Genomic DNA, 56,778 nt, shown 5'->3' with positions numbered 1-56,778 from the left:
TTGAGTACATCGTTTGGACGTAACCGCTCACGAACAGGACGGGAATGAACACGAGCGGTTCGATGAAACCTAAGAAAAACACCAGAGATGAGACGAACAGGACGAGATAAGGACGGCGAGCCAACTCGAAAACGCGACTAATCAATACCCAACCGATAACCCCTGCCAAAAATGGGACAAATACATAGAAGAGGAGTACTTGAAACGAATATAGGGCGAGACTGACGAATACGGCACCGATCAATGTCCATCCCCCGAACAAGCCGACGACGAACGCAAGCAATTGGACTTGTCGCGTCCTAGTCGCGCTGACGTATGTTCTCGTCCGTTCTTGGAACAGAACCCAGCCCACATATCCTAGTAAAATGACCATCAACAAAAATATTTCAATGTAGCCTCTCGTTCCTTCTAACAAACTAAGAAGACGGCTCACTAACGTAAATAATGTGACGGCGATGAAGGCGCCCACAAACTTTACCGTCGTCAATGTCCAAGTTGCCGTTTTTTGGAGTGGCAATTTTCTCACGAATAACCATGGCAGGACGAGGCTGACGAGGAATAAGATGACGGCCCCATTGTAAGATTGGGTGAGCGTGTATGAGAATGCGGCGATCCACGCAACGAGTGCCAATACGAGCGGCAATGAACTCCCTTTGTCCTCCGTCGGTTCTTTTGGTACAGACAGTTCACTCAGTTGGGACAAAATCGTCGTCATGATCGACCCGACGCCAATTGAGCCGACGCCGACTAAAAATGCACTCAACTCAACGGCCCATTCAAACGGCAACAAAAAGCAGATCAGTCCGCCGACCAGTACCCATAAAGCAATCAAAAACGTCTGTTTCGACCCGAGACGACCGATGACATAAACCCACAACAATAGACCCGACATACTCGCGACATAAAAAATCATGAATGGGATTAAACCCCCGGCGCCTTCTTCTAATGCCATGACTGACAAATACAAAATTTGCGGGAGGATTTGGCTGCTGAGCGCACTCACGATTGTCAATAAAACAATAGCGTTTTTCACATGCGTCCCCTTCTTTCTTGACGGACCCCTAAATAAAAGCTTCTTTGAATCTTTTTCCCGGTTTTCCGATGGAATAACGCTGGCTCCGAATGATTTCATCCGCTTAGTCACTGAGGATAAAGCGATTACACATTCACACCTTACTTTTCCCACTACTTAGCCGATATAAAGATGACAGCTATATTCTACATACGATGAAAAAGGAGATTTTTGAATGACACTCTTCCGTAAACCGAAAAAACCTGATTATACCGCATCAATCGCTTTCCCTGACGCAACGACCATCGCACAACCATCAGACAAACGCCTGAGCGGACGCGCGCATTATATGGGCTATACGTCGACTCAAGTCGAACGACTTCAAGCGATGGCCCCACTCGTCGAATCTGTGCTCGATGACGTGTTAGAAAGCGTACTCGACCACTTGATGTTGCAACCTGACATGGTCAAGATCGCCAACGCCTCATCGACACGCGAGCGTTTGAAAAAAGTGTTCGCCGACTACTTCCGTAGCCTATTGACGGGTCAAATCGATGAGAAGTTTCTCGCCATGCGTAAACGCATGGGACAGACACACCATAATTTCTCGGTACCGGTCGTCTGGTTCCTCGCGACGTATTCTGCGTTCAACACGTTGCTCGTCCCGAAAATCGTCGAGCACTATCAACACGACCCGGCGGCGATGACCGAATCGTTGCTCGCGTTGTCTCACGCGATGAATTTAGACGCTCAAATCGTGACAGAGCAGTACGTCGACGCCAGACTCGGTGAAATCGAATCGGCAAACGCGGCCCGGACCGATTTGTTGACCGATATCGGTCGTGTCAGCACGGAAGTCGCGACGACGATGGAACGGACCGGCGCCGCCATGTCCGAGACGAGCGACCGGGCCCACCAAGTGTTGTCTGAAACCGAACAGACGGAGAAGATGAGCCGTCACTTGATGGAACTGACGCAAACGAACGGCAAACAGATCGAGCAGATGGAGACGGAGTTCACGCAATCGGCGACATACGTCGACGCCTCGCTCGAGCGCATCACAGCACTCAAAGACGGCTCGCAAGAGATCGTCAGCATGACCCGCAGCATCGAACAGATCGCCAACCAAACGAACTTGCTCGCGTTGAACGCCTCAATCGAGGCGGCCCGGGCCGGTGAGCACGGCAAAGGCTTCGCCGTCGTCGCGACCGAAGTCCGGACACTCGCCGAGAACGCCAAACAACTGAGCAGCCAGATTAACGTACTCATCCACGAGAACGAGACGAACATCGCCGCCCTGCTCGACCAGATGGGACAAATGCATCGGACGAACGACGAGGCGATGCGCCAGTTGAGCGCGGTCAAAGTCGGCTTCTCGACCGTGAAAGACGAGATGGGCAACTACGTTCTCTCATTCGAACGCAACAAGCAAGACCTCGGACAGATGGTCGAGACGATCTCAGCCATCAACGAGACGACGCAAGGACTGTCTCACCTCACGTCTTCACTGCTCACAAAATCCGAAATGTAAGTAAACGAAATCCGGGCCTGGTCGCTGACCAAGCCCGGATTTGTTTCATTGTAAGATTGGTTCTGGTACTTCGATCGGCTTCAGTGAGCGATCGAGCAGCTCGACGACGTCGAACGTTCCGACCGTCTCATCGACTTCTTTCGCTTTCGTACCGTCCGAGAGCATCGTCAAGCAGTATGGACATGCCGAACCGATGACCGTCGGCTTCGTCTCGAGCAACTGCTCGGTCCGAGCGACGTTGACACGCGTCCCGACTTTCTCTTCTTGCCACATGAGTCCGCCACCGGCTCCACAACACATGCCGTTCTCGCGGTTACGTGCCGCCTCGACGAGCTCGACACCTGGAATTCGTTCGAGGACGAAACGCGGTGCGTCATAGACGTTGTTATAGCGGCCGAGATAGCACGAGTCATGGTAGACGACGCGTTCGTTCACGGCGAAGTCCGGCTTGACCCGTCCCGTATCGAGCAGTTCGGCGAGCAGCTCGGTATGATGGTACACTTTCACACCAGTCAGCCCGAAGTCCGGATACTCGTTTTTGAACGTGTTGTACGCGTGCGGGTCGACTGTGACGATTTTCGTGACGCCGTATTTCTCGAACAGTTTGATGTTCGCTTCGGCGAGTTCTTGGAACAATAGTTCGTTCCCGATTCGGCGCGGCGTGTCCCCTGAGTTCTTCTCCTCGTTTCCGAGGATGGCGAACGAGACACCGGCCTTGTTTAAGACACTCGCGAAGCTTTGGGCGACTTTTTGGCTACGGCTGTCGTAAGAGCCCATCGCCCCGACCCAGAAGAGAAATTCGAACTCTTCTCCCGCTTTCTTCTTCTCTTTGGCAGTCGGGATGACGAGCTCTTCCCGGTCTTTGCGCCAGTTTTCGCGCTCTTTCCGGTTCATGCCCCACGGGTTGCCTTGGCGCTCGATGTTCGCGACCGTACGTTGCGCCTCAGGGTCCATCTTCCCTTCCATCATGACGAGGTAACGGCGAAGGTCGATGATTTTATCGACGTGCTCGTTCATGACCGGACATTGGTCTTCACAGTTTCGGCACGTCGTGCACGCCCAAATCTCTTCTTCCGTGATGACGTTGCCGATCAACTCATCGGCGACGAGCATGTGCCCGTTTTGGGCCGCGGCCGCGATCTCCGCACCTTGCGTGTTTTGGAACATGAGGGCCGGTGCCCACGGTGATTTCCGCGTGATGGCCGCCCCTTTCATGTTCATATGGTCACGCAGCTTGACGATGAGATCCATCGGCGACAGCATCTTGCCGGTACCGGTCGCCGGACAGACGTTCGTACAGCGCCCACACTCGACACAAGCGTACAAGTCGACGAGTTGCTTCTGGTTGAAGTCCTCGATTTTGTTGACACCGAAGACGACTTCTTCGTCTGACTCTTCCGCGTCTTCCATCGCCGAGAAATCGACCGGCGCGAGACGGCCGACTTTGTGCGTCCGGCCGAGCCAGACGTTTAACGTGCCGGCGATCAAGTGGGCGTGCTTGCCTTGCGGGATGTAAATCATGAAGCTGAGCAAGAACATGAGGTGTAGCCACCAGAAGACGACGAACAAGGCGAAAGCGACGCCCCCAGGTACCCAAGCGAACGCTGAACCGATCAGTGTCGCGACCGGTTCGCCCCACATCGGCAGCTCTTCTTTATAGACGAGATAGAACCCGTTGCCGAACAAGACCGATACCATGAGCCCGCCGATGAAGATGAGGGCGAGGCCGGCCATAAAGTTCCGCTTCAAGCGCACAAGTTTCTCGACGTAACGGCGGTAGAATCCCCAAACGACCGCGACGAGAATCATGAGCATGACGATTTCTTGCATGAACGTGAAGATCGGATAGACCGGTCCGAGCGGCACATGCGGGAAGCGTGTCCCGACGGCGAGCCCTTTCCAGATGAAGTCGATGGCCCCGAACTGGACGAGGATGAACCCATAGAACATCATGACGTGGATGATTCCGCTCTTCTTATCCTTCAGTAGTTTCTTTTGACCGAACACGTTGATCATGACTTGTTCGAGCCGTTCCTTATTCGTTTGGCTCCATTCTGCCTTCTTCCCAAGCTTGATGAACGTATACCGCTGATAGACGAGCGTCGCGAACAAATACAGTCCATAGCCAAGAACAAGCAAGAATAGAATCCAGTTGACGATTAAAAATGTCGACATCCCCAAAACTCCCCCTTATGAAAACGGATTCAATCTTGAGTTCAGTATAACAAAAAGTGAATGAACAGTCATTCATTTTCTTGTTGGAATCAAAAGTCGAGCACATGCTTCAAGAACAACAAGATGCCGCCGTAGCCAAAAACAGCGAGCACGAACGTCCGGAAGTGGAGGTTGCGGTCGGCCGGCAGCTCGAACTTGACGATATTGAGGATCATCGCCCCGGCGACGAACGCGAACAGGAGCGCCTCGACGTGCGTCGCGAGATCGATGAAACGGGCGAACAAGCCGCCAACGAGAATCCCGCCGCTCAAAAAATAACGGCCTTGCGTCAAATAACGTTCCCCGTAGTGACGGTACAAGTCGTGTCCGACAGCGAGAAAATGGACACCGAGCGCGGTCGCATAAAAACTACGTGCCACAAACGTGACCGATGTCGCCGTGACGACGTAAGCCGAGAACGACATGTATGCCGTCAGAAGCGTCACTTGAAGCCAATACGATACGGTGCGGTCGATCGTCTCGTCTTGAAAGTACGGTGTCCGCACGAACCGCATCGTCCCGTAGAAGACGGTGAAGCCGAGCAGACTGACGACGTAAATCTCTGACGGCAAGGCAAGGTCGAGCCAGTCGACTTGAAGCGTATCTTGGCGCTTGTTGAGAGATGGTAACAGATACATGAAAAAATACGTGATGGCGATCCCGCTCGAAAATGAGAACCATTTTTTAGACGGTACCCGGTCGCGTGGAAACAAATAGATCCCAAAGAAATTGATGAGCACTAAATACACGACAATCCAGTTCGCCATCCCATGTCACCCTTTCAGTTCAATCCAAAATCGCTCGACGACGGTTCCATCTTCTTCGGTATACGGTGTGTCGGCGACACCCCCGTTGTTCAAAATGACTTGGCGAGAGGCGACGTTCTCTCGGTCACACGTGATGAGCGCCCGCTCAATCCCGAGTTCCTTCGCTTTCTCGAGCGCGAGACGTAGCTGTTCTGTCGCCAAACCGCGTCCGCGCGCACTCGGCTTGATGCCGTAGCCGATATGTCCCCCGAAGTTCAACAGGTGGGCGTTTAACTCATGGCGAATATTCGCCGCCCCGAGCAACTCGTCCCCGTCCGTCAACCAATACGTCGTGCTCGGCACCCAACCGTCCTCAATCTTTTCACGGTCTTCTGCGTCAAGTAGTCGTTTGACGTAGGCGTCAAAATCGCTTGTATCTTTATTAATCGTCGTCGGGACGATGTTGCTTCCGTCCTCTTTCCATTCGCTTAACAGGGCAAGAACTTGGTCTTGCTGTTCAACTGACGTCTTCACGAGCCGTAACATAGCATTTCCCCCTAATTATATGTATAGAAAAGACCGCAATGCGGCCTTAGTCTTCGAGTCCTAATCGTTTTGGCATCACGGGTGCGAGTTGTCTCGCTTCGTCTAAGCGACCGGCTTCGACGAGCGTGTGGAACCGCAAGAATTCCTCATGCTCAGCGTCACCGATTGCCGCCAAGTAGTCGATATAGCGGTCGTACACCGATTTATCTTCCGATCGCGCCTCGATCAACGCGATATAGAGCCGGACCGTGTCTTCTCCGTACAGGAGCGGGAACTCGTCGTTCAATTGGAGCAACTTGTCGACTGCGTCCATATCGACACCCGTCTCATTGTCATAATGACCGATGACTTGTTCGGCATGGTCTTCGAGGCGGCCTCGCCATTCCTCATACTCTTCCTCGTTCGTCTCGAGCATCTCGAACCAATCCTCGTTCAACATCTCTTCAATCTTTTTCACACGTTCTGTAAAATTCATGTCGTTTCTCCTCCTTCAAACGTCCAAGCGACGTCGACTTCATAGTCGCCCGCCAAGTCGTCGTTCATTGCCAACTCGTAATGGAAACGGCAGCGGCCGTCCCGGACATCGAGCCGCACCGTCGTCGTCGCCATCGTCATCGACATATATGGATTTTTGTATAGGCTTTGTGTCAGCCGTCCTTCAATGAAGGAATGGTTCATCTCGATCGGTCCTTTACAGATGAGGGCGAGCCGCCCAGTCGTATATTTCAACGTCGTCGGTACGATGCCGTCCTCACGCTCTTGGTCGAACATCAAGACGAAGCCGGTTTTTAATTCATAGTAGAGCCCGTCGGCATGGAGCTCGATCGGTTCATCGACCTCACTGACTTTCGTCGTCTGCCGGACACGGACCCGTCGTGGTTCAATTGCCATGGTGATTCCCCTTTCCGCTGTCTCATCGTACCATATCTCCTAAACGGTCCGGAATCGCTAACTTTTTCTTTCCCGGTTCGCGCGCGCCTCACACTACAAAAAAGACAGGGTTTCCCCTGTCTTTGAGTCAGCTCAACTTGTAGACGCGTCCTTCGAACGGCTTCAAGTGGAGGAGCATCGTCTCATCATGCGCGTCGAGCGGCATGTTCTTCAAGACGACGTCGTCTGAACGAAGCATGATATCCGTCGCGAAGATCGCTTCTTTGCCCGTCAAGTTCGACATGACGAGGTATTGCGTGTCACCGAGCGTCCGTGTGTAGGCGTAAATCTCCGGATGTTCCGGCAAGACGATATCGTACTTGCCGTAGACGAACGTCTCGTCGTCTTTCCGGAGACGGATCATCTCTTTATAGAAGTTGAGGATCGAATCCTCGTCCTCGAGCTGCGCGTCGACGTTGATGTCCGGATAGTTCGGGTTGATGCCGAACCACGGTTTCTCGGCGAACGTGAAGCCGGCATTCGCGGCGTCGCTCCATTGCATCGGCGTCCGTGTGTTGTCACGCGACGAGTTCCACGTGATCTCCATCATCTCTTCATGGCTCTTGCCGTGCTCACGTCCGATATAGTAACGGTTGCGTGTCGCGATGTCGTCGTACTGGTCGATCGAATCGAACTTCACGTTCGTCATCCCGATTTCTTGGCCTTGATAGATGAACGGTGTCCCCTGCATGAGGAAATACATCATCGCGATCGACTTGGCGCTCTCTTTCCAGTAACGCTCATCGTCGCCCCATGACGACACGGTCCGTGTCTGGTCGTGGTTCTCGACATACAAGGCGTTCCAGCCGTCTGCCTCGAGGCCTTTTTGCCATTTCGTCAAGACGTTTTTCAAATGGACGACGTCTAGTTTCGACTCGGCGTCTTCACGCCAAAGGCCCATATGCTCGAATTGGAACACCATGTTCATCTTGCCGTCCTTCTCACCGACCCAAAGGTGGGCGTCGTCAGGCGAGACGCCGTTCGCTTCACCGACCGTCATGATGTCGTGTTTGTTGAACGTCTCGTCACGGAGTTCTTCCAGGTAGCCGTGAATACCGTCGACGTTCATGTGCATCTCGAACGACGGCACGAAGTCGAGGCCTTCCGGGTTCGGAAGATCGCCGAACGACGGGTGTTTACGGATATGGCTGATGGCGTCGACGCGGAAACCGTCGATGCCTTTGTCGAGCCACCAATTGATCATGTTGTAGATCGTCTGGCGCATCTCAGCGTTCTCCCAGTTGAGGTCCGGCTGTTTCTTCGAGAAGACGTGCAAGAAATACTGTTCGGTCGTCTCGTCGAACTCCCAAGCCGAGCCGCCAAAGATCGACTCCCAGTTGTTCGGCTTCGAACCGTCGGGCTTCCCGTCGCGCCAAATGTACCAGTCACGCTTCGGATTGTCTTTCGAGCTCTTCGATTCGATGAACCACGGATGCTCGTCTGACGTGTGGTTGACGACGAGGTCCAAGAGCAGCTTCATGCCGCGCGCATGGACTTCTTCCAAGAGACGGTCAAAGTCTGCCATCGTCCCGAACTCGTCCATGATGTCCTCATAGTCACTAATGTCATAACCGTTGTCGTCGTTCGGCGACTTGTACATCGGGCAAATCCAGATGACGTCGACGCCGAGGTCTTTCAAATAATCGAGTTTGTCGATGATGCCTTGAATGTCACCGATCCCGTCACCGTTCGCGTCGTAAAAACTGCGCGGATAGATTTGATAGGCGACGGCTTCTTTCCACCAATTTCGTTTTAAAGTTTTTGTCTGTTGGTCACGTTGTAAAAGTTGCATATCTCAATAAGACTCCCTTGTCTCTAAACTTACTGCGCATCCTATATACTTATCCTAATATCAGTGCTATTTTTTCTTCTTACGGCTAGCGCAATCGTTTGCACGATTACAGTAAGTTTATCTTACCAAAAATCATTCGCCGACACAAAGAAGTTTTAAATAGCTTGCTCACCGTGTACCCTACACGATTTGAAAACCAATTGAAAGCGAGGCGACTCATATGATTCGTTTGGCCACCGTGGCCGATGTATCTCCCATCGATACGCTTATTCTAACGAAAGCGATGGAGTTTAAAGCAGCCGGAAAAACGCAATGGCAAAAATATTTAAAGCCGAGTCGGACCGATACTGTGACGTATGACGTCACGAACGGGACGGTGTACGTATATGAAGAGAACGACACCATCATCGGGGCGGTCAGTCTGATCCCGCCGACGTCGTGGGACGAGAACTTATGGAACGACGCCGACACAGCCGTCTACGTGCATCGCCTCGTCGTCGACTCGCGCCATAAAGGAAAACAAATCGGTACTCAATTGATGCGTCAGGCAATGGCCGGGGCAAAACGGATCCGGCTCGACTGTGTCGCGACGAACGGATTTTTGAACGACTATTATCTTCGCTTCGGCTTCAGCTACGTCGGCGAACGCGACGGTTTTTCCTTATTTGAAAAACAAGCTTGACCTTGACGTGACGTCACGCTTTACGCTGAATTCAAGGAGGTGAGGCTTATGTATTCGATTCAGCAGCTCGCGAAGCTCGCCGGGACGACGCAACGGACACTAAGGCATTATGACGCGATCGGTCTGCTTGTACCGCTGCGCGACGACAATGGATATCGCCGCTATGCAAAACATGACGTCGACCGTTTGCAGACGGTTCTGTTCTATCGGTCGCTCGACTTCTCACTCGACGCGATCAAACACTTACTTGAAGCCGATTCGTTCGACCGGGCTCAGACGCTCGAGCGCCAAGTCACAGCGTTGCGCGAGAAAGCGGCTTATTTTGATATGCTCGCCGACACGGCCGAGGCGACACTCACCTCACTCAAAGGAGGACTTCCCATGGAAGACAACGCATTGTTCAACGGACTGTCGTTTGACGAACTCAAGGCACACGAAGCAAAACATGAGACTGAAGTACAAGACCGTTGGGGCGACAGCGAGGCGTACCACACATCTTTCGAGCGTGCCAACCAACGCTCGAAAGATGATTGGGAAACACTCAGCCAAGAACAGATGAATCTCGTCAAACCGCTCGTCGACCTGTTCCGAGCGGACGTACCGATTGAAGACGAACGTGTCCAAGCCGTCGTCAAAGCGAACCATCAGTTCATCCATACCAACTTCTACGACTGCTCGCTCGACATGTTCAGCGGACTCGGGCACATGTATGTCATGGATGAGCGGTTCACGATGTTTTACGACAAGTACGCGACCGGGCTTGCCGTCTACTATAACGACGCAATCCAACATTACTGCATCAAAAATAGCTGAAAGGCCAAAGCGAACTCGCTTTGGCCTTTACTCTGCCGTCCGTCGATCATATACGTCCTCTTCGAGCATCGATTCAATTTGACGACGCAAAAGCGGCAGTGCCGTCACAAGTTGAAGGTAAGGATACGTCGCAAAGTTATCGGTGCCACCGACATACAGGACGGACCGATCGAGTACAGTCCAGCCTCTGTCGCCCCATTGTTCGATTCTCACTTCACAGACGTCAGGCTTAGCGCGAAACGCCCAGTACGCTTCAAGTTGTCCTTTGGCCATCGAAGGGCTGACCGTTAAAATCGGACAGTCAAGACGGTGCAGTCGGCTCATGTCGACGGGTCCGGTCTCGTGCAAGATCACGAGTTGTGGTTGTAAGCGATCAAGCCACATCATCGTTCGGGCGTCATTCAGTGACGTGACACGCAACAGATGATGCGATGGAATCGGATTGTCGTTCAGCGGATAACGTGCTTGTAACTCTCGGACGCGCTGACGACTGAATCGGCACATGAGCGGTGACATAAAGCGAACGTATGATTGACGCATCCACTCGTTGATCGAGTCGGGCCGCACTTCAGCCGGACCGTCTTCTTTGATCACATGGGTCACCCCGAGATTCCGGATCGCCTGGTACACATAAGTCGAAGTCGGATCCTCGCCGATACATAAGACGATCGGACGCGTCATAAGCCCTCCTCCTTCCCTCTCTTTGAAGCGTCATCGTCTGTCTGGTCTGTAAATTCTGGCCCCATCGCCGAAAGCGCTATGTCAAAAGAACCGAACATCTGTTGGATATCTTTAAGCGCCGGTCCTTTCCCGTCTTTTTTTGCCATATTTCATAACCCCATGGCGAGAGGACGGCCAAATCCTCACTCGCTTCTTTCAACGCCGATAGAATATCTTGTTCCGTGAACGCTTTACGCGTCGACAATCCGATTTCTTCAAGTGCTTGCGTCCAAGACCCGAAGCGCCGAACGACTTTTGTGATACTCGGACGTTGGTTCGCTTTCGCCCATTTCGCATACGTCGTTGAATTAAATGGTTCGATTTCATCGCTCGCATCGAGCAACGCTTGAATAATTTCAATCTTTTGGTCTTTTGCCATCATCCCGAGTAGATCGGCCTCGATCAATGCGACCTTCCAAGACCCAAACTGGATGACAACTTCCGTGAGCGTCGGAGCATCATGGTCATGCGCCCATTTTCGGTAATCGGCACTATTGATCGAGCCAAGATCCTTCGCTGCCCGGCGAAGCGTTCGCAACATTTCCGACTTCGTGAAACGCGGCATCTGGTTTTCAAACCCGACGAGCCGCAGCACGTTCGCCCACGAACCATACACTTCTAACAGTTCGAGTACGGTCGGTCCGCCGTTCGCTTGTTGCCATTGCTGGTACATATGGATTGTGAGACGACCGTCATCGGCGGCCGTCCTCAACTGGTGAATCACTTGTTTCTCTTCCATGCCGCCTCCCCCTTTTATATGCGACGACTCATCCCACTTCACGAGCGCTAATTTGCGCAAATAAATTGATTTGCCGTGTCAAAATTTTCGATTCATCGAACCGTTCCTCGACGACTTCGCGACCTCGGCGACCGTATGATTCGATCCGATCTGAATGCTCGATGAACGACTCCATCGCCTCCGCGAGCGCTTGCGGACGGGCCACCGGGACGAGGTATCCCGTCTCTCCGTCAATGACTTCTTCTCGACAACCGCGGATGTTCGTCGCGATGACCGGAAGACCTGACGCCATCGCCTCTAAAATGGAACGGGGGAGCCCTTCCCGATAAGACGGTAACAGAAAGACGTCATGACGGTTGAACAAAGACGGGGTGTCTATGACGTATCCGACGTAATGAACGTTCGGATTGTCTACCAAGTGAGCTTCAACGAGTTTGGCGGTCTCTTGATCCCGCTCATTCGACAGCAACTCTCCGGCAATCGTGAGTGTCGCTCCCGGATGACGCGCAGACACTTCCTGAAACGCCTCGAGTAGATCGAGGATCCCCTTTTCTTTAACGAGGCGACCGACGAACAGAAACTTTAACTGCTTCGGGTCAACTGTTTTTTCAAGCGGTTGGAATCGAGTCAAATCAATCCCGTTCCCGAGATGAAGCAGACGGTCATCGCTTTTAAATTGTCGGGTCTTGGCAAGCGAATAATCTTCCTCACTTTGGAGCAGCAGCCAGTCGGTCGCGAGTGCGGCAAGCGATTTTTCGAGCCAAAACACGAGTTCATAGGCGACCCGGCTCATCCGTTCATGGAAGTAAAAGCCATGGGCCGTGTACAGAATGTGTGGGGTGCGGGCGATTCGGGCCGCAACCCGTCCGAGCGCGGCCGCAACCGGCGTATGGACATGGATCGCGTCATACTTCTCCCGTCTGAGCAAGGCGACGAGCCCTTGAATCGTCTGCACGTTCCGCTTCGGATGGAATTTGCGATCGATCGGCAGCGTATGGATGACCCAACCTTCCGCCCGCAACCGGTCCGTCCGGTCACCGTAGGCACAGGCGACATCGACTTGGTGCCCTTCGGCTTTCAGCGACTCGATGAGCGGACGCAACAGGACGTCAGCGGTCACGTCGACCGCGCAGAATTGAAGGATCTTTAAAGGCGCCATAAGTGGACCTCCTCTGGCTTCGTCGCTCGGTTTAAGATACCTTTTAAATCCATGACGATCCCTCGTCCCATCTTCAACTGACGTTCGGCGATTTTCCACCCGGCACTCACGAATTCATCGTGTGAGACGGCGTAGATGACGACTTCCGCCGGCTTGAGCTCATGGTACGGTTTTACTTGGATCCCGTATTCTTGTTCGACTTCCTCATGGTGGACGAGCGGGTCGTACACTTGCACCTCAAGGCCGAACTCCTCGATTTCCCGCACGAGTGTCGCGACTTTTGAATTACGGATATCACTGACGTTCTCTTTGAACGACATGCCGAGCACGGTGACCCGTGAGCCGAGTACCGGCATGTTTTGACGGATCATCGTTTTAATGAGCGACGTGGCGATGAAACTGCCCATCGTCTCGTTGATGCGCCGTCCGGCTAAAATGACCTCAGGGTGATAGCCGAGCATCTCAGACTTCATCGTCAAATAGAACGGGTCGACCCCGATACAATGGCCACCGACGAGTCCAGGCCGGAAGTTCAGGAAGTTCCATTTCGTACCGGCCGCTTCTAACACTTCAAGCGTATCGATGTTCATCCGCTCGAAGATGATCGCGAGCTCATTCATCAATGCGATGTTCAAGTCCCGCTGCGTATTCTCGATCACTTTCGCGGCTTCGGCGACTTTGATGGACGAAGCGCGATGCACACCGGCATCGACGACCGTCTCATATACGGCTGCGACGATATCAAGCGTCTCCTCATCCTCGGCGGCGACGACTTTCTTGATCGTCCGGAATGTGTTGATCCGGTCCCCTGGATTGATGCGCTCTGGCGAATAGCCGACTTTAAAATCGATCCCGGCCCGTAGACCCGACTCTCGTTCGAGCAACGGGATGCACTCTTCTTCCGTCAGTCCAGGGTAAACGGTCGACTCGTAGACGACAATCGCCCCCGGCCGTAGGTGCTTGCCGACGGTTCGCGTCGCGCTACAGATCGGACCGAGGTCCGGCTGATTTTGTTCGTTGATCGGCGTCGGTACGGCGATGATGATAAAATCCGCCTCTTCAAGCTGTGACGCGTCGGTCGTATATGCGACTGAGGCGATTTCAAGCGATTCCCGCTCGACTTCTCGCGTGCTGTCGAGATGACCGTTCAGTTCGTTGATGCGGGCCTCATTAATATCAAATCCGATGACGTCTCCGACTTCTCCGAGCGCGACCGCGACCGGGAGACCGACGTACCCGAGTCCGACGACGGCGATATGGCGATTGGCAATGGTTCTTCGTGCTGTCCGTGATTCTGAGATGAGTTTGTCCATGTCCATCTGCCTCCAGTTATTGTGAAATTTGATTCATCAACTTTTCGACGACGATGACTTTTCCGTTCGGGCCTCGAGGAATTTGTTTGACCGGCGTCAACGTAATCTCGACGCCGTCTCCGACGAGCTCTTTCAATCCCCGTCGAAGCACTTGTTCATGCGAAGAGGTAAAGCGATTTGGGTCTTTGATGTAGCGCATCTCGATGTGATGCAAATCGAACTGCCGAAACTGGACTTGAATGACCGAGTTCGGGAGCTCGCTGACGATCGTCGTCAAATCCCCTTCATAGACTTTGAGTCCTTTTGGCGTGACGATGAAATTCGATTGCCGTCCCTCGATTGACTCGACATACGTCCCACCTTGACCGCACGGACAAGTCCCTTCCCCAAACTTCATCCGGTCCCCGATCCGGTAGCGGACGAGCGGTGTGCCGTGGGTCGTAAAGCACGTGACGAGAATTTCGCCGTCCTCCCCGTAAGGCTCGATGACCCCTGTCTCGTGATGAAGGTGCATCCGTCCATGACTGCATTCGCTCAAAATCGGTGCCCCTTCGGACGAGGCGTATTGGTCGAATACGGGCGCGTTGAACGCTTCTTCAAGCAACGACCGTCCAAACGCCGTGATCGTCTCTGACGTCGGGAACAAGGCGATCAGTTGGAAGTCGAGTTTGATGTTGTGCGCTTTAATGTATGAGGCCAGGTCGATCATGGCGGACGGGGCGCTATCGAGAACGCTTGGTTTGAACCGATTCAGTTCCGCGATATAGTGCGGGATATTCGCCTCGGTCAGATGGAACAATGACAGCAGTAGTTGATTCATCGGACGATTATACCGCCAAAACACGGGTGCCGCTTGATCCGGTTCACAAATGACGCGTCCCGTGAAACTGGCTCGTTTCATCCCTTTTTTAAAGCCGTGTTGTTCTTTAAAATAATCCAAATGGGCCATCCGGATCTGATAATCTTCTGCTGTGAATTTCACTTGGAGCGACGCACCGGTCGTCCCGCCTGTCTTGCCGATAATGTCTGTCTTCACGTGCGAGTAGATGGCCGGGGTCGAGCGGACCGTTTCCTTCTCGAGTATCGGAATCTGTTTTAGATCTTTAATCGAGTGGAGCGGGAGCGATACGCCGGCCTCGTCGAATAACTGACGGTAATAGTCATTGTTCGCTTCGCAAAATGCTAAAAAGTCATTGAGTCGTCGAAGCTGGTCTGCTCGAACGGCCGCGTCATCCGTCGGACGGTTGCGTAGTGCGGCAAGCTCCTGCTCGTACGCTTTCCCGTAACGCTCTTGTGACAACTTCAAGCCATAAAGTGACGTCATCCAGTTTTGAAGGCGGATCGGCGCCTTAAAATACACGTCCCGCAACGCGAAGATTGCCATGATCGAACTCCCCTTTTGTATGGGTCAGACGTGAAGTCGCTTCACGACCCGAATTTTTCCGTTTGGTTCTTTTTTGATGGCCCGCACATTTTTAAGACGGATTCGCATATTCGGTGTGAACAGTCGTTCCACTTCTTGCTTTAATATCGTCTCATGTTCGTTTTCGAACCGGTCCTCATCTTTGACATACAACATTTCAATCTGGTCGATCTCATGTTGGAGCACTTGGACTTGAAGTACCGAGTTCGGCAGCACGGCGACGGTCGCCGTCAAGTCGCCTTCGAATACTTTATAACCTTCCGGTGTCTCGACGTAATTCATTTGACGACCATCGATCGACGAGATGACCGTACCGGGGTGGCCGCACGGACACGTCTCATCGCTGAGCGTCATTCGATCTCCGATCCGATAACGGACGAGCGGCGTGCCATGGGTCGTGAAGCTCGTGACGAGCACTTCTCCGTTCTCTCCGGCTTCAATGATGCCGGTCTCCGGATGGAGGTGCATCCGTCCATGCTGACATTCGGTGACGAGCGGTGCGCCTTCTGAAGAAGCGTATTGGTCGTATACCGGGGCGTCAAAAACTTCCTCGAGCAACGCGCGTCCCGATGGCGACAACGTTTCCGACGTCGGAAAGATGGCGATTGGCTTGAACGTTACGCGCATATCCGTGTCTTTTAAATACTTGGCGACTTCGATCATCGCGGACGGCGAACCGTCGAGGGCATCAGGTTGAAAGTCGTTCAATGATTCGACATAGGCCGGGATCGTTTTCGGATGAAAGTGAACGACCGAGTAGAGCATCTGTTTCATCGGAGCGTTATAACGCCAATAGACCGGCTCTTCCTGGCCGCGCGGACAAATCATCCGATCTGTGAAACTCGCCCGCTTCATCCCTTTTGTAAAGCCGTGCTGCTCTTTAAAGTAATCCAAATGGGCCATGCGGGCTTGGTAATCTTCGACCGTGAACCGGACTTGGAGTGCCGTCCCGGTCGTTCCACCCGTACACCCGACGATTGGTGCTTTAACATCCGAGAAAATAGTCGGTTCGGTACGGAGTGTCTCTTTCTCAAGCACTGGAATTTGTTTCAAATCGCTCAGTTGCAGAAGCGGCAGCTCCACGTGATGGCGGTCAAACAAGTCCCGATAGTAGCTATTATGCGTCTGACAAAACTTAAGGAACCGATTGAGCCGATTCAGTTGGGCTGTTTGCGGATCGACGAGCCGTCGACTTCGAAGCTTGGTCAACTCTTTTTCGTAATAGGGACCGTAACGCTCATGGTATAACTTCAACCCGTATAACGAGATAAGCCAGTTTTGAACCGGCAACGGAGAGTTGGCATAGATTTTGTCTTGAAGTGACATCATCACTCGATTCCCTCCTTCAATGCATGGTGATACGCGATATACCAATCGATAAACTCATGCACCCCTTGTTCAATCGGGGTCTGTGGTTGAAAATCAATCGCTCCATACAATTCCGATGAATCGGCAAAACTTTCCGGTACGTCACCCGGCTGCAGCGGGAGTTCGTTCACGATTGCTCGCTTCCCTAGTTTTTTCTCGATGATCCGAATAAAATCCATCAGCTGGACGGGGCTATGATTCCCGACGTTGTAAACACGGAACGGGACGTCGCTTCGGTCCGGGAGCGGGTCGTGATAGTCAAACTCTTCGTCAGCGAACGGTTGAATGTCCATCAAGCGGACGATCGACTCAATCACGTCGTCGACGTAAGTGAAGTCACGGGCCATTTGCCCATAGTTATAGACGTCGATCGGTTCACCTTTAATGATGGCTTCTGTAAATTTGTACAGCGCCATATCTGGTCTTCCCCACGGTCCGTAGACGCTAAAAAATCGTAGTCCGGTCGTCTTTAGACCGAACAGATGGCTATACGTGTGGGCCATCAGTTCATTCGCTTTCTTCGAAGCCGCATATAACGAGAGCGGATGATCGACCGGATGCTGTTCAGAGAACGGCATCTTTTGGTTCGAGCCGTACACGGAACTTGATGATGCATAAATCAATTGCTCGACCGGGAAGTTCCGGCACGCCTCAAGGATGTTTAAAAATCCGACGATATTCGATTGGATATAAGCGTCCGGATTTTCAAGACTGTAGCGGACGCCTGCTTGCGCAGCCAAGTTGACAACGATATCAGGACTCCGTTTCTCAAACACCCGTGTGACGGCCATTTTGTTCTCGAGCGAGTCCCGATACAGTTTGAAGTTCGGGTGCGTCAAGACGTAGAGACGCGCCTCTTTCAAATGAGGATCATAGTAATCATTCACTTCATCAATGCCGACGACGTGGTGCCCTTCTCGCAACAGCCGGCGCGCCAAATGAAAGCCGATGAACCCGGCGACACCTGTGACGAGCACAGTCTTTTTCATAACGTCTTCCTCCTTTGAGTGGGGTCGCTCGAACGAATCCGAACGGGCTCGATCTGAGGCGCGAACATATCTGCCATCACTTCTTCCGGGATTTCGCTATTGGCGACGAACAAGAGGAAGGACGTCAATGCGCTTTGTTGGTCAAGCAGATGTTCAATCGTACGTAAAATTGGTTCGACCGATTTGAACGGTCGCGTACAGCCGACAAAAATTTTGTCGTACACTTGATTTTCGCTGCGTTCGCTCGTGGCAAGCAGCTCCTCATACAACTTCTCGCCTGGCCGGATCCCGCTGTATTCAATCGGAATTTGCTCAAGCGTGAAGCCGCTGAGCGTGATCATCCGTCGGGCCAAGTCGACGATTTTGACCGGCTGTCCCATATCAAGGACGAACACCTCACCGCCATTCGCGCGAACACTTGCTTGAACGACGAGCCGACTCGCCTCGGGGATGGTCATAAAGTAACGCGTCATCTCGGGATGTGTCACCGTAATCGGCCCACCTCGTTCAATCTGTTCTTTGAACAACGGGACGACCGAGCCGCGACTGCCGAGGACGTTCCCGAACCGGACGACCGAGAACGTCGTCGCACTATGACGCGCTTGTTGCTGCACGACCATCTCGGCGACCCGTTTCGTCGCGCCCATTACGTTCGTCGGATTGACCGCCTTGTCTGTCGAGATCATGACGAAACGTTCGACGTTAAACAAATCAGCGGTTTCGACCATGTTTTTCGTGCCATAGATGTTGTTCTTCACAGCCTCTTTCGGGTTCCCTTCCATGAGCGGGACGTGTTTATGGGCCGCTGCGTGATAGACGATCTCAGGCTCGAACTGTTCGAACACTTCCATTAACCGCGCCCGGTCTTGGACGTCCCCAATGATCGGACAAATTTCCGTTTCCGTTTGTAAGTCTTTGAGTTCACGGTCAATCGAATAAATGCTGTTCTCGCCATGTCCGAACAAGACGAGGCGCCCAGGTTCAAATTTGATCAACTGCCGGCATAGCTCAGATCCAATCGATCCACCAGCACCTGAAATCAAAATGGTCGTGCCTTTTAGCTTATGTGAGATCTCGGATACGTCGAGTTGGACCGGCTCTCGTCCGAGCAAGTCCTCGATCGCCACTTCCCTGATCTCATTCATCGATACTTTTCCGGACGCAAGCTCCGATAGCATCGGCAACGCGTGTGATTCGACGCCTGTCTTCTCGATTCGCTTGAGCAGTTGCAGTCGCTTGTTGTAAGGCAAGGACGGGATTGCGAGAACAACGACTTCGATCCCGAACTCTTCAATTTTCCGCTCGAGCGCATCAATCGGGCCGATGACCGGTGTCCCGTGGATATAGAGCCGTTGCAGGAACGGATTGTCGTCTAAAATACCGACGACGTTTAACACGTTCGTCCGATGTTCTTTCAACTCTTTCGTGATCTTCTGCCCTGAGTCCCCACCGCCGATGATGAGCGTCGCTTTCCCGCTCGGCGGAGCGTTCCGGAAACGGAAGAAAGACCGCATTCTCGCCACGATCCGGATGAACAGCATCCCGTTGAACGCGAGCAGACTCTGGACGAACAGCGCTTGATACGATACATTCTCTAACACGACGAGGGCAGCACCGAGGACAAGTAAATCACTCGTGAGCAACACGAGGGCGAGCAATTGCAACTCACGCATCGAACCATAACGCCAGTCAATCCGATAAACGCGTGTCATCCACCCGAGGACGAGCAGAGCCGTACTCTTCAGCGCTAAAATCATCATCAACTTCGTCGTGTCGCCGGAGACGGTCGTGTCATGAGCGAACAACAGTTTGAACGTGAGAAAGATGGCCGCAGCCGCGATCGTCACGTCGAGCATCATAAGCATCGTGTTTTTTCGGTCCATCGGATAATGATTGAATCGAATAGTCATCCTGTCACCACCTTAAAAGATTGCCGAATGTAAACGGGTTATTCGCTGATGCTAGATTAGTACCCGTTCGAGATTCACAATCTGAAAGAAAACCATAGCTTTTTCATAGCAACGAAATTTAGCCATCAAACAGTTTTACAAATGTATGATGGCCATTTCTTTTTGTTTGTGAATATTTCCGCACTAAATGGGTAATATTGAAAGTATATGAGTCGTGAATTAGGTGTAAATTGTCAATAAGGAGGGGAATTTAGAAATAAGTAAACCTACATGCTCGTCACATGATTTCTTCACGACTTGCTTACACCGTCAGTCACGAGTCTTTTATGTTCATTGTCAACCGCAGTCGCGCCCTCGACCGTTTAGGCTTTCCTTGAGGACCATCATCGTTCAACCACACCATGACCTTTGAAGCAATCAAGCGCTTCTAAAAAGGAGAGACATCACGATGAAAAGATGGACAGAGCAGCAAATCATCTCATGCCTACAACAAGCAGCGAATGAACTCAAAGAATTCGATACGAAACAATACACACTCTGGGCCCGCAGCAAAGACGTTCCTTCCCTCTCGACCGTGATTTACAAATTCGGTTCTTGGCGCGAAGCCGTTCAGGCCGCTGAAATCAAAATGATGTACCGCTATTATTCGGACGAAGATATTTTAACCGCGTTAAACGAGGCCGCCGAAGAGCTCGACATCTTTACGAGCCAAACGTATCGGGAGTGGGCCAAAGTCGCACAAGCCCCGTCGCTCACGCTGATCAGCAGTCGGTTCGGCTCGTGGTCAAACGCACTTCGCGAAGCGAAATTGCAGACGACGACGGCCCGCAATAACGAGGAGCGCATCATTCAGGCACTCATCGAGGCGTCCGCCGAACTGACACGTCTCACTTCACAGCACTACGCTGTCTGGGCGCAGGAGAAGGGATATCCGACCGTGGCAACGATTGCCCGGAAGTACGGCTCCTGGAGCTACGCCTTGTTCGTCCTCGATATCGCCCCACCGAAACGGAAATGGGACGAGGAGGACGTCATCGAGGCGCTCCGGGTCGCTAAAGATGAATTAAACCATTTCAGCATCCTTCACTACCGCAAATGGGCCGAAGGACGAAACGTGCCGAGCACGTCGACGATCAACGCCTTGTTCGGCAGCTGGACCGCCGCTTTGAAATGTATGGAACAACAGCAAGTCATCACATGACAAAAGCGCCGTCTCTCGATGAGACGGCGCTTTTGTCATGTGACGATCGTGATGAACAGCGGGATACCGACGAGCAAATTGAACGGGAACGTGACAGCGAGGGCGAGCGTCAAATAAAACGACGGCTCGGCTTCCGGGACGGACGCCTGGAGCATCGCCGGCGCCGCGATGTAAGAGCCGCTCGCAGCGAGCGTCATGAGCAAGATCGTACCCCCGTCAGACAAACCGGCCAGTCCGGCGGCAAAGTAGCCGAAAACGGCCCCGATGAGCGGGAACATCGTCCCGACAATCAAAAACTTCATGCCGTACGCCGGGACGTCTTTCAGCTGATGGCCGACCTTGACCCCAAGGCTCAGTAAGAATAAGAGTAAGACGCCCGGGAACAAGTCGACGAAGAATGGTGTCAGCGCCGACGTGTCCGGCGTGACGAATCCGACGACGAGGCCGGCGATGAGCAAGAGGATGCTCTTTGAAAGCATACTGTCCCGGATGACGGTGAACGACTGACTCGGGGCGGCCGTGATACCGAGCACACGCGTCTGGTTGTACAGTAAGAGCGCGACGACGAGACCGGGAATCTCGAGGACGACGACGAGCGTCGTCATAAACGGTTCATAGCTGATACCGATCCGCTCGAGCTGGGCGGTCGCAGCGACATACGTCACGAGCGAGACCGAACCGAACGTCGCCGCCATGGCGATCCGTTCGTGAAAGCTGAACTTGAGCAGACGACCGAGTCCAAAAGCGACGAGCGGTAAAACCATCCCGAGGACGAGCGTCACGGCGAGCGGTGCCGCAAGCTCGTCAAGCGAGACAGCGGCGAGCCCCATGCCGCCTTTTAACCCGATGGCGAGTAGCAGATAAATGTTGAGCGTCACACTGAGCGATTCGGGGATTCTTAAATTCGACTTTCCGAGGGCGGCAATCACGCCCGTCACGAACAGGAGCACCGGGGCGCTCGTCAATAAAAACGTCAATAGTTCCATTGTTTCCTCCTAGACGACAAAAGCGCACACCAAAGAAAGGTGTGCGCTGCATGCCGACGGCTCGAACACGGTCGTTCCGTCTAGCCGACAACTGTCGGGGTAGTTTTTGACAGCTCCGTTTCAGGACGGCGGTGGAAAGTTCCCGTAGGCATTCTCCACCAATCCTGACGCGTCTCTGCTTCTAGTGTAAAAATGTCGTTACGCCTTGTCAATCACATCGTCCCACGGTGCATCCAACCGAAAGACGATGAGGCGTTCGCCTGTCTTCGTGCTGATGTCCGTATGGAGCGACACGAGCCGTCTCCCGAGCACGTCATGAATGATCGTCTCGAGTTGGACCCGGCCGGATTCGACGAGGTTGTTGCGGTATTTCTTTAACTGTTCGCGACCACTCGACTTCGCGGCGAGTTCATACTCGGCCGGGGTCAAGACGCCTTGCAGCGTCACGATGGCCAAATCGCGGAGCAGGTCACTCTTACACGTTAATGAACCGCGCCCGAGATACTCTTTCTCCCATTGGGTGATCCGGGCGCTCAGTTCCATCTCGAGCTGACCTTTTTTCGGCATCGTTACTTCACGAATCCGATCATCATCTCGCGAAGGATCTTCGCGGCGGCGATCGCCGTCATGTCTGACTGATCATACGCCGGTGACACTTCGACGAGGTCGGCACCGATGATATCGAGGTCAGCGTTGGCGATGGCATGGACCGACTCGAGCAATTCTTTCGTCGTGATGCCGCCGATCTCTTGCGTGCCAGTTCCTGGTGCTGCTGACGGGTCAAGGACGTCGATGTCGATCGTGACGTACACTTTTTTGCCGGCGAGCGTCGGCAGGACGCGCTTGAGCGGTTCGAGTACTTCATATTTGTACAAGTTGTAGCCGACTTCTTTTGCCCAGTCAAACTCTTCTTTCATCCCCGAACGAATCCCGAACGAGTAACAGTTCGACGGTCCGATCAAGCTCGTCGCTTTTTTCATTGGCGTCGAGTGCGAGAGCGGCTCACCTTCGTAATCGTCACGAAGGTCGGTGTGCGCGTCGATGTGCAAGATGACGAAGTCGTCCCCATACGCGTCATGCATCGCTTTGATGATCGGCCACGTGACGAGGTGTTCGCCGCCCATACCGAGCGGGAACTTTCCTTCCTTGATGACGTCTTTGACGAACGACTCGATCATGTCGAGCGATTTTTGGGCGTTGCCGAACGGAAGCGGGATGTCCCCTGCGTCATAGACGGCCGCTTCGTTCAAGTCCCCGTCAAGGTACGGGCTGTATTCTTCAAGTCCGATCGACACTTCACGGATGCGGTTCGGGCCGAAACGTGAGCCTGGACGGAAACTGACCGTCCAGTCCATCGGCATGCCGTAAAGGACCGTCTTCGCTTCTGTCACTTCTGGCAGGCTCGCGATAAACACTTTTCCTGAGTAGGCTTCATCGAATCGTTTGATCATTTCGTCAAGTCCTCCACGAATTTAGGAAGTACGAACGCCGCCGAGTGTAGCGCTGGCGTGTAGTATTTCGTCTCGATATCGTGGAACCGCTCAGCCGGTACTTGAAGCGGGTCGTACTTCTTCGAGCCGATCGTGAACGTCCACAAGCCGCTCGGATACGTCGGCACGTTGGCTGTGTACAGCTTCGTGATCGGGAAGATCTCTTTCACGTCACGCTGTACCGTTTGGATGAGTTCTGGTGTGAACCACGGGTTATCCGACTGCGCGACGAAAATTCCATCGTCTTTGAGCGCTTTCGAGATTCCTGCGTAGAACCCTTTCGTGAACAAGTTCGCTGCCGGTCCGACCGGTTCAGTCGAATCGACCATGATGACGTCGTACTCGTTTTCAGACTTCGCGATATGCATGAAGCCGTCTCCGACGATGACTTCGACGCGTGGGTTGTCGAGCTCACCCGCAATATTTGGCAAGTATTTCTTCGAATATTCAATGACTTTCCCGTCGATGTCGACAAGAACCGCTTTCTCGACTGTTGGGTGTTTCATAATCTCACGGATGACACCACCGTCGCCGCCGCCGACCACGAGAACGTGTTTCGGGTTAGGGTGCGTGAACAGTGGCACGTGCGCCACCATCTCGTGATAGACGAATTCGTCTTTATCCGTCGTCATGACCATTCCGTCAAGCAACAACATTGTACCGAACTCGTCCGTTTCGACCATCTCTAGTCGTTGAAACTCCGTTTGTTCGCTCTCATAAACGTGGTTAACCCGGAACGTGATCCCGTAATCTTCTGTCTGGTGCTCCGTAAACCATAACTTTAATTTTTGGTCCATCGATAGAACCCCTTTCTGTTCAAAAAGTTGTTCGTATGCGAGTGGCGTTTTGAGGCGCTTCTTATTCATACGATAGGAAGTATACAAAAACTGTCCGCATTTTGCACGATTTTTTTATTTATTCGTTCAGATGTGTGATTTTTCCATGAGGTTTAGCCGATAAACTGGATATAGATGTAGTTTATAACAGGAAAGGAGGGATCCTATGTGGTCTCCTTGCGTGGCCTGCTCCACGACAATCCCGCTCTTTGAACGGGGCTTGTTGGTCGTCAACGACCAACCTCAGCCATACGAATCATTTGATGAACTCAAGACTAAGCTATCTTCGGTCGAGGACAATGTATATTGTGTCAACCCTGCCACGAAACAGCAAACGCCGATTCTACCAGCAGTCGATTTGCTCGAACAGATCGCCAACCGTGACACGATTGAGCTGATCCAACACGGGGAGTTCGAAAGTCACCTGCAACCGATCATCCATCTCGACACAGGTGAACGGTTCGGTTACGAGGCGCTCCTCCGCAGCCCGAACAATATCTCGCCTGGGGAGCTGTTCCGCGCCGCCAACCGGTTCGGACTTCATTCGAAGCTCGACCAACGCGCCCGGTCCGAGGCGATCAAAGCGACGTATCACGCCGTTGCGCCTCACGAGAAGACGTTCATCAACTTCTTGCCGTCGACGATCTACAATCCTGACTACTGCCTGCAACACACGTTCGAAGTCATCGACCGCTACGGGCTCAGTGCCGACCGCTTCATCTTTGAAGTCGTCGAGACGGAGCAAGTCCAGGACGTCGCTCATTTGCAGCACGTGTTCGCCACGTATAAAAAACGCGGCATGAAAGTCGCGCTCGACGATGTCGGCGCCGGCTTCTCGACGCTTGACATGTTACAGCGGCTCGAGCCCGATTACGTCAAAATCGATCGGTTGTATATTTCGTTCTGTGACCAAGATGCCGAGAAACGCACGTTCTTGAAGAACGTCCGTCAATTGACGCGTTCGATGGGCATCACCATCCTCGCCGAAGGGATCGAACGCGCCGAAGAAGTCGACGTCTGTCGCGAACTCGGTTATGATCTCGCCCAAGGTTATTTCTTCGGAAAACCGTCTCCATACGCACTGTGACTAAAAAGGCCTAGAGCGCGCGCTCTAGGCCTTGTTTTCAATCGTCATCTTCTTCTGTATCTTCATTCATATCGTCTTCTTGCATTTCCGTGTCGTCGTTGTTCATCGGTTCCTCGTCCGCTCCCCCGCAAGCGCTGAGAATGATGCCTGTCGCCAGCAGCGACGCGGCCAATGTGCCTTTTCGTTTCATCAAACACACCCCTTTTTGAAAGTTCTGCCGTACAATAAGGTTTATTCCCTCCACTTGCCCACTCAAACGTCTTTTTTAGAGTGAACTACTCACCACTTATTTGCTTCGCAAGCGATTCATCTCCCACCTACGCTGGGCTTCGCCCCAGACGCTTAGAGGTGGGAGAATTCTCGCTTAATTAGATTAAAACTGTCTGATTGGTGGAATCAATTTAATGATGACAACTGAACAGAAAGAAGGTGTACCTTTTGAAACGACGTGTCTTACAACTAATCGGAATGTTCGTCCTCGGCATCTTCCTTCTGCTATCGCTTTACTCGATCGATGGATTGATTCCGTTTTTGATCGGTGTCGGTATCCTCGCGCCGCTCATCGTCGGTTGGAATATTTTATTTGACCAAGTTCAACCGCAAGCGAAGCTCGCCTGGCTGCTCACCGTCTTGTTCATCCCGTTTCTCGGCGCCCTCGCTTGGGTGCTGTTCGGCCGGACACCGAAACGCCACCGCCGGATCAAACGAACGTCTTCTGAGATTCGGATGTTCCGGCAAGCAATCGAAGCCGACCGCGTCGAGACGACGAATGACGTATCCGACCGGTTCCCTCTCACGAGAGCGCTCGAAAAAATGGGCGCGACCGGTGCCGACGGTCATACGGCGACGAAACTACTCGTCAACGGAGATGAAAAGTACGACGCTGTGCTCAAAGATATCGAGCAAGCGACGCACCATATCCACGTCCAATATTACTTGTTCCGGACCGATGAGATCTCCCTGAAAATTCGCGACGCCTTAATCAAAAGATCCAATGAAAACGTCACCGTCCGTTTTCTTTATGACGGTCTCGGCAGCCAAGAGATCAGCGAAGAATTCCTCGAGCCGCTCCGCAAGTCGCGGGTGCACGTCGAAGCGTTCGATCCAGTCGTGCATCCGCTGCTCGTCTTTAACGCCAACTTCCGGAATCATCAAAAACTCATCGTGCTCGATGGACGGATCGCCTACACTGGTGGGCTTAATGTCGGCGATGAATATCTCGGCAGGCATAAGAAGCTCGGTTTTTGGCGAGATACGCATTTGCGTGTCGAAGGCCCGCTTGTCCGGGAGCTTCAGCGTCTGTTCATCGAGAATTGGCTTTACGCCGGACACGAAGAAGAGAGCGAGACATGGGACTTGTTCGCCGACGCTAAACACCTTCCGGAATACTTCATTAACGAACCGCAAGACGCGAACGGGGCGACACAACTACTCGTGACGTCTCCCGGTAAGGACGTCACGATCCGGGATGGGCTGATGCGTCTGTTGATGGAAGCGAAAGAATCGATTTGGATCACGACCCCTTACTTGATCCCGCCGCCCGAACTGCTCGCCGTGCTAGAAGTCGCGGGGAAAAGCGGCATCGACGTTCGCATCGTCGTCCCAGGACAAGGCGACGAATGGTTCAGTTTCCATGCGACCGAATATTATTTCGAGCAACTGCTGAAACGGAACATCCGCATTTATAAATACAATCGTCATTTCATCCATGCAAAAACCGTCCTCATCGACGGCAAGATTGCGCTCGTTGGGACGGCTAACTTTGATTTCCGCAGCATGTATTTGAATCACGAGATGACGATCGCCCAGTTCGAGACGTCATCAATCGGTCAACTGCATGACGCGTTTTTGAAAGACTTCGACGAGTCGATTCTCGTCGACTGGTCGATGCTCCGAAAAAAATCGAACGGCAAACGGTTCATCGAGGCGTTCTGTCATATCTTCTCGCCGTTGCTTTGAAACACACGCCAAAGGAGATAAATGAGCACGAGTAGCGCAATCAGCACGAACTGCCAACCGGTCGCAACACGCAATACGGCCGTGACCGCGAGCGCCTCGATGAGGAGCGCCGGGATTTTCCCAATCGTGCTCGCCGCGGCGAACGACGGGAGCGTCATCCGACTGAACGCGGCCGATAACGTGACGAGGCCGGACGGAACGAACGGCATGAGTCTCATCCCGAGGACGAGGAACCACGCCTCGGCCCCACTAGCCTCGCGGAGACGCTTGAAGCGCTTTCCGTTCGGTGACGTATACGTTTGTAGCGCACGTCGGTACAGTACGAAACTGATGACCGCTCCGACCGCCTCACCGATGATCGAGACAGTGACGCCGAGACCGAAACCGAGAATGTTTACGTTCAGTGCCGTCAAAAACGCGCTCGGCAAAACGCCAGCGACGGCGATGGCACTGTTTAAGACGATGCTGATGACGACAAACAGCGGGATCGGGAGCAGTTCCCATTCCATCATTCAAACCCCATTTCAAAAGGCTGACCCCGCGAGGTCAGCCTTTGTTTTATTTCGCTTCGACTTCATCCCACGCGTCTTCGTCGACAGGTGGAAGGTGTTTCTCTTCAAGCTTCGCTACAACGACCGCACACGTCGCATCACCCGTGATGTTGACAGACGTACGGAGCATGTCGAGGATCCGGTCGACCCCGATGATGAGGGCGATCCCTTCGACCGGCAAGTTGACCGACTGTAAGACGAGCGCGAGCATGATGAGCCCGACACCCGGCACACCCGCTGTCCCGATTGAGGCGAGCACCGCCGTGATGACGACCGTCACGAGCTCGGTGATCGTCAAGTCAGCCGCGAACACTTGGGCGATGAAGATGGTCGCGACCCCTTGCATGATGGCCGTTCCGTCCATGTTCACCGTCGCACCGAGCGGTTGGACGAATGACGAGATCGAACGCGGGACGCCGAGCTTCGTCTGGGCGAGTTCCATCGATACAGGGAGCGTCGCGTTTGAAGACGACGTCGAGAACGCGAGCGTGATCGCTTCATAGAAGTTTTTAAAGAAGAAGACCGGACTCATCTTGCCAAGCAAGATGAGCGCTCCGCCGTAGACGATGGTCGCATGTAAGAACAACGTCAAGACGACGGCAAACATGTACCATGCCATCGCTGCGACAGCATCAAACCCGATACCACCGATGGCCGAGGCGATCAACGCGAAGGCACCGTATGGGGCGAGCTTCATGACCAAGTGAATGAGATGCATCATGATGCGATCCCCTTGTTTCACGAAGCGGCGCCACGTCTTGGCACGTTCGCCAAGGGCGATCATCGCAAACCCGATCAACGCCGCGAAAACGATAATCTGTAGCATGTTCCCTTCAGCGAGCGCTTGGATCGGGTTCGTCGGAATCATATTGACGAACGTCTGGACGATGTTCGACGATTCTTCGGTCGTTGTCGATTCAAATGCTAGATTGGCTGTTTCGAAGTTGCCGCGTTCACCTGGCTTGATGACCGACGCGACACCCATCGCGAGCACGATGGCGAGCGCTGTCGTCGTCAAGAAGAACAGAAGCGCCTTCGACCCGACGCGCCCGAGCTCTTTCGGGTCACCTAGGCCCATGACACCGAGAATGATCGAGAAGAAGACGATCGGGACGACTAACATTTTAATCAAGTTCAAAAACACTGTCCCGACCGGGGATAGTATGTACGTATTGACAATGTCGTAGACGTTACCGGATAGGCCGGCGAGCCCGAGACCGACGATGACCCCTAAGGCGAGGCCAATCAAAATTTTCTTAGTTTCACTCATCGTGTCACCCTTTCTTTTTTACACAGTGCGTTTAGTATAGCATAATGCTAAATTTTCTTACAATTTCGGTTGATTTGCGTGCCTTAACACGGTCATTTTCCCAAGTTGCTTCAAAAGAAAACAAAAAAGATTGGAGACCGTGACGGTCCAATCTTTTTACTCGGCAGCGAGACGCGCGAGTTCAGTATGAAGTTCGGTCGACTGGTCCCAAATCTCCGGACGGTGCTGTTGCAGAAACTCCGCGAGCACGCTCCGTGACGGCGCATCCATCATATCGATGAGGATCCGTCCTTTGAGCGACTTGTCCATTTGGTTGACGTGATACGGGAGCAATTTGTACCCGCGACGCGCCTCCAAGTCAATCGACATGTCACAAGCCGCAATCCCTCCGTAGTAGAACCCTTCCGGCTTGCGTCCGACCGTTACCCAGACGATCCAATACGGTTTACCGTTCGGCACCGCTTCTGGGTCGGTCAAAAACTTGATCCGTTTCTCGATCGCCGACTTGGCGTGCATCGCACCCATGTCGATCACTGCCGTACCTGCCTCGACGTCGATGATGACGGGCGACATATTGTTCAAACTGAGCGATCCGACCCCAAAACCGCCGTGGCCGTCCGTCGCATCGTCAGCGATAATGTTAAAGTTGATATCTTTCATGGCATTCCCTCCCCCTCTACTGTACACAAAGACGAGGGAACGTGGCAATCGCGAACGTCAGCCCCACTCGATTCGAAACTTCGTGCCGGGTCCAATCGAACGAAGGAGCGGACGATCCGCTTCGATGACACGTCCGAGCACGTTGACCCGCTTGTCGGCTTGAAGGTCTGTCTTCGTCACTTGCATTTCGCCAGCATAGCGCCCGTAATCCATGTTGTCAATCGTGATCGTGCCGAGCGGTCGCTGTTTCTCCGCGACCGGTTCGAGCAAGCGGTCCCCAGGGCGACCATACGCCCGTGATTCGACGGAACGGATGACGTCGCGCGCTGGGTCCATCCGGTTCGTCTGGACGCGGTAGAGCGCCGCCTCGATTGTCGTATACGCCTCGGCCCGGAGGACGAGCATCCCGTCCCCGTATGACGCGAACTGTTCGATCGTCGCATCCGCTAGTCCCGGGTCACCGATCAAAATGCGGTCGACACTCCCCGTCAACTCTAAATAAGCAGCGAACGTCGACAGCTGCCGGTGGTCTTCAAGCGTCGGCAGTCGTTCGTATAGCGGTCCGCGGAGCGTCCCATCTCCCGGGATGAACGCCTGCACGCTCAACCCTTGTCGTTTCAACCAGTCATTTTTTTCGTCAAACCATTGCCGGTCGAGCCCGGTCTCTGGGCGCGGGTAGAAGTTGTGCCATGCTTCGACATTGTCCGTCATGAGCCCTTCCTGTTTCATCTCGTCGAGCTCTTCAGCAGTCAACGTGCTCGCGTTCAAGGCTACGGTCATCCGTTTCGACAGATCGGCGACTTGTTTCGGGGTCACCCCGTAATCGACGCGGAGGCCAGTCACGCCCCAGTCGATGAGCGTATGGGCGTCGTCCCACGTCTTCCCGAGCGCGGCGAGCGAAGTCGGGGCGATATCGGCGAACAGTTCCATGTCATGCTGTCGAGCGAGCGTGCCGAGTCGACGCAACCGCTCCGTGTAGACCGATGGATCGTCTTCCGGGATATGTAGCGATGTGAACAGTGACGTGAAACCGATCTCACGCATGCGTTTCATCCACACCGCGAACGCTTCTGTCAGCGGTTCGCTCAAGTAAACAGATAATCCTCTCATATAAAACAGCCCTCCCTATTCAAAAAGGTGACTCGAAAGAGCCACCTTGGTTGTTAAATCCCATCCGCCATCTCTTCTTTGAAACCGAAGAAATACGTGAAGATGAAGCCAGCCGTATACGAGATGACGAGACCCCCAATATACGTCAAGTACATCCCATTGTCGATGAGCGGTGTGAGCGAGAGACCCGAGACCCCGATCCCGAGCGCTGCCGTCTGCATCGACGCTTGGAACGCACCGCCGACCGCGGCTCCCATACAAGCCGTCAAGAACGGACGACCGAGCGGAAGCGTGACCCCATAAAGAAGCGGTTCGCCGATGCCGAGGAATCCGACGGGGATCGCCCCTTTGATGATGTTGCGGAGACGTTGGTTGCGCGTCTTCACGAAAATCGCAAGCGCGGCCCCGACTTGTCCCGCTCCTGCCATCGCAAGGATCGGCAAGAGCGCCGTGTTGCCAACGGTGTTCAGTAACTCAAGGTGAATCGGCGTCAAACCATGATGCAAGCCGACCATGACGAGCGGCAAGAAGAAGCCAGCGAGGACGGCCCCTGCTACCGGTCCGCCGATTTCAAGCACGGCATTCAGTCCTTGCATGATGCCGTCTGACAACACGCCCGCGACCGGCATGATCGCATAGAGCGCCGTGAAGCCGACGACGAGCACCGTAAGTAGCGGCGTAAAGATAATATCAATCGAGACCGGCATGAAGCGGCGGACGTGTTTTTCGATATATGTCATGAGCCAAGCGGCAAAGATGACACCGAACAGTCCACCCCTTCCGACGACGAGTGCTTCCCCATAGATGACGATGTCGGCGAGTAACGGGTTGAACAAAATCCCCCCGGCAATCGCTCCAAGCACCGGCGTCCCCCCGAACTCTTTCGCCGTATTCCACCCGACGAGGATGGCGAGATAGGCGAAGACCGTGCTCCCGAGCACAAGCAGAATTTGCATCCACGTCTCGGTCCGGTCGACACCAGCGTTGACGGCAAAGTTCGCTGCCCCGTTGATGATCCCTGAAGCGACAAGTCCCGGGATGAGCGGGATGAAGATATTCCCTAAGCGACGCAAGAAACGTTTGAACGGTGACTTCTGTTTATCTTTCACTTTTTGACGCTCGATGGCCGCCCGCTCGTCAGGCGTCAAGTTCGCATCGACTGCCTCTTCCCCGATGGCGAGCCCCGTCTCACGGCTCAAGTGATCCGCGACACGGTTGACCGTTCCAGGTCCGACGACGATTTGCAGCGTCTCGTCATCGATGACCCCCATGACACCGTCGATTTTTTTCAACGCATCGATGTTCACTTTCGTTGGGTCTTTCAACGCCAACCGGACGCGTGTCATACAGTGCGCGAGTTGGCGGATATTATCTTTTCCCCCGACGTGCTCGAGTATGGCTTGCGCCAACACCTCTTCTTTCTTCATCTCGTAATCCCCCTTAAATCGCGTCGCGGACGAATCCGTTCGCGCGCTGTAATCGCTCGACTGCCTCTGCATAGGAAACGTCGGCTAAAATCATGACGATCGCCGTCTTGACGTGGCCGTTCGATGAAGCGAAATAACGCGCGGCCGTCTGTTCGTCGACCCCTGTCGCTTCCGCAATCATCCGTTTGGCCCGAACTTCCAATTTCTCGTTCGTCGGTTGCACGTCGACCATCAAGTTTTGATACACTTTGCCCACTCCAATCATCGACGCCGTCGAGATCATGTTGAGGACAAGTTTTTGGGCCGTCCCCGCTTTCAAACGCGTCGATCCGGTCAATACTTCCGGTCCCGTCTCGACCTCGATTTTGAACTCGGCGTGGTCGCTGATTTTCGAGCCTTTGTTGCAAGATAGCGCCGCCGTCGTCGCACCGACTTCACGCGCGTAATCGAGTCCGCCGATGACGTACGGGGTCCGGCCGCTCGCGGCGATGCCGACGACCGTATCGTCCGGACTCAAGTGAAGCGCTTTCAAATCGTTGATTGCCAAATCTATACTATCCTCTGCTCCCTCGACCGCTTTGACGAGCGCGCGTTCACCCCCGGCAATCAGGCCGACGACCATGTCCGCTGACACGCCGAACGTCGGGACACATTCTGCCGCATCTAAAATACCGAGTCGTCCACTCGTCCCCGCACCGATATAGATCAAGCGTCCGCCTCGTTTAAACGATGTGATCGCTCGTTCTACGACTTGTGCGATGACCGGCAGCTGTTGCTTGATCACGTGAGGCACCGACTGGTCCTCTTCATTCATCACGCCGAGCAGTTCCTCAACCGTCATGTCATCTAGGCGCATCGTCCGTTCGTTCCGTCGTTCCGTAGCCAATTTGTCTAACATCGCCACCATCCTTTCTTCTCTCTAGTTTTATTGTACTAATTTGAAATTAAAAGTCAAACTTATTTAAAAAAATAAAGAATTATAATTTCATAAACGTTCGACTTGAGTGCCAACAAAAAAACTCGGCCGTTTGAGGCCGAGTTCGCTTCATTCGATGTCTTTTTTCAACACGTGGACGTGGACACCATCCCCTGTGACCGAGTCTTGCTCATACACGTAGCCTTGCCGCTCCCAAAAACGACGGGCCCGCACGTTCGTCGGGAGCACACCGAGCCGGAACGTCGTCTGGAACGGACGCATGTGGTCCCGCTCGAGTTGATCGTATACCGTCTGGGCGAGACCGGTGCCGTGAAGTTGTTCATCGACGAGGAGCAGGCCGAGCCAGAGTGAGCCATCAATCGGGTGACGCCTCAACAAATCCGCCATCGCCACGATCGCCCCGTCGTCCTCCACGACGAGGCTGACCGTACCTGTCGCCTCGAAGTCAGCCAAATTCTCATCGCGGAACACTTCGAGCGTCTGAGCGTTCAATCCGGCGAACGCTTGTTGTCTCATGAGGAAAGCTGCCACTCGTTCGCGGTCTGACGCTTCATATCGGCGAATCATCGGCGCAGCTTCACCATCTCGTCGCGCGCCTCGGCGTAACGATCGATCAGCCCTTCGCCTTTTCGGTGCAACAGACCCATGTAGAGCGTGTCGATAATCGTCAATTGTGTCATCCGTGAGGCGATGCTCGCGATCCGGTAATCTCGTTCGACGGTCGGTGTGCACAGACGGACGTCCGCCTCGCGGTAAAGCGGCGACTTGTCGAGGTCAGTGATGGCGACGACGGTGACGCCTTTTTTCTTAGCGAACCGGACGAGCTCGAGCACGTCTTTCGTCCGGCCCGACGTGCTGATCGCGACGAAGACGTCGGTCGGCCCAAGATGCGGGATGAGCGACAGCATGTAGTGAAAGTCTTGCGACGTCAGAGCGGCGTAGCCGAGTTTCGTGAACTTGTACTGCGCGTCATAGGCGGCCGTCGATGAGCCGCCGACTCCATAGAAGATGACCCGGTTCGCGCGAGCGAACGTATCGATCGCGTGTTCGAGTTCGCGTTTGTCCATCGCCTCGGCACATGCCTCGATGGCCATTTTGTTCACGTGGATGACTTTTTGGAACGAGTCGTACGGGGTGTCCTTTTGTTGAAGGACATTAAAGTCGGTCAGCATCGTCTCTGTGATCGCCAAGTCTTTGACGAGGGCGAGCTTGAACGATTTGAAGCTGTCGATCCCGACGACACGCGCGAAGCGGACGATGCTCGCTTCTGACACGTCGGTCTTTTGGGCGAGTTCTTTCGTCGTCATATTCGGGACGAGCGTCGAATGGGTCAAGATGTAGTCCGCGATCTTCTTTTCGACGGACGTCATCTCGCCTTGGGCGAGCTCGATTTTTTTCAGTAAGGATTCCATCAGGTCATCCCCTTCCTGCTACTAGTTGCTGTATTTAATGATAGCGGATTCTTTCCCTACATTCCAACTTGGACACGAAAAAGGCCGAGCTCGCGCTCAACCTGTAGGTGAGACTTACAAGTTTTTTGTATTGAACGTGTCGCCGCCTTGGATCGTTCCATTTTGAAAACCTTTATCAAACCACCGTTTCCGCTGTTCCGACGTCCCGTGCGTGAACGAGTCCGGCGTGACGTAGCCGCGTGCTTGTTTTTGTAGCGTATCGTCACCGATTTGATGCGCCGCGTTCATCGCCTCTTCGACATCACCCGCCTCTAAATAGCCCATGCCTTGGGCGTGATGCGCCCAAACACCGGCATAGTAGTCGGCTTGAAGTTCGAACCGTACCAAGTACGTGTTGAACTCGGTCTCGCTCATCTCGTTTCGCAGCGGCATGATCTCGTCTGTCGTGCCGAGCAACGTCTGCACGTGGTGTCCGACCTCATGGGCGACGACGTACGCCATCGCGAAGTCGCCCGGCGCGTTGAAGCGCTGACTGAGTTCGTCATAAAAACTCAAATCGATATACAGTTTCTGATCGCCCGGGCAATAAAACGGTCCGACCGCAGAGCCAGCGATCCCACACGCCGACTCGACTTGTCCTGAGTAGAGGACGAGCGTCGGTTCCCGATACGTCAAGCCGTTCTCGGCAAAGATGTCAGTCCACACTTCTTCGGTGTCACGCAAGACGACCGAGACAAAGTCCGCCATCTCTTCTTCCCGCGCCGAGCCTTGATACGTCTCAGAAGACTGCGGCTCACCGATTCCAATATTGTTGACGATGTCTCCCGGGTTACCCCCGTTCAAAAGCGTGAAGACGATGACTAAAATCAGGCCAAGACCGCCTCCGATTCCTGCAATCCCTTTCCCCCCAACACTTCGCCCCCGTCGGTCTTCGACATTCCGACTCGCCTGTCTGCCTTTCCATTTCATACGATTGTTCCTCCTACTGCTAGTCTGTCTTGTTACTTACCCGGATTCATCTCGTTTCGCACCTGCTTTTTCACATTTTCCCATCGTGTTCGGTGTTTGAGTCCTAACCAAGTAGGAAACAGGTTAAGAGAACGTTTACTTTAGGGAGGAATTAAGATGGGATTAGCAAGCGACTTGAAACAATTGCGTCAGATTGAATGCAAGGACAAGTGTGTGCTATCGGTCTACCTTAATACAGGACCTAACCAACAAGGCGACTGGTCAATCCACTTGAAGAACGGTTTGAAGCGAATCGGTGAATATTTAGAGGCGTCCGGTGACGAGACGCAACTGAAGAACTTCAAAAAAGTACGTAAGCAAGTCGATCAGGAACTCGGCAAACACCGGAACGACTTGGCGAGAAGCCTAATCATTTTTGCTTCAGAAGAAAACGATTTATTTGAAACATACTACCTTCAACACGATGTCGAGACGTCGTTCCACTGGGAAACGAAGCCAGTACTTGAACCACTCGAGGCGTTACAACAAAAATTCCCGTCCACCGGTATTATTTTGACGAACCTCGACCACGTGACGGTACTCGATACCTCACTCGGGCACATCGATGCGACGTTCGAATTCGCGTTCGACCCTGAGACCGAGGAGTGGGTTCGGTTTGAAGGGACGGCTTCGGATGACCGTATGGCGTCGAGCAGCTCGCAAGTCGATAAATTCGATCGTCGACTTGCCGAAAACCTCGGTCGGTTCTACCGTGACCTCGCCCAAACTGTCGAACAGATGAAAGGTGCACACGACTGGGAATCGCTTGTCGTCATCGGAGAAGCCGAGCTTTCCAACTCGTTCCGTGACGAGTTGCGGACGAAACCAGAGCGCGTCGTGCACAAAAACTTGTCGAAATCGAGTGCGCCTCACATCATCGAAGCTGCATTCCATTGATTTTCCGCTTTCCTCTCGACTAGTGATTCTCTAAAATAGAAGAGAACTAGAAAAGGAGGAAATGATATGCCATACGTTACCGTAAAAATGCTCCCGGGCCGTACTGTTGAACAGAAACGTGCCTTGATCGAGAAAGTGACGGACGCCGTCTCAGAGACGACGAACGCACCGAAAGAGAACATCACCGTCTTCATCGAAGAGATGGACGCGACGAACTACGGTCAAGCCGGTGTCATGCACGCCGACAAAAAATAACGCCAGACACCCGCGCATCCAGTTGGACGCGCGGGTGTTTTTTCAGTCTTCTAAGTTCACTTCGAACCGCTCGCTCGGGACGGTCGGCTTGATCAAGTGCCGGGTCGCCCGCCAGACGTGATAACCAAGCCGGTCGAGCCAAAGGAGCGCTTGAACTTTGCGAATCGTCTGCTCCATTTCAAGCTGGTTCGCCGCCGTCTCCTCTAACATCTCGGCCCGATGCGCTTTCCGGTACTCGGCGAGCTGCTTCGACGCCGTCTTCCATTGTTTCGAATCCTCCGGCGGCGTGTGATGGTTGAGGGCATCGACAAGCTCGAGCTCGTGCAAGACGAGCTGACGTGCGACTAAAAAGTCGGTGTCGCGGAGGGCGTCGACGGGATCGACTTCGCGCAGGACGAACAGCCAGCGCTCCAAATGGTCGATCGTATGGAGCAGTGACAAGTGTTGTCCGTAGTCGTTGCGGCCCTGTCCTTCTTCCAATTGAATCGTGCTCAAAAATACCCGGACGTCACCGAGCGTCTTCTCGACGAGCTGCAACTCGTCCTCCCGCTTGCGCGCTTCCGTCAATAACAGTTTCGTCTCGTTTCCGAGATAGCGCTCGATTTCAATCAACGAACGTCTTGCCGCCTCGAGTGCGACCGTCGGGATCCGCGACATGTTCGGGTCGAGGAAACGGATCAGCTTTTCAGACCGACTCGGCACCCATTTGAGCAACCGCCGGCTGAACGCTTCGTGAAACGGCAGAAACGTCAGCACGCCAAGCAAGTGAAACGACGTATGGAACAATGCGAGCCGCAATAGCTCATTCCAATTCAACCAGTCGGCCACGCGATTGACGACACCAAACAAGAGCGGGAACGTCAGCCAGCCAATCAACAAAATCAAACTATGAACGAGTACGTGTCCGAGCACGATGCGCCGCGCTGATTTCCATCCTCCGAGCGAGCCGAGGGCGACGACAAGACTCGTCCCGGCACTCTGCCCGAGTACGAGGAATGCAGCCTGCGCGAGCGTCACCGTGTCGGTCGCGAGCGCCGTCATCGTCAAGACGAGACCGATGCTCGACGATTGCAAGACGACGGTCATGAACAGGCCCGTGCCGAGCAAGGCTAATTGATGAAGCAGTGTGTCGGTGTCCCAGCCCGAAAACGAGAACGTGACGACTTCCCGCATCGCTTCTTGAAGTGTGCCGATGCCGACAAAAACAAGTCCGAGACTGACGAGCAACATCCCAATCCGCTTGACCCGTCGTCCGATCAAGCGGAGCGCCATCCCGACGCCGATGAGCGGCAGTAAGAGCTCTCGAATGTCGACGTTGTAGCCGAGGAGCGCTACGATCCATCCCGTCGTCGCACTACCGGCGTTCGCCCCGATGACGAGCGTGAGCGCCTGCGTGAACGTCAACAACCCTGCGCTGACGAAACTGATCGTCATGAGCGTCGTCACGGTCGAGGACTGAAACAACGCCGTCATCGTCGCACCGAGAAACGCCCCTGCCACCGGTCCTTCCGCCATGCGGTTCAATCGCTCTCGCAGTCTTTCCCCAGCCAAGCTTTTCAACGTATCGGTCAACAGCATCATCCCTAACAAAAAGATGCCGATTCCGCCGATGAGCGTCCCGATCCCCATGGTGTCACATCCTTTTCAAGCGATTCAATCGCCGCGTAACGTTGACAACATCCATGATTTTTCTGAAGCATGGTCTTTCAAGTTCAACAGCACGTCCTCAGGGTAATAAATTTTCTCGTCCGACTGTCGCGAATTCAAAATCGATTGGACGAGCATCGACACCTCTGAAATCTCGCGACGGTCGCCGTCGTTCATCTGCAGGTAAATCCCTTCGTACGTGCCGTGCCCTTTATATAAATCATATGGCAGCTGGCTGAGCTGGTCCTCGAGCAAATAATAGCGCGTCGGCAACCCGATCGCTTCCATCGTCGACCGTAACCGGTCCATATAGCGGACGCGGTTCGCTTCTGGGAAGTTTTTATACTTTAACAGGCGACGATTGACGAAACGGCTCGCCAGGTCGGCCAAAATCGGGTCTGCCTCGTCCATCCATTCTTGGAAATAGAAGTAGACGATCGTCTCGTCGAGCTTCAAATAGTGTTCGAGCGTCATCTCGTCATGGTTGAAGATCGGCAAGAAATGCTTCGGTGTCATCTCAAACACATAACCCGATTCATGCAGTTCTTGGGCCCGCTCGAGCACGGCTTTTAATAGTAAGTCACTCGAACGCGTCGCCGGATGCAGATAGACTTGCCAATACATTTGATAGCGCCGCATGATATAGTCTTCGATCGTATGCATCCCCGACTGTTTGACGACGATTTGATCTTCGTCCGGCCGCAACACGCGCAGCATCCGCTCGAGGTCGAACTTCCCGTAACTGACGCCGGCGAAATGGGCGTCGCGAAGTAAATAGTCCATCCGGTCGACGTCGAGCTGTGAGCTGAGCATGTTGACGATCAGCCGGTTCGGGTGCGTCTTGTTGATGATGGCCGCGACTTCTTCCGGGAACCCGACGCCCATCTCGGAGAGGACTTTATTCACTTCTGTGTCCCCTAAGATGATCCGTTCCGTCCAGACTTCATGGCGGACCGAGAAGACGTGCTCGAACGCGTGCGAGAACGGGCCGTGCCCGACGTCGTGCAACAGTGCCGCCGCGAGCAACAGCTCCCGGTCGCGGTCGTCCCATTCCGGATAGTCGCGGAACTGGTCGATCAACTGCCGGGCAATCTCATAGACGCCGAGCGAGTGGTGGAATCGGGTGTGTTCAGCCCCGTGGAACGTCAAAAACGACGTCCCGAGCTGCTTGATCCGACGTAACCGTTGAAACTCTTTCGTGTTGATCAACTCCCAAATGAGATGATCGTAGACGTATATATAGCGATGGACCGGGTCTTTAAACACTTTTGACCCAGATAGCTGGCCTCGTGATGTGTACATGTTGGTGCCCCCTGCGTTTTATGTATTGTACTGATTCGACTTCTTCCGAGTCGTTCCCTCCATGCTATAATGAGGAAGACATTATTTTTTGAAAAGGAATTGTGCATATGATCCATCCACTTTTACGGCAACCGACCTACCGCCTGATCGACCAATCATCGCTCGGTGCGGCGTTTCAAGCCGAGCAATCATTCGCGACGGACGATACGCTGTGCGCGTCGACGAAACACCAAGGCGCCGTCTTTCGGGCCTGGGTCCATCTGAACACAGTCGTGCTCGGGATTCAAGACGCGCGGCTGCCTCATCTGCGCGACGGGATTCGACTGTTGCACGAACATGGCTATCGTCCCGTCATCCGTAACTCGGGAGGACTTGCGGTCGTCCTCGACGAAGATGTATTGAACCTATCTCTTATTCTACCCGAGAATGACGGCATTCAAATCGATAGCGGCTATGAGGCGATGACGTCGCTCATTCAACATATGTTCAAAGACGTGACGGACAAAATCGTGCCTGGAGAAATCGTCGGTTCGTACTGCCCGGGTAGCTTCGATCTATCGATTGACGGTAAAAAGTTCGCCGGCATCTCGCAGCGACGCGTCCGTGGCGGTGTCGCCGTCCAAATTTATTTGAGCGTCCGCAAGAGCGGAAGCGCTCGTGCTGAACTCATCCGTGACTTTTACGACCGTGCCATCCAAGGCGAAGCGACAAGATTCACGTACCCGGCCATCGTCCCGGAGACGATGGCGTCGCTCGAAGACTTGCTTCACATCCCGCTCACCGTCGAGGATGTGCTCCGCCGCGCCTATGACGTGCTCGGGGAGACGAGCCGACTCGTCCCGGCAACGCTCGACGCGGACGAACAAGCGACGCTCGTCGTTCAGCTCGACCGCATGTGGCAACGAAACGAACCGATCCGCGACATCGAACACCAACTACTAGAGGAGTGATCCAACCATGTTCAAAATCATAACCGATACCGGTGCTGATTTGACGCAAGACCAGATCGTCGAATACGGCCTCGAGATGTTACCGCTCGGGGTCATCATCGACAACGAAGAGTTTTTAGACGGAGAGACGATTCAGCCGAAAGAAGTATATGACGCGATGCGTGTCGGCAAGACGCCGAAGACGTTCCAAATCGAGGCGGCCCGGATTGAACACTGTTTCCGCCAACATCTCGAGTCTGAGATCCCGTTCCTTTACCTCGCCTTCTCGGGCGAACTGTCCGGTACATATCAAACGGCCGTCATGGTCGGGAACTTGCTTAAAGAAGAATACCCGAACAGCACGTTCCATATTCTCGACACGCGGACCGCGTCGGTCGGTCAAGGGTTGTTCGTCCGAACGGTCGCCGAATACGGCCAAGATCACTCGTACGAGGAGACGTCCGCCTACGCCGAGTCGCTCGTCGGGAAGATCCGCCACTTGTTCACCGTCGAATCGCTCGAGTACTTGATGCGCGGTGGCCGCGTCTCGAGAGCGAGCGCGTTCATCGGGGACTTGTTGACGATTTTACCGCTGCTCACTGTCCGAGATGGTAAGCTCGTCCCGATCGAGAAGATTCGCGGTCATAAAAAAATGATGCGCCGCATCGTCGAGTGGATGACCGAGTCGAAACCGCTCATCGAAGGACATCACATCTTTATCGGTCACGGGGACGACCCGGCCAAAGCCGATCAACTGGAAGCACTACTGCTTGAACAGATGAATCCGGCCAGCGTGACGAAGACGATCGTCGGTTCGGCAATTGGCGCGCACACAGGTCCTGGACTCCTTGTCGTCAGTTACTTCGAGGCGTAAACTAAAACTAAAAATAGCGAGCACCCTCAAGGGCGCTCGCTATTTTCATTTATTCCAGTTTTTGAAGCCGCCACCGAATTCGAAGTGGAGTTCGTCACCGAACATACCGTTCTCAAACGTCGGGACGTCGACCGGGAGCTTGCCTCCTGGTTTGACTTCACCGAAGATGGCGCGGATGCCAGCCGGAAGGTTTGGTCCAGCCGACTTGGCGTTACCTGCTTCAGAGTCCGGTCCGTTCGGGTCACCTTTAAAGCCATAGATGAGCAGCTGGGCCGGCGCATCCGGTTGGACGGCCACATCGTACGGGTTACGAAGGCTGAGCAACACCGATTTCTTGCCCGTCTCGTTGGCATAGCGGAACACTTCTGCCGGTACGTAGTTATCGGCCGAGATCGATTTCAGCTTGGCGCTGTTGTTGACGTTCGAGCCGACGATGATGTAGTCGGCCGCCTCGACTTTTTGTTTTAAATCTGGGTTTTGGTCAAGGTGCGGTGTCGACGCCGTATAGTTCGCCGTGATGACGTTCACTTGCTTCATGTTGCCCGCGTTCTTTTTAAGCGATTTGATTGTCTTGACCATGCTGTCGGTCTGATCTTTTGCTGGCGAGATGACGAGCACCGTCTCCCCTTTTTTCGGTTTGAACGGAAGTGTCTTGTCGTCGTTCTTCACGAGTGTGACGGCCGCTTCGGCAATCTCACGTTCTGTCGCTTTATGCTCGGCACTACCGACGACCGCATTTGCTTCCGCGAGTTTCGCCTCGAGCGTCGTCGTATCCATTGACTCGCTCCAGATGCCGCGTTCCGCTTTCAGCTTCAAGATCCGCTCGACCGCTTCATCGATCTTCGCTTCTGGCAAACGGCCGCTCTCGACAGCCGCCATGACGTCTTCAAAGATCGTCTCAAGTTTCACGACGTCCGCGTTCGACCGTAAAATCGTCGGCATGAGGGCGATATCGACACCCGCCTCAAACGTCTTGATGACCGCCTCGGCTTCTGTGAAGTTGTCCGTGATCGCCTTCATGTTGAGGGCGTCCGTGATGACGATGCCGTCATAGCCCATCTCGTCACGCAAGACGCCGGTGATGACGTCGTCAGAGAGCGTCGCCGGGAGCGGGAACGTGCCGCGCGGCGAGTTGACGACCTCGTCCTCGATTTGTGGCATCCCGATATGGGCCGTCATGATCATATCGATACCTTCCGTGATAGCCCGCTTGAACGGCAACAGCTCGAGCCCGCGCAAGTCTTCGAGTGACTTATCGACGATCGGCAAGCCGTAGTGCGAGTCGACGGCCGTGTCGCCGTGTCCCGGGAAATGTTTCGCCGTCGCGGCAACGCCTTGGTCTTGAATCCCTTGCGTCATCGCCGAGCCGAGTTCACCGACGAGTTCCGGATCACTCGAGAACGAGCGGACCCCGATGACCGGGTTCGCCGGGTTGTTGTTGACGTCTAAGACCGGACCGAAGTTGACGTTCACCCCGAGCGCATTCAACTCTGACCCGATGATGTTCCCCGCATCATACGCGTATTGGCTGCTCCGCGTCGCCCCAAGCGCCATGTTCCCCGGCAAGTTCGTGCCGGTTCCGAGCCGAGTCACGATCCCGCCTTCTTGGTCGATCGTGATGAAGAGCGGAATGTCGTTGCTGTCGTCTTGCTTGACGACTTCTTGCAGGTCGTGGACGAGTTTCGTCGTCTGTTCGGTCTCGGTCACGTTTTCCGCGAACAAGATGACGCCTCCAAGGTCGAACCGGTCGATGACCCGTGCCACATCTGGCGCGAGTGCCGTATGGTTCGCCCCGTTCCAAAGTCGGAAGTCTGGCATGATCATCTGTCCGAGTTTCTGTTCAAGCGTCATCGCCTCGAGTTGCGCGTTCACCCGTGCTTCAATCGATTGTGTCGGCGTCTCCTCTGCCACGACCGCGTTTGCCATCGGGACGGACGAGACGAGTAACGCTGTCGTCAATCCGAGTGTTGCTGTCCAGTTCAGTACTTTGTTCATGTTTTCACTCCTTTTTGAAAGTTCCCCCGACCACAAACGAAAAGGCATGGAGGAATAAGCGTTGCCTCACCAACGCTCGTTCACCCCATGCCTGATCGAATCAGTTACATATGGTCATTATTCAGGTGGTCAACGTCAGTATAGCAATTCAAAAAATGGGAAACAATGACTTTGATGAAAGCGTAACCATTTTGAAACATTTGACCTGTCTTGGAACACGTTCCACCTGTATTGGCAAAGCCAATAATTTGAGTGGTTCGATTTTCATTTGTTTTTTGGTAAACTCATTTCGTTAGGGGTTGACATGATAAAGGGGGAATCCGAAGTGGCAAGAGGGGAACTGAAACGAAAACCAGAGTGGCTGAAAATCAAATTGAATACGAACGAGACGTATACCGGCCTTAAAAAGATGATGCGGGAGAAGAATTTGAACACAGTGTGCGAGGAGGCGAAATGCCCGAACATCCATGAGTGTTGGGCCGTCCGCCGCACGGCGACGTTCATGATTCTCGGAAGCATCTGTACACGGGCGTGCCGCTTCTGCGCGGTCACGACCGGGAAACCGAACGAACTCGACTGGGAAGAGCCGAAACGCGTCGCCGAGTCGGTTCGGCTCATGAACTTGAAACACGTCGTCATCACCGCCGTCGCCCGCGACGACTTGAACGATTACGGGGCGACCGTGTTCGCCGAGACGGTCCGCGCCATACGCGCGATGAACCCGGAAACGTCGATCGAAGTATTGCCGTCCGACATGATGGGCAACTTCTCGGCACTCCAGACGTTGATTGACGCGGGGCCGGACATCATGAACCATAACTTGGAGACGGTGCGCCGCTTGACGCCGCGAGTCCGGGCCAAAGCGACGTACGACCGCACCCTTGAATTCCTAAAACGTTCCAAAGAATTGAATCCGGACATCCCGACGAAGTCGTCGATCATGCTCGGTCTTGGCGAGACAAGAGAAGAATTGATTCAAGCGATGGACGACCTCCGGGCCCATGACGTCGATATTTTGACGCTCGGTCAATATTTACAGCCGACAAAGAAACACCTCGACGTCGAGCGCTACTACCACCCGGACGAGTTTGCCGAGTTGAAAGAAATCGCCTTGTCAAAAGGCTTCTCACATTGCGAGGCCGGTCCGCTCGTCCGCTCGTCATATCACGCCGACGAACAAGTCCATAAGGCACGTCGCCATACGATGTTGCCAATCGATTGAGAGAAAGAAGAGACACGATGACTGATACAACATGGCACATTTTAACGACACAATCACTCGCCCCGGCTGAAAACATGGCGATCGATGAAGCGGTCTCAGGCTGGGTCGCCCGCGGCGAGCTGAAGCCGACGCTCCGCTTCTATTCATGGGCCCCACACGCAATTAGCGTCGGGCGTTTCCAACGGGCGACGCGTGACCTTGACCGTGAGGCACTCGCAGCGAACGGCATCCCCGTCGTCCGCCGCTTGACCGGGGGCCGGGCCGTCTTACACGCCGACGAATTGACGTACAGCGTCATCTTGCCCGAAACGACGCCGACACTCCCGACGAACGTCATCGAGAGCTATCGCCTGTTGACCGAAGGCGTCCGGCGCGGCTACCAAGCGCTCGGTGTCCCGGCCGAATTCTCGGTACCGTTGACCGAAAAAGACCGCGAAGTATTGCGGAAACCGAAGTCGGCCGTCTGTTTCGACGCCGCTTCTTACTACGAACTCGCCGTCGACGGCCGTAAAGTGGCGGGTAGTGCTCAAGTCCGGCACCAAGGAGCGGTCTTGCAGCACGGGTCGATCCCACTATCGATCGACGATGATGTCCTGTTCGACTGCTTCAATATGGAAGCAGACGAGAAAGTATACGCGAAAGCACGGTTCAGCAGCAAAGCGGTCGCCTTGAACGAGACGCTCGGCCGCTTCGTGACGTTCGACGAAGTCGCCATGGCGTTCGAGGACGGGTTCCGCGACGCGTTTCAACTGACGTTCGAGCCGCTCGTGTTCACGTCAGAACAGCAAGATGAGATTGCTCGCTTAGTTGAAAAGTATGAGAGTGACGACTGGGTCTGGAAACGCTGAGATGCATGAACCGAAAAATGTCCTGCTGAAGCGCTTCAGCGGGACATTTTTTATAAAGTCGTCTTCGGGTCGCACAACAGATGCTTAATGTCGCGGAATGTGACGAACGTCATATTTTTCGCATCGTACAATTTGTAACGAAGCGATTTTAAACTAGAGAACAATCCGATCGTCGTCGCTTTTTGTAGCGGCGGCGTCGCCGTATGCGCTTTTTCGAGGTTATAGTTCGGCACGCGCGGGCTCAAGTGGTGGACGTGGTGGAAGCCGATATTGCCTGTCACCCACTGCAACACTTTCGGCAACTCATAATACGAACTGCCTTCGATCGCCGCTTTGACGTAATCCCATTCGCTCTCATCTTCAAAATACGAGTCTTCGAACGTATGTTGGACATAAAACAGCCAAATCCCGAGGACACCGGCCGTGAACATCGTCGTCCCTTGAATGATCAAGAACGCCTGCCAGCCGACCAAATAAATCATCAGACTGTACAGTACGACGAGCGAGAGGTTGATGACATGCGTGTTCATCCGCTCTTTTTTCCGAGCGTCCTTGCGGTTAAACCGGCTCGTGACGAGAATCAAGAACAACGGTCCGATACCGAACATGACGAGCGGGTTGCGATAGAGGCGGTACTGAAGACGCGTCCATTTCGAGGCCTCGACATATTCCTCGATCGTCATGACCCAAATGTCACCGACACCGCGCTTATCGAGGTTACCGCTCGACGCGTGGTGGATCGAATGCTCCCGCTTCCACTTCTCGTACGGGAACAGCGTCAACACACCCATGATCGTGCCGACGACGGCGTTCGCTTTCTTGTTTTTGAAGAACGAACCGTGCGTACAATCATGGAAGATGATAAACATGCGGACGACGAACCCGGCTGCGATGATCGCGAGCGGGATCGTGAGCCACACCGACACTTCGAGCGCTTGGTACGCAAGGAACCAGGCGACGAGGAACGGCAGGATCGTGTTGATCATCTGCCGGACACTGACTTTGACGTCTGCCTTTTCAAAGGGCGAGACGTGTTTACGTAGCTGGGCAATCTTTTCTTTACTCATATGTGAGCCTCCTTGAATTCGACAGCGTTCACGACGCTTCTAAATTGATGATATGAAATGAAACCGACAACCGACGTGCGTGAAGGTGAATTCATAGTATCCATATGATTATTTTCCCCACCTAAACTAATACCAGGTAATTATACCATGTATTACACCAGAAAAGTATACGCTTGTGAACTACTCACCACTTATTTGAAGCGCAACCTGAAGTCGGCGCTGCTTGGGAAGACCGCGCTCTTGTTAGCAACGGTTATGGACCAAGCTCGCCCCATCCGGCGTCCTGAATCAACTTCAGCGTCTCCACGGTAATGACTTGGTTCTCGTCAACGATGCGTCTCGTCAGCTTGTGGAAGACGTCGTGGTGTTCGTTGTTCCCCTCCATGGCGGTCGGTGTCGTGATCATCATCCTTTATCATCCGATACCCGCACAAGGGGCCGACGAACCTGAAGAAATGGCGAACTTTCGTTTGTTACCCTTGCCCCGCGGGATGTGGAATACGAAGCTCGTGCAACGTCTGCTACAAACGTGAAATAGAGGGACATCATCCGATATGGATGGTGTCCCTCTGTTCGAAGTCATTATTGTTGGGTGTAAATCGACACCGAACCCCCGTTGACGAAGAACTGACCCCAGCCGTCGCTATTAATCGTGACGAGACGGGTGTTGTTGTTCGTCATATCTTTCCACACTTCACCGGCGTTCTGCTTGCCGACGTACATCCATTTCGAGCCGCCCGGTCCGTCAGACAGAATCGTCGCGAGACCCGACTTGGCACGGTCACTCACGCCTTCACGTGTCCAACCGATGACGTCTTGATGGTTGAGATAGTCGTGCTGTGTCCCGTAGGCGAAGTCTTTACGTGCTTTCATGATCGGTCGGAGCGACGCCGACATGTTCGGGATCTCCCGGTTCGTCGTCCCTTTCGTCCCGTAGTAGTCTCCGTAGAAGAGTGTCGGATAACCTTGGCTGCGCGTCATGATCGTCGCGTAGGCGAGCGGTTTGAACCAGTTGGCGACCGTCGACTCGAGCGACTGCCCAGGTTGTGAGTCATGGTTGTCAACGATCGTCACGGCGAGCGTCGGATGCTGCTCCGTGACGGTGCCTTTCAAGATGTTGCGCATGTCATAGAAGCCGCCGCCGTTGCCGGCCGCCTGGAAGTTATAGTGCAGCGGCACATCGAACACCGAATGCGTGTAACCGGTCTTCGCGAGGTAGTCGTTGATGGCGCCGAGGTCGTTCTTCCAATACTCGGCGACGGTGAACATCTGTTTGCCGGTCGTCTGCCGGACGCTCGTCACCCATTCACGCAAGTACGCGTGACTAATATGTTTGACCGCGTCCAAGCGGAACCCGTCGAGCCCGAGCGAGTCGGCGTACCATTTGCCCCAGTTCTTCATCTCTTGACGGACTTCCGGATGCTCGAAGTCGACGTCGGCATACATGAGATAGTCGTAGTTGCCGTTTTCGTTCGAGACGTCCGTGTCCCACGCCTTGCCCGTACTCTTGAACTTGTAGATCCGGCTCAAGCTGCGTGACTGATCCCAGTCGGTCCCGTCAAAGTGATACCAGCGCCACTTGAACGGCGAGTATGTATTGTTGCGGCCCGCGAAGTTGAAGCCGGTCCAGGCCGAGATGCCGTATTCCCCTGACGTCTCTTGGTTCCGGTTCGACGGGTTGACCTCGATCGCTTGGACGGACTCGGTGTAGTCGGCGCCGCCCTTATGGTTCATGACGACATCGCCGTAGACACCGATACCTTTACCACGCAAGTTCGAGATCGCCGATTGGAGCTGCGCTTTCGTACCGTACTTCGTCCGGACGGTCCCTTTCTGGTTGAACTCACCGAGGTCATACAAGTCGTACGCCCCGTAACCGACATCGTTTTGCGACGTCCCTTTATACGCCGGCGGGATCCACACCGTCGTCACACCGATATCTTTCAGGTTCTGCGAGTCGTTCGATAACCGATTCCAATGCAGGCCGTCGTTCGGGACGTACCATTCAAAATACTGCATCATCGTGCCGTTTTGCGGCGTCGCTGCTTGCGCGACCGGTTGCCCAGCAAGCAGCGCAATCGCCGTGACGCCAGCGATGACCGCAAACCCTTGTCGTCTCTTCATCATGCGTTTTCCTCCTATCGAATTAAATGCAAGCGTTTTCATTATTTATCATGAACGATTCCGTTTTAGTTTAACAGAGGATTTCCGAAAAACAGTTCTCTGCACCTAACTATTTTTTTCTTGAATAGTTCAGTCGTCCAAAACAAAAACGGATGGCTTGTGCCATCCGCCTAGTCATCCTTTGCGATCGAGCCGTTTTCGCTTCACGAGATAGCCTAAATACGGGAGACCTGTGAAGACAAGTCCGATCGTGACGAGCAACTGGACCATGATCAATCCCGTCTCGACGAGTCCCGACCAATCCAGTTCAAGCAATATAAACAGCCCGACCCATATGATGAGCAGTACCAACGCTACTTTCCCCATCTGCCCTTCGACTTGAGCGTATTTCTCGTGTGTCGTCTCACGATCCGAGTAAATCGGGCGCGCGTCCGGACTACCTTTGAACACGTGAATCTCGTCCCCGCTCGATGTGACGTGTTCCCAGCCGCTCGCGCGGAACAGCTCGAAATAATCCTCGTCCGGTCGTTTACGATAATCGAGACTATACTGGACGTCCGCCGGTTCCCCTTCGACGAGCGTATAGCCGAGCGGTGCGAACTTCTCTAAATGCCAGCCCTGCGCGGCCATTCGTCCCAACTTCTCCATCTCACGCTCTTCAGCGAACGCGAGGCCCCAACTCGCCATATATTTTCGGTTCATCTGTGGCCCTCCCCTTCCAAAATGAAACGTGCGTCGTCGACCATCGCTTGGCGCCGTTTCACGTCTTCGTGTAACAATGCGCGCCCGATGTCCGTGATGATGTAACTCTTCTTCTTGCCGTCCCCGTCGAGCGGTTCGATCAGCGACGCGTTCACGAGTTTTTTGATGATCGTGTACATCGACGCCGGACCGATCTGCATCCGCCCGTTCGTCAACTCTTCGACGAACTGCATGATCAAATACCCGTGTCTTGGCTCGGTCAGCGCGAGCAAGATGTAAAATGTGCTGTCGGTCAACTCCCCGAGCCCGATCGTATCGTTCCGTGGCATCGTCTCGCCTCCTATATCATTCATCGATATACTTCTTACTCCTAATATATATCGTTGAATGATATATGTCAATGAATGATATAAAAAAAGCCGCAGACAGGTCGTCTGCGACTCGTTTAACTCGTGACATAATCGAGATCGTGCAAAATGTAGGCGAGGAAGAAAATCATACTCGGATTCTCATAGCGCGACTGGACTTTTCGGAGTTGTTCCCGGTACGTGACTTCGTACTCGGCCCCGTTCATCTTCCGCTCCATGTTCATCTTGATCAACGCGTCGAGCTTGTCCATCATATCGACGAGCGACCCTTCGTACGTCGCATCTTTCGAATCGGCCATATAGCGCCGGAACGCTGGTTGCATGTATTTTGGGAGGAGTGACAATAACGCCTCGCTCTCGGCCCGTTCATACGCCTCGAACGCAGCACCGGTCTCGGCCGTCGAGTGCTTCACCGGACCGAGCACGTCCCCGGTCACGCCTTCGACGAGGTCGTGACAGAGCAAGCGCGCCGTCAGTTCGGCGACGTCGACCTCGACCCCGTACTTCTCACGCTCGAGCAAGCCGCTGAACAGACCGAGCGCCGCCGCCCGGAAACCGTGGATGGCGTCGTTGTCGTCAATCGTGTTGAAACGGCCTTTCCAGCGCCGGACGCTATCCATCCGCATGACGTTCTCGATGAACGTTGCGACGTCCGTCTCTGTTTCGACTTGCTCATAGAGCCAGCGGACTGACTCGAGCGGATGGTTGCGGAGCATCGCTTTCATCTCTTTGAGCTTCTCGACGAAGTGTGGCGATCCGTGTGCGACTTCACGCCGCACGAACAGCATCGCATCGAACGAATCGATTCCGTCGACAATCCGTCCTTCGAACGAATCGTCCTCCGCCTCGACGAGAAAACGATAAAAGTGCGGCCGGAGCGACTGTGACAACAAGTCGACCAACCCGAGGCTCGCCGTCCGCTCCATCCGTTCGATATGTTCTTTGAGCGTCGGCTCTTTTTTCGTCCGGTGCATGATCGGGCCGGTCTGCACCTCGTTCATATCATGGAACAACGCCTTGCCGAGCACATCGAGCAACTTGACGTCACGCCCTTGATTCTCTTCATAATAGGCCGCGATCAAACTGAACACGGCGACGCGGAAACTATGGCTCGCGGCGTTGTCGTGATAGTGCGGCGCGTATTCATCCCACCGCTGCACGTTTTGCATACGTGTCATCTTGCGGATAAACGTTCCGTTATGCATCAAATTCCTCCTTGCTTTAAACGTTCCCACGCATCGTCATGACAGACGATGTAGAGCGTGTCGTTCGGCTCAAGCGTTGTGTCGAGCGCCGTCGCGAAATCGAGACGGTCGTTGACGGCAATCAAGGTGACGCCCTGGCGCAACAAGTTTTCGACAGCGTCCCGGACCGTCGCCCACTCGGGTCTCGGCGCGAGCGCTTGAATGTTACCACCGGACTGCTTGCTGAGCAGTTGCCGGAAAATCGATGTCGTGCCCGGCTGTAACGTCGCTTTCGCCATGAGGAGCGACACCGAATCGTTCGCCAATATAAAGTCGTCGATGCGCACGTGTTTGAACTTTGAGATGTTCCGCTCTTCGCATACTTCGACGACCGTATGTAGGTCAACATTTCGTTCCGACGACAGCGCCTCGACGGCTGACGCGATCAATAGCGATTTCCCGTCGGCGAGTAACGTCTCGCTGATCTGCGCATCCGCGAAGATGGCGACCCGGCGCGCTTTCAAAATGTTCGCCTGCAGGAGCACTGCCTCATCGGACGGGTCACCGTGGACAAAATGGACGTTGTCATGATCGTACGGTTCTTCTTTCAATTGGTCGATCAACACGATCTCCGCCTTCGGCTCATAGCTGAGCACCTCGTCGATCGCTTTCTTCGTCTTCGGCGACCAACCGATATAGACGTAATGCCCTTCTCCTCGATACACTAGCTTTCCCTCCCGTTTTAAACGTTGAAACGTCGCACCGACCTCAACGAGTTTTCCGATCAAAGCCCCGATAATCCCGATCCCGAACAGGAACAGGAAAATGCCGAGCCAACGCCCGGCAACCGTTGACGGGAAGAAATCACCGTAACCGACCGTCGTCAGCGTCGTCATCGTCCACCAGAACGAATCGAACATCGACGGGAACGTCTCCGGCTCGAGCCAGTAACCGAGGACGGTACCGGTCAAAATAATGACGAGTGATGCCAACACGACGTTCAGAAACGATAATTTCGATAACCCGCGCCACACTCGAAAAAAGATATGCACTGAAATCACTCCCTTTCTCCTATATACTAGAGACAACTCAATTGATTTACGAAACCCGTTTGTGTTCGGTTCCGTATAGAAAGAAAAAAGAAAGGACTGACCTATGGACTCCATCGTTTTAGAATACCGACTCTATAAAAATGAGATCTCGTTCGAGCCACTTTACCATTATACATCGCTCGGGCTTGATGAAGTACTTGCTAGACGCGAATGCGAATTTTTCGTCAAAGACGGCATGACGTACAAACAACGCTCGTCCGCGCTCGAAGGCGATCAATATTTCTTGATTTACGTCGACCGATACACGGAAGGACCTGTGGATAAGAAAGCAACTGACGACATCAAAGTCGAGATTCGTACGCTCGACGACCGGTTCGACAACCCGCTGCTCGAAGCGTACTTCGTCGACCGCCACCTTGACGCGCTCGCCATGCTCGGCAGCGAGTATTTATACGTCGCCGGAAACGAATATGCGCGCGACTCGGCCGAGACGGACGAGGACCGTGGCGTCTACGTCATCTATGTCACCCCGACTGGCTATACACTGGAGGAAACAACATGAAAACAAGCAAGAAGATTTTAAGCGGTCTCTCGGCCGCCGTCTTGACAGCGTCACTCGCGGCGTGCGGTACGGACGAAACGCAACAAGCGACGTTACCGGAAGAGCCAACCGGCTATGAGTGTGACGACTGGGAATGGGACGATGAAACGGAATCATATTACTGCGACGACAGACGGTCCCCGCACTTCGGGAGCTTCTTCTTACTCGGCAGTCTGTTCAATTCAAAGAGTTCGCTAAAAAACTCGTCCGCTTATAAAAACTACCGCTCGAACGGTGGCGCGAGCAGCATCACGCCGAACCGATCGAACTCAGGGTCAAACTCAGGACTCGGCAGCGGCTCAAAAGGCGGCTTCGGGGGATGAATCGGCACGACTTGTTCGGCCAAATCCCTTACTTTTGGCCCGACTTGAACGACGAAGAATATGCACTCTACGATTGCCTCGTCTACACGCAAGACGAGGTCGACCGCATCCGGGAAGCGACGCGCGCCGTCGATGCCATCTTCCGGAAAGCCAATCGATTGTTGCGGACGCTCCCAGACGAGACGCTCCGTCTGCTCGGTTATCCGGAGGCGAGCTTGCCGTTCTTGCGTGACAAAGCGCTCCCGCAAGAGACGATCATCGGCCGTTATGACTGGATCGTCAAAGACGGTGTTATCAAACTGATGGAGTTCAACGCCGACACGCCGACGTTCATCAAAGAACTGTTCGATGTGAACCGGTATGTTACGACCGCGTTCGGACTCAACGACCCGAACGCGAACGCGACAGCCGAGCTGAAGACCGAACTCCGTAAAGCCGTCATCGCGGCGTGGCAACGATTAAATCGCGACGGGACACCAAAAATCGTCTTCACGTCACACGACGACAACATCGAGGACAAATGGACGACCCGCTTCCTCCAAGAGACGCTCGACTTGCCGTCAGAATTCGTCCCGCTCGACCGGTTGCTCGTCGACGTGGACGGCGTCTATACCCCGTCGGGCGAACGGGTCGACGTCTTGTACCGCCAGACGTATCCGATCGAGCACTTGGTCGACGACCGGACGCCGAACGGCGACTTGATCGGCATCCGGCTGCTCGAGTTGAACCAAGCGAAGCACGTGTCGCTCCTCAACCCGTTGTCCGCGTTTCTCATGCAGTCCAAAGGCGTCCAAGCGCTCATTTGGGAACTGTATGAGACGGATACATATTTTGACGAAGCGGAGCGCCAGGTCATCCGGACTCACTTGTTACCGACTTATCTCGAGGCGGACCCATTTTTAGGCCAGAGCGCTTACGTGCAAAAACCGGCCTTCGGACGTGAAGGCGACTCGGTCATTTTGTATGCCGAAGACGGCGTCCCGTTCCATAAAGAAGTGCTGCAGACATATGCCGAAGAGACCGCGGTATATCAACAATTCAACGAGCTGCCGACACGAACGACGAACACGGTCAACGGTCCGCTTGCGACGCACTACATGATCGGCTGCTTTTGTCTGAACGGCCACCCGTCGGCGCTCGGCGCCCGGGCCGGAAGCATGATCACGAACAACCAGTCCTACTACCTAGCCATCGGCACACCAACTCACGAAGGAGATTAACACATGACATTTATCACGCTCGATTCAATCTTGAGCTTCCTGGCTCACCTCGGTACCGGGTTCGGACTTATTTTAGCAGGACTCGTCGTGTTCGCCCTGACGACAAAATATTCGGAACGAAAACTCATCAAAGCTGGCAACGTCGCCGTCGCCCTCAAACTTTGGGGCAAAGCGCTCGGCCTCGCCATCGTCATCTACACAGTTTGGGCGAACAGCGTCAACCTGCTCGACGCCTTCATCTGGGGACTCGTCGGGATCCTCGCCCAAGTGCTCGCTTTTTGGACGTTTGAGTACGTGCTCACGCCTGGCGTAAACTTGGAGAAAGAAGTCGAAAACGGCAACCTCGCCGTCGGTGTCAGCCTGTTCTCGGCCTCGCTCGTCGTCGGCATCATCGTCGCCGCGAGTTTGACGTACTAAACAAACAGCCCATGCGCTCAGGTAGCGACATGGGCTGTTTCATATAGAAAGGAAGAATTGGATGTTCAAACGAAAACTAATTTGGTCTTTAGTGATTTGCATCGCGATTGTCGTCATTTTTTCAGGAATCGGTAGTTATTTTTATGAGAGACACCAATTGAAACGTTACCTGGCAGACAATGATTTTCACGCATACGAATATCACAAAACAGATGACGCGACACTTGCCCTCTTCACAAATAAAGATGGGACCATGCTCGGCCTCGCTGAAATGAGTGTGGACGGCTACGGTTACGGAACTATAGAGACCCTCGACGTGGATCCGTTTGACTATATCTATTCGAGTGACGAGTCCAATCACTATTTAGGCATCCGCCTTAACAAACAACCTCAGAACGTTGCCTATCTCCGTATCATCGGAGATCGTATACAAGAACAACACATCCTCAATCGTACCGAAGATAGTGACTATGCTGACACACACATCATCGAGTTGCGAAACCGTCCAACATCCGACTGGATCCTTCAAACGTTAGATCAAAATGAGCAAGTACTTGACTCCATCGACTTATGAAAAACTGAACAAGGAGGGGCAAGATGTCAAAACGTGGATTCGCGTTATTCCTTACAGGTATGATCATCATCATCGCCATTTCAGTTGCGGCCGGTGTCCAATATTATAACGGGGAACAACGAAAGCAAGCCTCTGAACGGGCGCAGCAAGAACTGAACGAAAAGTTAACGGTTCAAGGCTGGTACGCTTATGAGTACCATAAACTAGAGGGGTCCACCGTTGTGCTCTTCACGAACTCAGACGAGACGATTCTCGGTCTCGGTATCATGAATTCAGATGGAGGCTTCAGCGCGTCGACATGGGACACGATTGAAGAAAAACCGTTCGATTCGATTCACTTTGGCAATACGACTGATGAATACATCGGTATTCGCTTCAACGAAAAACCGGAAGATGTGGCTTACGTGCGACTAAGCGGTTCGGATTGGAGCGAGACATACACCGTGAACGACCCTCGAGACGAAGGATACGTCATGTCTTACTTGATCACGCTCGATGAATCACAACGGGGTAGATTCGAGACACTTGAGACGCTTGACGGCGACAGAAATGTGATGCACGCGGAAGAATTATAAAACCGCAAACCGATGACCGGTTCGCGGTGATGTGACGACTGTTTTCGCAATCGTCTTTTCTTATGCTTTGGCGAGCACGGCCGATGGACCGAAGAACTCGTAACGTGCTTGTGGAATCGTTTGGACGACCGTCTCCATCATCGCGGTCGGGCCACACGTATAGACGTCATGACCGTCGACATCGAGTGCTGTAAGCTGCGTCGCGCTCATGCAGCCAGACACCTCGTCGATGTGTGTGATGAGCTGAAGTCCCTCGTTCACGAGTTCGTCGAGCTCTTCACCGAGCGGACGGAGGTTCGTGCTGCGGACGGCGTGCAACAGTGTGACCGAGCGACCTTGACGGAGCGCTGTCTTCGCCATATTGAACAGCGGTGTGATACCGATCCCGCCAGCGACGAGCGTGAGCGGACGGTCCGTGTCTTCCATCGTGAACTCGCCTGCTGGCGCGCTCATCGGAATCTCTGTGCCGACTGTTTGCTCGTGAAGCCAGTTCGAGACGAGCCCTTCCGCTTTCGGCGCAATCCAGTAGCCGTCTTCTGTCGTCTCGACGACGCTGTATTGACGGTGATGTAAAATATCTTCACTCTCGATGCGGGCTTGGACTGAGATGTACTGGCCCGGAATAGCCACACCGACGACACCGTCGTTCGCGACAAGACGGAACCGTTTCACTTCCGGCGTGTCTTCGATGACTTCAGCGACCGTGAACGGCTTGAAGCCGATCCATGGTGCATCGGCGTACATTTGTTTCTCGAGCGAGATAAAGACGTCGGCGATGACA

Annotated in this window: 58 protein-coding genes (2 of these 58 cut by a window edge); 18 read left to right on the top strand and 40 right to left on the bottom strand. The window is 53.8% G+C overall.

Features of this window, described 5'->3' with window-relative positions; all coding sequences use genetic code 11:
* Window positions 1-1,033 carry the 5' portion of a hypothetical protein gene (locus tag KNP77_RS04625; RefSeq protein WP_070328220.1) on the bottom strand. Its footprint begins 287 nt before the window's first position, so the window shows 1,033 of its 1,320 coding nt (coding positions 1-1,033); the start codon lies at window positions 1,031-1,033; its stop codon lies off the left edge, out of view.
* 214 nt (window positions 1,034-1,247) lie between these two features.
* On the opposite strand from KNP77_RS04625, the gene KNP77_RS04620 reads away from it, so the two are divergent.
* Window positions 1,248-2,543: a protoglobin domain-containing protein gene (locus KNP77_RS04620; protein ID WP_214888911.1), complete on the top strand. Its 1,296-nt coding sequence runs from the start codon at window positions 1,248-1,250 to the stop codon at window positions 2,541-2,543.
* A 45-nt stretch (window positions 2,544-2,588) separates the two neighbouring features.
* On the opposite strand, the gene KNP77_RS04615 is transcribed toward KNP77_RS04620, so the two are convergent.
* From KNP77_RS04615 to KNP77_RS04590, 6 genes are all read right to left on the bottom strand, one after another.
* Window positions 2,589-4,718 (bottom strand): (Fe-S)-binding protein, encoded by a 2,130-nt coding sequence (locus KNP77_RS04615; RefSeq protein WP_131507922.1) that lies wholly within the window; start codon window positions 4,716-4,718, stop codon window positions 2,589-2,591.
* A gap of 89 nt (window positions 4,719-4,807) precedes the next feature.
* Window positions 4,808-5,524, bottom strand: a complete 717-nt coding sequence (locus KNP77_RS04610; protein ID WP_214888908.1) for a hypothetical protein — start codon at window positions 5,522-5,524, stop codon at window positions 4,808-4,810.
* Window positions 5,525-5,530: 6 nt separating this feature from the next.
* Window positions 5,531-6,049: a GNAT family N-acetyltransferase gene (locus KNP77_RS04605; protein WP_070328225.1), complete on the bottom strand. Its 519-nt coding sequence runs from the start codon at window positions 6,047-6,049 to the stop codon at window positions 5,531-5,533.
* 46 nt (window positions 6,050-6,095) lie between these two features.
* A complete protein-coding gene (locus KNP77_RS04600) occupies window positions 6,096-6,524 on the bottom strand; it encodes a hypothetical protein (RefSeq protein ID WP_070328226.1) in 429 nt (142 codons plus the stop codon).
* Window positions 6,521-6,940, bottom strand: coding sequence for a YwiB family protein (locus KNP77_RS04595; protein ID WP_214888903.1), 420 nt, complete (start codon window positions 6,938-6,940; stop codon window positions 6,521-6,523). Before KNP77_RS04595 ends, KNP77_RS04600 begins: the two co-directional genes overlap by 4 nt.
* A gap of 127 nt (window positions 6,941-7,067) precedes the next feature.
* Complete coding sequence (locus tag KNP77_RS04590; RefSeq protein WP_131490248.1) at window positions 7,068-8,771, bottom strand: glycoside hydrolase family 13 protein; 1,704 nt, start codon at window positions 8,769-8,771, stop codon at window positions 7,068-7,070.
* A gap of 220 nt (window positions 8,772-8,991) precedes the next feature.
* Between KNP77_RS04590 and KNP77_RS04585 the strand changes: the two genes are divergently transcribed.
* Together KNP77_RS04585 and KNP77_RS04580 are read left to right on the top strand one after the other, a co-directional pair.
* A complete protein-coding gene (locus tag KNP77_RS04585) occupies window positions 8,992-9,453 on the top strand; it encodes a GNAT family N-acetyltransferase (protein WP_236633456.1) in 462 nt (153 codons plus the stop codon).
* A 48-nt stretch (window positions 9,454-9,501) separates the two neighbouring features.
* The gene (locus tag KNP77_RS04580; RefSeq protein ID WP_214888900.1) at window positions 9,502-10,266 is read left to right on the top strand and encodes a MerR family transcriptional regulator; all 765 of its coding nucleotides are present in this window, start codon (window positions 9,502-9,504) and stop codon (window positions 10,264-10,266) included.
* Window positions 10,267-10,293: 27 nt separating this feature from the next.
* Here the strand turns inward: KNP77_RS04580 and KNP77_RS04575 are convergent, their stop codons facing one another.
* From KNP77_RS04575 to KNP77_RS04540, 8 genes are all read right to left on the bottom strand, one after another.
* Window positions 10,294-10,947, bottom strand: coding sequence for a hypothetical protein (locus tag KNP77_RS04575; protein WP_071398399.1), 654 nt, complete (start codon window positions 10,945-10,947; stop codon window positions 10,294-10,296).
* A gap of 76 nt (window positions 10,948-11,023) precedes the next feature.
* The gene (locus KNP77_RS04570; RefSeq protein WP_071398400.1) at window positions 11,024-11,725 is read right to left on the bottom strand and encodes a hypothetical protein; all 702 of its coding nucleotides are present in this window, start codon (window positions 11,723-11,725) and stop codon (window positions 11,024-11,026) included.
* Between the two features lie 28 nt (window positions 11,726-11,753).
* On the bottom strand, window positions 11,754-12,884 hold the full coding sequence (locus KNP77_RS04565; RefSeq protein WP_071398401.1) for a glycosyltransferase family 4 protein: 1,131 nt from the start codon (window positions 12,882-12,884) through the stop codon (window positions 11,754-11,756).
* The gene (locus tag KNP77_RS04560; protein WP_214888897.1) at window positions 12,872-14,203 is read right to left on the bottom strand and encodes a nucleotide sugar dehydrogenase; all 1,332 of its coding nucleotides are present in this window, start codon (window positions 14,201-14,203) and stop codon (window positions 12,872-12,874) included. Before KNP77_RS04560 ends, KNP77_RS04565 begins: the two co-directional genes overlap by 13 nt.
* 10 nt (window positions 14,204-14,213) lie before the next feature.
* Window positions 14,214-15,581 (bottom strand): phenylacetate--CoA ligase family protein, encoded by a 1,368-nt coding sequence (locus KNP77_RS04555; RefSeq protein WP_214888893.1) that lies wholly within the window; start codon window positions 15,579-15,581, stop codon window positions 14,214-14,216.
* 24 nt (window positions 15,582-15,605) lie between these two features.
* Window positions 15,606-16,949, bottom strand: a complete 1,344-nt coding sequence (locus KNP77_RS04550; RefSeq protein ID WP_214888889.1) for a phenylacetate--CoA ligase family protein — start codon at window positions 16,947-16,949, stop codon at window positions 15,606-15,608.
* Window positions 16,949-17,977, bottom strand: coding sequence for an NAD-dependent epimerase (locus KNP77_RS04545; protein WP_131464640.1), 1,029 nt, complete (start codon window positions 17,975-17,977; stop codon window positions 16,949-16,951). Before KNP77_RS04545 ends, KNP77_RS04550 begins: the two co-directional genes overlap by 1 nt.
* Window positions 17,974-19,887 (bottom strand): polysaccharide biosynthesis protein, encoded by a 1,914-nt coding sequence (locus KNP77_RS04540; RefSeq protein WP_071398404.1) that lies wholly within the window; start codon window positions 19,885-19,887, stop codon window positions 17,974-17,976. The genes KNP77_RS04545 and KNP77_RS04540 overlap by 4 nt, the downstream gene beginning before the upstream one ends.
* A 448-nt stretch (window positions 19,888-20,335) precedes the next feature.
* On the opposite strand from KNP77_RS04540, the gene KNP77_RS04535 reads away from it, so the two are divergent.
* Window positions 20,336-21,088, top strand: coding sequence for a homing endonuclease associated repeat-containing protein (locus KNP77_RS04535; protein ID WP_131457752.1), 753 nt, complete (start codon window positions 20,336-20,338; stop codon window positions 21,086-21,088).
* 35 nt (window positions 21,089-21,123) lie between these two features.
* Here KNP77_RS04535 and KNP77_RS04530 read toward each other — a convergent pair whose 3' ends face one another.
* The 4 genes from KNP77_RS04530 to speE form a co-directional block, all read right to left on the bottom strand.
* Complete coding sequence (locus KNP77_RS04530) at window positions 21,124-22,074, bottom strand: sodium-dependent bicarbonate transport family permease (RefSeq protein ID WP_214888887.1); 951 nt, start codon at window positions 22,072-22,074, stop codon at window positions 21,124-21,126.
* A gap of 198 nt (window positions 22,075-22,272) precedes the next feature.
* Complete coding sequence (locus KNP77_RS04525) at window positions 22,273-22,641, bottom strand: Na-translocating system protein MpsC family protein (RefSeq protein ID WP_131464646.1); 369 nt, start codon at window positions 22,639-22,641, stop codon at window positions 22,273-22,275.
* A 2-nt stretch (window positions 22,642-22,643) separates the two neighbouring features.
* Window positions 22,644-23,525: an agmatinase gene (gene speB / locus KNP77_RS04520; protein ID WP_214888872.1), complete on the bottom strand. Its 882-nt coding sequence runs from the start codon at window positions 23,523-23,525 to the stop codon at window positions 22,644-22,646.
* Window positions 23,522-24,361, bottom strand: a complete 840-nt coding sequence (speE, locus tag KNP77_RS04515) for a spermidine synthase (RefSeq protein ID WP_070328241.1) — start codon at window positions 24,359-24,361, stop codon at window positions 23,522-23,524. The genes speB and speE overlap by 4 nt, the downstream gene beginning before the upstream one ends.
* Window positions 24,362-24,566: 205 nt before the next feature.
* Here speE and KNP77_RS04510 point away from each other — a divergent pair, with 205 nt between their 5' ends.
* Entirely contained in the window at window positions 24,567-25,487 is a 921-nt protein-coding gene (locus tag KNP77_RS04510) for an EAL domain-containing protein (RefSeq protein ID WP_214888870.1), read from the top strand.
* 37 nt (window positions 25,488-25,524) lie between these two features.
* On the opposite strand, the gene KNP77_RS04505 is transcribed toward KNP77_RS04510, so the two are convergent.
* Window positions 25,525-25,677: a hypothetical protein gene (locus KNP77_RS04505; RefSeq protein ID WP_214888867.1), complete on the bottom strand. Its 153-nt coding sequence runs from the start codon at window positions 25,675-25,677 to the stop codon at window positions 25,525-25,527.
* Between the two features lie 239 nt (window positions 25,678-25,916).
* Between KNP77_RS04505 and cls the strand changes: the two genes are divergently transcribed.
* A complete protein-coding gene (cls, locus tag KNP77_RS04500) occupies window positions 25,917-27,446 on the top strand; it encodes a cardiolipin synthase (RefSeq protein ID WP_214888864.1) in 1,530 nt (509 codons plus the stop codon).
* Here cls and KNP77_RS04495 read toward each other — a convergent pair.
* From KNP77_RS04495 to ypfJ, 9 genes are all read right to left on the bottom strand, one after another.
* Complete coding sequence (locus KNP77_RS04495; protein ID WP_251138915.1) at window positions 27,422-27,955, bottom strand: TVP38/TMEM64 family protein; 534 nt, start codon at window positions 27,953-27,955, stop codon at window positions 27,422-27,424. The two genes, cls and KNP77_RS04495, sit on opposite strands and share 25 nt — an antisense overlap.
* Window positions 27,956-28,004: 49 nt before the next feature.
* Complete coding sequence (locus tag KNP77_RS04490) at window positions 28,005-29,267, bottom strand: dicarboxylate/amino acid:cation symporter (protein ID WP_214888858.1); 1,263 nt, start codon at window positions 29,265-29,267, stop codon at window positions 28,005-28,007.
* Between the two features lie 156 nt (window positions 29,268-29,423).
* Window positions 29,424-29,927, bottom strand: coding sequence for a YwhD family protein (locus KNP77_RS04485; RefSeq protein WP_070328246.1), 504 nt, complete (start codon window positions 29,925-29,927; stop codon window positions 29,424-29,426).
* 57 nt (window positions 29,928-29,984) lie between these two features.
* Window positions 29,985-31,037, bottom strand: a complete 1,053-nt coding sequence (locus KNP77_RS04480; protein ID WP_214888855.1) for a DUF871 domain-containing protein — start codon at window positions 31,035-31,037, stop codon at window positions 29,985-29,987.
* 53 nt (window positions 31,038-31,090) lie between these two features.
* A complete protein-coding gene (locus tag KNP77_RS04475; RefSeq protein ID WP_070328248.1) occupies window positions 31,091-32,464 on the bottom strand; it encodes a PTS transporter subunit EIIC in 1,374 nt (457 codons plus the stop codon).
* A 13-nt stretch (window positions 32,465-32,477) separates the two neighbouring features.
* The gene (gene murQ / locus KNP77_RS04470; protein ID WP_131464658.1) at window positions 32,478-33,371 is read right to left on the bottom strand and encodes an N-acetylmuramic acid 6-phosphate etherase; all 894 of its coding nucleotides are present in this window, start codon (window positions 33,369-33,371) and stop codon (window positions 32,478-32,480) included.
* A gap of 138 nt (window positions 33,372-33,509) precedes the next feature.
* Window positions 33,510-33,968 (bottom strand): GNAT family N-acetyltransferase, encoded by a 459-nt coding sequence (locus KNP77_RS04465; RefSeq protein WP_214888852.1) that lies wholly within the window; start codon window positions 33,966-33,968, stop codon window positions 33,510-33,512.
* Entirely contained in the window at window positions 33,965-34,813 is an 849-nt protein-coding gene (locus KNP77_RS04460; protein WP_070328251.1) for a MurR/RpiR family transcriptional regulator, read from the bottom strand. Before KNP77_RS04460 ends, KNP77_RS04465 begins: the two co-directional genes overlap by 4 nt.
* Before the next feature lie 114 nt (window positions 34,814-34,927).
* Complete coding sequence (ypfJ, locus tag KNP77_RS04455) at window positions 34,928-35,782, bottom strand: KPN_02809 family neutral zinc metallopeptidase (RefSeq protein ID WP_131468481.1); 855 nt, start codon at window positions 35,780-35,782, stop codon at window positions 34,928-34,930.
* 156 nt (window positions 35,783-35,938) lie between these two features.
* Here ypfJ and KNP77_RS04450 point away from each other — a divergent pair, with 156 nt between their 5' ends.
* Together KNP77_RS04450 and KNP77_RS04445 are read left to right on the top strand one after the other, a co-directional pair.
* The gene (locus KNP77_RS04450; protein ID WP_214888850.1) at window positions 35,939-36,718 is read left to right on the top strand and encodes a VLRF1 family aeRF1-type release factor; all 780 of its coding nucleotides are present in this window, start codon (window positions 35,939-35,941) and stop codon (window positions 36,716-36,718) included.
* Between the two features lie 66 nt (window positions 36,719-36,784).
* Window positions 36,785-36,973 carry a 2-hydroxymuconate tautomerase gene (locus tag KNP77_RS04445; RefSeq protein ID WP_070328254.1) on the top strand — a complete coding sequence of 63 codons (189 nt, stop codon included), beginning with the start codon at window positions 36,785-36,787 and terminating at the stop codon, window positions 36,971-36,973.
* Between the two features lie 42 nt (window positions 36,974-37,015).
* On the opposite strand, the gene KNP77_RS04440 is transcribed toward KNP77_RS04445, so the two are convergent.
* Both KNP77_RS04440 and KNP77_RS04435 read right to left on the bottom strand, forming a co-directional pair.
* Window positions 37,016-38,602: a Na/Pi cotransporter family protein gene (locus tag KNP77_RS04440; protein ID WP_214888847.1), complete on the bottom strand. Its 1,587-nt coding sequence runs from the start codon at window positions 38,600-38,602 to the stop codon at window positions 37,016-37,018.
* 24 nt (window positions 38,603-38,626) lie between these two features.
* Window positions 38,627-39,922 (bottom strand): HD domain-containing protein, encoded by a 1,296-nt coding sequence (locus KNP77_RS04435; protein WP_131439271.1) that lies wholly within the window; start codon window positions 39,920-39,922, stop codon window positions 38,627-38,629.
* 107 nt (window positions 39,923-40,029) lie between these two features.
* Here KNP77_RS04435 and KNP77_RS04430 point away from each other — a divergent pair, with 107 nt between their 5' ends.
* Window positions 40,030-40,872, top strand: coding sequence for a lipoate--protein ligase family protein (locus KNP77_RS04430; RefSeq protein ID WP_131464669.1), 843 nt, complete (start codon window positions 40,030-40,032; stop codon window positions 40,870-40,872).
* Window positions 40,873-40,879: 7 nt separating this feature from the next.
* A complete protein-coding gene (locus tag KNP77_RS04425; RefSeq protein ID WP_214888845.1) occupies window positions 40,880-41,725 on the top strand; it encodes a DegV family protein in 846 nt (281 codons plus the stop codon).
* Between the two features lie 45 nt (window positions 41,726-41,770).
* Here the strand turns inward: KNP77_RS04425 and KNP77_RS04420 are convergent, their stop codons facing one another.
* Window positions 41,771-43,720 carry a glycoside hydrolase family 3 protein gene (locus tag KNP77_RS04420; RefSeq protein ID WP_214888842.1) on the bottom strand — a complete coding sequence of 650 codons (1,950 nt, stop codon included), beginning with the start codon at window positions 43,718-43,720 and terminating at the stop codon, window positions 41,771-41,773.
* Between the two features lie 304 nt (window positions 43,721-44,024).
* On the opposite strand from KNP77_RS04420, the gene lipA reads away from it, so the two are divergent.
* Window positions 44,025-44,942: a lipoyl synthase gene (gene lipA / locus KNP77_RS04415; RefSeq protein ID WP_131464673.1), complete on the top strand. Its 918-nt coding sequence runs from the start codon at window positions 44,025-44,027 to the stop codon at window positions 44,940-44,942.
* A 17-nt stretch (window positions 44,943-44,959) separates the two neighbouring features.
* Window positions 44,960-45,790, top strand: a complete 831-nt coding sequence (locus KNP77_RS04410; RefSeq protein ID WP_214888839.1) for a lipoate--protein ligase family protein — start codon at window positions 44,960-44,962, stop codon at window positions 45,788-45,790.
* A 50-nt stretch (window positions 45,791-45,840) separates the two neighbouring features.
* On the opposite strand, the gene desA is transcribed toward KNP77_RS04410, so the two are convergent.
* The 7 genes from desA to KNP77_RS04375 form a co-directional block, all read right to left on the bottom strand.
* On the bottom strand, window positions 45,841-46,857 hold the full coding sequence (gene desA, locus KNP77_RS04405) for a Delta(5) desaturase DesA (protein ID WP_214888836.1): 1,017 nt from the start codon (window positions 46,855-46,857) through the stop codon (window positions 45,841-45,843).
* A 253-nt stretch (window positions 46,858-47,110) separates the two neighbouring features.
* Window positions 47,111-47,266: a hypothetical protein gene (locus tag KNP77_RS04400; RefSeq protein WP_214888833.1), complete on the bottom strand. Its 156-nt coding sequence runs from the start codon at window positions 47,264-47,266 to the stop codon at window positions 47,111-47,113.
* Window positions 47,267-47,439: 173 nt separating this feature from the next.
* Window positions 47,440-48,981 (bottom strand): alpha-amylase, encoded by a 1,542-nt coding sequence (amyS, locus tag KNP77_RS04395; RefSeq protein ID WP_483297949.1) that lies wholly within the window; start codon window positions 48,979-48,981, stop codon window positions 47,440-47,442.
* 174 nt (window positions 48,982-49,155) lie between these two features.
* On the bottom strand, window positions 49,156-49,683 hold the full coding sequence (locus KNP77_RS04390) for a DUF2812 domain-containing protein (RefSeq protein ID WP_214888827.1): 528 nt from the start codon (window positions 49,681-49,683) through the stop codon (window positions 49,156-49,158).
* Window positions 49,680-50,012, bottom strand: coding sequence for a PadR family transcriptional regulator (locus tag KNP77_RS04385; protein ID WP_070328265.1), 333 nt, complete (start codon window positions 50,010-50,012; stop codon window positions 49,680-49,682). Before KNP77_RS04385 ends, KNP77_RS04390 begins: the two co-directional genes overlap by 4 nt.
* A 116-nt stretch (window positions 50,013-50,128) precedes the next feature.
* The gene (locus tag KNP77_RS04380) at window positions 50,129-51,256 is read right to left on the bottom strand and encodes a YfbR-like 5'-deoxynucleotidase (RefSeq protein WP_214888823.1); all 1,128 of its coding nucleotides are present in this window, start codon (window positions 51,254-51,256) and stop codon (window positions 50,129-50,131) included.
* Window positions 51,256-52,269, bottom strand: coding sequence for a potassium channel family protein (locus KNP77_RS04375; RefSeq protein ID WP_131507996.1), 1,014 nt, complete (start codon window positions 52,267-52,269; stop codon window positions 51,256-51,258). Before KNP77_RS04375 ends, KNP77_RS04380 begins: the two co-directional genes overlap by 1 nt.
* Window positions 52,270-52,390: 121 nt before the next feature.
* Here KNP77_RS04375 and KNP77_RS04370 point away from each other — a divergent pair, with 121 nt between their 5' ends.
* From KNP77_RS04370 to KNP77_RS04345, 6 genes are all read left to right on the top strand, one after another.
* Window positions 52,391-52,849 (top strand): hypothetical protein, encoded by a 459-nt coding sequence (locus KNP77_RS04370; protein WP_016508356.1) that lies wholly within the window; start codon window positions 52,391-52,393, stop codon window positions 52,847-52,849.
* On the top strand, window positions 52,846-53,211 hold the full coding sequence (locus tag KNP77_RS04365) for a hypothetical protein (protein ID WP_070328267.1): 366 nt from the start codon (window positions 52,846-52,848) through the stop codon (window positions 53,209-53,211). The genes KNP77_RS04370 and KNP77_RS04365 overlap by 4 nt, the downstream gene beginning before the upstream one ends.
* Complete coding sequence (locus KNP77_RS04360; RefSeq protein WP_131490265.1) at window positions 53,208-54,431, top strand: glutathionylspermidine synthase family protein; 1,224 nt, start codon at window positions 53,208-53,210, stop codon at window positions 54,429-54,431. The genes KNP77_RS04365 and KNP77_RS04360 overlap by 4 nt, the downstream gene beginning before the upstream one ends.
* A gap of 3 nt (window positions 54,432-54,434) precedes the next feature.
* Window positions 54,435-54,848, top strand: a complete 414-nt coding sequence (locus tag KNP77_RS04355; protein WP_016508299.1) for a DUF350 domain-containing protein — start codon at window positions 54,435-54,437, stop codon at window positions 54,846-54,848.
* 61 nt (window positions 54,849-54,909) lie between these two features.
* Window positions 54,910-55,422: a hypothetical protein gene (locus KNP77_RS04350; protein ID WP_214888820.1), complete on the top strand. Its 513-nt coding sequence runs from the start codon at window positions 54,910-54,912 to the stop codon at window positions 55,420-55,422.
* A gap of 23 nt (window positions 55,423-55,445) precedes the next feature.
* Complete coding sequence (locus KNP77_RS04345) at window positions 55,446-55,997, top strand: hypothetical protein (RefSeq protein ID WP_214888818.1); 552 nt, start codon at window positions 55,446-55,448, stop codon at window positions 55,995-55,997.
* 60 nt (window positions 55,998-56,057) lie between these two features.
* Here the strand turns inward: KNP77_RS04345 and KNP77_RS04340 are convergent, their stop codons facing one another.
* A protein-coding gene (locus KNP77_RS04340) for a globin domain-containing protein (RefSeq protein ID WP_214888815.1) crosses the window boundary here: on the bottom strand, window positions 56,058-56,778 show its 3' portion. It continues 380 nt past the right edge of the window; 721 of the gene's 1,101 nt are visible here — the last part of the coding sequence; its start codon lies off the right edge, out of view; the stop codon is at window positions 56,058-56,060.

This window comes from Exiguobacterium sp. s142, assembly GCF_018618455.1.
Lineage (GTDB): Bacteria > Bacillota > Bacilli > Exiguobacteriales > Exiguobacteriaceae > Exiguobacterium > Exiguobacterium aurantiacum_A.
This window is presented reverse-complemented; position numbering and strand designations above follow the sequence as displayed.

Excerpts from the sequence above, each read along its gene's own strand:
- KNP77_RS04620 (WP_214888911.1), top strand. The coding sequence starts at position 1,248 with ATGACACTCTTCCGTAAACCGAAAAAACCTGATTATACCGCATCAATC.
- KNP77_RS04615 (WP_131507922.1), bottom strand. The coding sequence starts at position 4,718 with ATGTCGACATTTTTAATCGTCAACTGGATTCTATTCTTGCTTGTTCTT.
- KNP77_RS04610 (WP_214888908.1), bottom strand. The coding sequence starts at position 5,524 with ATGGCGAACTGGATTGTCGTGTATTTAGTGCTCATCAATTTCTTTGGG.
- KNP77_RS04605 (WP_070328225.1), bottom strand. The coding sequence starts at position 6,049 with ATGTTACGGCTCGTGAAGACGTCAGTTGAACAGCAAGACCAAGTTCTT.
- KNP77_RS04600 (WP_070328226.1), bottom strand. The coding sequence starts at position 6,524 with ATGAATTTTACAGAACGTGTGAAAAAGATTGAAGAGATGTTGAACGAG.
- KNP77_RS04595 (WP_214888903.1), bottom strand. The coding sequence starts at position 6,940 with ATGGCAATTGAACCACGACGGGTCCGTGTCCGGCAGACGACGAAAGTC.
- KNP77_RS04590 (WP_131490248.1), bottom strand. The coding sequence starts at position 8,771 with ATGCAACTTTTACAACGTGACCAACAGACAAAAACTTTAAAACGAAAT.
- KNP77_RS04585 (WP_236633456.1), top strand. The coding sequence starts at position 8,992 with ATGATTCGTTTGGCCACCGTGGCCGATGTATCTCCCATCGATACGCTT.
- KNP77_RS04580 (WP_214888900.1), top strand. The coding sequence starts at position 9,502 with ATGTATTCGATTCAGCAGCTCGCGAAGCTCGCCGGGACGACGCAACGG.
- KNP77_RS04575 (WP_071398399.1), bottom strand. The coding sequence starts at position 10,947 with ATGACGCGTCCGATCGTCTTATGTATCGGCGAGGATCCGACTTCGACT.
- KNP77_RS04570 (WP_071398400.1), bottom strand. The coding sequence starts at position 11,725 with ATGGAAGAGAAACAAGTGATTCACCAGTTGAGGACGGCCGCCGATGAC.
- KNP77_RS04565 (WP_071398401.1), bottom strand. The coding sequence starts at position 12,884 with ATGGCGCCTTTAAAGATCCTTCAATTCTGCGCGGTCGACGTGACCGCT.
- KNP77_RS04560 (WP_214888897.1), bottom strand. The coding sequence starts at position 14,203 with ATGGACATGGACAAACTCATCTCAGAATCACGGACAGCACGAAGAACC.
- KNP77_RS04555 (WP_214888893.1), bottom strand. The coding sequence starts at position 15,581 with ATGGCAATCTTCGCGTTGCGGGACGTGTATTTTAAGGCGCCGATCCGC.
- KNP77_RS04550 (WP_214888889.1), bottom strand. The coding sequence starts at position 16,949 with ATGATGTCACTTCAAGACAAAATCTATGCCAACTCTCCGTTGCCGGTT.
- KNP77_RS04545 (WP_131464640.1), bottom strand. The coding sequence starts at position 17,977 with ATGAAAAAGACTGTGCTCGTCACAGGTGTCGCCGGGTTCATCGGCTTT.
- KNP77_RS04540 (WP_071398404.1), bottom strand. The coding sequence starts at position 19,887 with ATGACTATTCGATTCAATCATTATCCGATGGACCGAAAAAACACGATG.
- KNP77_RS04535 (WP_131457752.1), top strand. The coding sequence starts at position 20,336 with ATGAAAAGATGGACAGAGCAGCAAATCATCTCATGCCTACAACAAGCA.
- KNP77_RS04530 (WP_214888887.1), bottom strand. The coding sequence starts at position 22,074 with ATGGAACTATTGACGTTTTTATTGACGAGCGCCCCGGTGCTCCTGTTC.
- KNP77_RS04525 (WP_131464646.1), bottom strand. The coding sequence starts at position 22,641 with ATGCCGAAAAAAGGTCAGCTCGAGATGGAACTGAGCGCCCGGATCACC.
- speB (WP_214888872.1), bottom strand. The coding sequence starts at position 23,525 with ATGATCAAACGATTCGATGAAGCCTACTCAGGAAAAGTGTTTATCGCG.
- speE (WP_070328241.1), bottom strand. The coding sequence starts at position 24,361 with ATGGACCAAAAATTAAAGTTATGGTTTACGGAGCACCAGACAGAAGAT.
- KNP77_RS04510 (WP_214888870.1), top strand. The coding sequence starts at position 24,567 with ATGTGGTCTCCTTGCGTGGCCTGCTCCACGACAATCCCGCTCTTTGAA.
- KNP77_RS04505 (WP_214888867.1), bottom strand. The coding sequence starts at position 25,677 with ATGAAACGAAAAGGCACATTGGCCGCGTCGCTGCTGGCGACAGGCATC.
- KNP77_RS04495 (WP_251138915.1), bottom strand. The coding sequence starts at position 27,955 with ATGGAATGGGAACTGCTCCCGATCCCGCTGTTTGTCGTCATCAGCATC.
- KNP77_RS04490 (WP_214888858.1), bottom strand. The coding sequence starts at position 29,267 with ATGAGTGAAACTAAGAAAATTTTGATTGGCCTCGCCTTAGGGGTCATC.
- KNP77_RS04485 (WP_070328246.1), bottom strand. The coding sequence starts at position 29,927 with ATGAAAGATATCAACTTTAACATTATCGCTGACGATGCGACGGACGGC.
- KNP77_RS04480 (WP_214888855.1), bottom strand. The coding sequence starts at position 31,037 with ATGAGAGGATTATCTGTTTACTTGAGCGAACCGCTGACAGAAGCGTTC.
- KNP77_RS04475 (WP_070328248.1), bottom strand. The coding sequence starts at position 32,464 with ATGAAGAAAGAAGAGGTGTTGGCGCAAGCCATACTCGAGCACGTCGGG.
- murQ (WP_131464658.1), bottom strand. The coding sequence starts at position 33,371 with ATGGTGGCGATGTTAGACAAATTGGCTACGGAACGACGGAACGAACGG.
- KNP77_RS04465 (WP_214888852.1), bottom strand. The coding sequence starts at position 33,968 with ATGATTCGCCGATATGAAGCGTCAGACCGCGAACGAGTGGCAGCTTTC.
- KNP77_RS04460 (WP_070328251.1), bottom strand. The coding sequence starts at position 34,813 with ATGGAATCCTTACTGAAAAAAATCGAGCTCGCCCAAGGCGAGATGACG.
- ypfJ (WP_131468481.1), bottom strand. The coding sequence starts at position 35,782 with ATGAAATGGAAAGGCAGACAGGCGAGTCGGAATGTCGAAGACCGACGG.
- KNP77_RS04450 (WP_214888850.1), top strand. The coding sequence starts at position 35,939 with ATGGGATTAGCAAGCGACTTGAAACAATTGCGTCAGATTGAATGCAAG.
- KNP77_RS04445 (WP_070328254.1), top strand. The coding sequence starts at position 36,785 with ATGCCATACGTTACCGTAAAAATGCTCCCGGGCCGTACTGTTGAACAG.
- KNP77_RS04440 (WP_214888847.1), bottom strand. The coding sequence starts at position 38,602 with ATGGGGATCGGGACGCTCATCGGCGGAATCGGCATCTTTTTGTTAGGG.
- KNP77_RS04435 (WP_131439271.1), bottom strand. The coding sequence starts at position 39,922 with ATGTACACATCACGAGGCCAGCTATCTGGGTCAAAAGTGTTTAAAGAC.
- KNP77_RS04430 (WP_131464669.1), top strand. The coding sequence starts at position 40,030 with ATGATCCATCCACTTTTACGGCAACCGACCTACCGCCTGATCGACCAA.
- KNP77_RS04425 (WP_214888845.1), top strand. The coding sequence starts at position 40,880 with ATGTTCAAAATCATAACCGATACCGGTGCTGATTTGACGCAAGACCAG.
- KNP77_RS04420 (WP_214888842.1), bottom strand. The coding sequence starts at position 43,720 with ATGAACAAAGTACTGAACTGGACAGCAACACTCGGATTGACGACAGCG.
- lipA (WP_131464673.1), top strand. The coding sequence starts at position 44,025 with ATGATAAAGGGGGAATCCGAAGTGGCAAGAGGGGAACTGAAACGAAAA.
- KNP77_RS04410 (WP_214888839.1), top strand. The coding sequence starts at position 44,960 with ATGACTGATACAACATGGCACATTTTAACGACACAATCACTCGCCCCG.
- desA (WP_214888836.1), bottom strand. The coding sequence starts at position 46,857 with ATGAGTAAAGAAAAGATTGCCCAGCTACGTAAACACGTCTCGCCCTTT.
- KNP77_RS04400 (WP_214888833.1), bottom strand. The coding sequence starts at position 47,266 with ATGATGATCACGACACCGACCGCCATGGAGGGGAACAACGAACACCAC.
- amyS (WP_483297949.1), bottom strand. The coding sequence starts at position 48,981 with ATGAAGAGACGACAAGGGTTTGCGGTCATCGCTGGCGTCACGGCGATT.
- KNP77_RS04390 (WP_214888827.1), bottom strand. The coding sequence starts at position 49,683 with ATGAACCGAAAATATATGGCGAGTTGGGGCCTCGCGTTCGCTGAAGAG.
- KNP77_RS04385 (WP_070328265.1), bottom strand. The coding sequence starts at position 50,012 with ATGCCACGGAACGATACGATCGGGCTCGGGGAGTTGACCGACAGCACA.
- KNP77_RS04380 (WP_214888823.1), bottom strand. The coding sequence starts at position 51,256 with ATGCATAACGGAACGTTTATCCGCAAGATGACACGTATGCAAAACGTG.
- KNP77_RS04370 (WP_016508356.1), top strand. The coding sequence starts at position 52,391 with ATGGACTCCATCGTTTTAGAATACCGACTCTATAAAAATGAGATCTCG.
- KNP77_RS04365 (WP_070328267.1), top strand. The coding sequence starts at position 52,846 with ATGAAAACAAGCAAGAAGATTTTAAGCGGTCTCTCGGCCGCCGTCTTG.
- KNP77_RS04360 (WP_131490265.1), top strand. The coding sequence starts at position 53,208 with ATGAATCGGCACGACTTGTTCGGCCAAATCCCTTACTTTTGGCCCGAC.
- KNP77_RS04355 (WP_016508299.1), top strand. The coding sequence starts at position 54,435 with ATGACATTTATCACGCTCGATTCAATCTTGAGCTTCCTGGCTCACCTC.
- KNP77_RS04350 (WP_214888820.1), top strand. The coding sequence starts at position 54,910 with ATGTTCAAACGAAAACTAATTTGGTCTTTAGTGATTTGCATCGCGATT.
- KNP77_RS04345 (WP_214888818.1), top strand. The coding sequence starts at position 55,446 with ATGTCAAAACGTGGATTCGCGTTATTCCTTACAGGTATGATCATCATC.